The following is a 57,671-nucleotide window of genomic DNA, read 5'->3' on the forward strand; positions in this document are numbered from 1 at the left end:
AATCGAAAAAGCATTTTTTCAGCAGAAGTGTAAAAAGGAAACGAGCAAAAAGTGTAAAATTCAACTTGACGTCTACAACACCTTATCCTGAATTAATGACCAAATAAATCTTTGCCTTCTCTGTCTTTTTTCAGGCGTTGTGATCCAGGGATACAATTCTTCGTATTTTTCTACATCACTTTCCAAATACAAAGCAGTTCTTCCGTTTGCCACGTATTGAACAACTGGAGGGAAATCATATCCACCTTTTTTCTCATGGATGCTTTGTCTTGGCATATCCCATCTTGTAGACATATCTGCAATAGTCATTAATTTTGGAATTTGAAATTCACTCATAAAATTTACCCTCTTTTATTTTTCAGTTTTAAAAGTCAGTCTCGAACAGAGAGAGTGCCCATATACACACTGACACTTGTCAGGTACATCTTTCGATGAACCGACACGTCAGTGCAATGGGTTTTTCCTACGAAAAAATACGTTCAACTACGTTGAATAGCCTTCGGGAAAATTGGTGAATCCATAAGATAGAATAATGATTTTTCCCAGGAGAGTTTCACTACTTCTTTTTGTTTATGAACCTACCACTCCAGTAGCAATTTAATTAAATACATTGCATCAGTTTATTTTTCAAAATCTTTATCGAGATTGTGTATTGAAATGAATTGTTAAAGCGTTCTTCTATACCTAGATAACGTTCATGAAAAAAATAAAAAGAAAAATTAGTATTCCCATAGTTCGGTTTCATCCTTTTAATTCATAAGGTCAATTTTTATATAATCAATTAGAAACTTCTACAGATGTTCTCTCAGAATTCTTCGATATTCGTTTTTCTGAATTACTTTAATCACTTACTATAATTTTTTGCTTTGTATTAAACTCTTCCTGGTGGTTTTGTAATCGATCATCTACTTTAGTAGATGATTAGTAGATAAAAATAAGAAGCTTCAACCTAAGAGCTACAAGGAATAAGATAGTTTAGTAGACGATGGTGATGATTATTCAACAACTAGCTAGAATTCTATGAAGTCTATCTCCACAGTCTTTATAGATCCATTTTTATATATTTTCTATTATTAATAGAAAAACCATCTACAATTGTCTACATAGTATATTTAGAGCCAGTGCCGCAAAGGATTTGATGGATTGAACAACTCAGAAAATCATCTACTGATCGTCACCTATCGTCTACTGTTAGTAGATGGTCGTTAATTAGGTTGAAAGTTGATAATTCGTTTTCTGTTTAACTAAGGTTCTGTTATTGTGCTGACTATTCATCAAGCTTTGGTAAACATCGTTTCTTACTGTCAATCCTTCGTAATGACGTTGACCCACTATTGTTTTAGCTTTGAATCCCCTCTCTTTTAGATTTCCCCCCAAAGCTTTAGATGACATTTCATATTCGCCGTTTTCCTGTGCCCATGCATTATAGGTTGCGTGAATATTTTTAAAGGCTTCTTTTGCTAAAGGATTGAATGTAATACAATCGTCTAAAAATTTTTTTACCACGTCCATATCTTCTCTATAATTCTCTGTTGCTGATGTCACACTGGTTGGACACTGAAGGCCATTTTCTAACCAATCAGCACAACCTTCAATAATCCAATTCAATATGCCAGATGCTTCACTAATTAGCTTTTCTTTTAAATGAGGATCACGCTCATGATCTTCAATTCTGATTGCAAAAGGAATTAGACGGATTCTATTCCATATAGCTTCTTTAGTTTCCTTTACAATAGGTTTATGGTTACCAGCAATAACAATCTTAAATTGTGGATTGTACTCAAAGAATTCCTTGTGTAGAAAACGTGCTTTTATTTTACCTCCCCCAGTTAACTGTTTGATCTTACTTTCAGCAAATTGGCGCCCTTTTTCCGTTTCTTGAGCTGTTACAAATCGACTACCTTTAAGACCTGCAATATCATTACTAATTCCTTCTTGCTTCTGCTGTATGAATGTATTCATTGGTGTTGTGTCTGCATATTCTCCTATTATGTGATTTATCACTTCTAAAAATGTTGACTTCCCATTCCTTCCTCCACCATAAAGAAAGAAGAACTTCTGTTCACTAGTATCGCCTGTTAGTGAATACCCAATAATTCTTTTAAGATAATCGATCATGGATCGATCTTCACCCATGATCTTATTTAGGAACTTGTCCCATACTTCACATTTTGTAGATGGATCAAAATTGACATTAGATTTTTTACTGATCAAATCTGTTTTTTTATGTTCCTGGAGTCTACCCGTTCTAAGATTAAACGTGCCGTTTGATAAATTGAATAAATAGGGATCCTTGTCTAATTGATCCATGTCAACGACTATCTCACTTTGAAACCTAGCTGTATTAACCATCGCTTTCAATCGTGCAAGATTTTCTGTATCGTTTGCGAATTTAAACATTGCTTTTTGTTTTTTTTCATCATCGATATTCATTGCATCTTTACGAATTTCATTGGATATTGTTTGAGCGAAAAGCAAAACCCTCTCTTGAAAATCGTATGCCCACCTAGAACCATCCCATAACAACCAAGACTCTTGTTTATGGGAGTATTTAATCTTATCCCCATATTGATCTATTAAGCGTTTAGCATTACCTAAATCAGTTAAGGAATATGTTTTCTGATGATGTTCAATATTCTCATAAGTTGTTCGAACCGAATTCACAAGATTGAACTCATTGATCGATGCAATCGTTTTTCTCAATTCCTGTACTGAAAAATCTTCTTTGTCATCCATGAAGTATTTATATACTAAATGCAGACTTTGATCTATAAGCTTGTCAGGAGCCATACCATACCTCTTCGAATTACTACCTAAATCGAATATTGACTGATTACGGCTGCCGTTTATTAAAGGTATAGGAAACTCATATTGTTTTGTTGTAGCAGTGTTCCAAATCGGTCTTAGATAATCCGGTAATTCATCCAATTCATCTTCAATTTTGGAAATAAATCTATTTTTTGTATTTTCAGTAGGAAAGACTATCAAACTATTTGTAGTACCAACTCTAGTGTCAATAACAATCCCTATTGATGTAAACCATTTACTTATCATTTTTATCTTCTGATTTTCAGGAGTTTCAGCTTTAAATATAAATTGCATACCGTTTGGTGTTTTAATTAGATGAAACTTAACTCTTTCACCTTTTAAGAGTCTATTAAGATATGAAGCAGCAATAGAATTATCAATATCAATTACTATATGATTTTGAGCGATTACTGCGCCTATCCATCCGCCTTTTTCAAGGTGCCGATCAATTTCAACACTTGTAAGTGATGGTTTATCCTTATAAGCACCCAATGGAGCCTTTGCCTTGCTATATTCCTTATTGTTAATATAGCCTCTACAGGGAATTATCTTTGCACCTGGTAAGACCGAATGAACTGTATTTGTATAATCTTTAACTAGACTAACCATTGGCGACTCCTTTCCTTATAACTTATAATCACTATTGTAAATTCTGTCATTTTTTGATATAATGAACTAAATAAAATTTACTTTCAGCTACAACCTGATCAGAGGTTTGTGGCTTTTTCTTCTACATTTGTAGTAAAAGTTTTGAAGAATAACCTATTAATGATTTTCTTTTATTCTTTTCAAAAAGTCCCTAGTCATTTTCGAGTTAAAAATGGATTTACATGAGCAAGATTATAGCTCCTTAGATCAACTCCCTTTGTAAATATCAGTAAAATGCCTATCCAAGAATTGAGACATTTTTCTTGCATGGAAAGACCAACTTTGGCCCTTATTAGATGGATAGTAAACAAAACCACCATTATTAACATCTAGGAGTTTCTTGAACCTTGGAATATACAAAATGTTATCTTGTAACCAACTGCGCTTTTTTCCTGTCCGATTTTCTAAATCTTTTAGGCTCCAATAAAAACCCACCAACTCATTTTTTTTCAACCTCTCCAATTCCACTTTAGAGACCAAGACGTGATCTTCTGGAATCGCTATTGTTAGATTTACTGATAGTTGCTGCATAATTTCACCTCCTTTAAATTGATAAGAAAACTATCATTGATCTACTATCTAAAAACAGCATTTATAATGCTGTTTTTAATTAAAAAAAATATAACTAACATCTATGTGTGGATATACAATTTTTGTTTTTTCGATAAAATTCCTAGAAGCTTTAATAGAGCCCCTTTCAACTTTCTCGTACATTGATAGTGAAACCCCAATAGTTCTCGCCATCTCATACTGATTAAGACCATTAGACCTTCTAAAAGCTTTAAGTTTCGAACCTGACATTCTTTCCATATAATTTTCCTCATTTCTCACAATATATTTGTGTATAGCATATAACAGCATTTATAATGCTGTCAAGCATCTGTAATGCTGTTTTTGATTGTGTAGTTACTCAACAAATGATTTAATATTATTAGAACTAATTTTTGGAGGTGAAAGAATGAATGAAGATGTAAATTTGTTCGGTAAAAAAATTAAAGACTTAAGAAAAAATAAAAGGATGACACAGAAAGCAATGGCACAAAAATTAGGTTTGTCAGAAAGCTCTGTGCGAATGTGGGAACTAGGAAAAAACAAACCTAGCCCTGAAACAATTCAAGAAATCTCAAAAGTGCTGAATGCTGAATTATATGAGCTGTTAAAACTTGGTGGATACAATGTTTTAGTAAACGAAATCATAAAAATGGGTGGTAAAAATCAAAGCTTTTTGGAAGAGTCTCAAAGTCAGTATAGAAGCGATAACCACCTAAACTTAGGAAATAAGAAAGACATAGATAAGCTTGAGGTAAATAAACATGAAGTATCTTTGGATGAACGTGAAGGGATAATAACTAGATGGGAAGATTCTGAAGAACTAAGAAAAAGGCTCTTTGATCTACATTTCATTTTGCACAACAATCAATTTAAAGATGTTTATTATAAAAAGAAACTCCTAACAATAGATGAAAAACAAAAAATCGAATCAATGCTTGAAATAATTCTCACTCAAGAATAATCATAACAAGGAGGTGAATCAAAATGGCCAGTATCCAAAAACGAGGAAAGGTCTATCAATACACGGTAAGCTATATGGTTGATGGAAAGTCAGCACCTATCCGCAAAAGTGGATTTAGAACTAAAAAAGAAGCACAAGTAGCCGCTGCAGAAATTGAACAGCGTTTAGCACGAGGAAAAAATCCCACAATTGATAAAATTTTATTCTGTGAGTATTTTGAAAAGTGGATGGAAGTTCACAAATCACATATAAGTCCAGTGACAAAAACGTTATTTAAACTCCCTCAGAACGATACAAGACCATTTTGGCGGTAAAACCCTTCAAAGCATTACAAAAGACGAGTACAAGCTATTTTTAAACAATTACGGTCATACGAGAGCAAAGGAATCCGTGAGGAAGTTAAATACTCATATTAGAGCATGTGTAAAAGAAGCAATCGATCAGGACATTATTGATAAGGATTTTACACGAGGAATTAAACCTACCGGATCTGTGGAAGCAAAGAAGCCAATCGAAAAATATTTAGATTACCAAGACTACACATTGTTAATGGAAGAAGTACACAATCGTTTGGATCAATCACTTGGTTACTATGCTATTCTTCTTGGATTAAAAACCGGAATACGTTTTGCAGAAATTGTAGGGATTACGAGGAAGGACTTTGATTTCAAGAATAGCACAATCGATATAAATAAAACTTGGGATTATAAAGAAGGCAGAGGACAAACAAAAACAAAAAATAGGGATTCTGAACGAATTATCGTAGTAGATATCGTGACTATGAACAAATTTAAAGAATTATTCCACAAGACCCCTTCCAATGTTCAAGGATTAGTTTTCTTCAACCCTTCTGAAAAATCAAACGTTATTTCAAATTCATGGGTAAATAAGATATTGCGTAAAATGTGTGTTGCCCTCAAGATCAAGCAAATTACTTTTCATGGTACGCGCCATACGCATGCTAGCGTGCTGCTGTATCGTAAATATTCAATTCAGTTTGTTTCAAAGCGGCTAGGTCATAGTGATATAAACACCACCTTGAAAGTTTACACGCACATCTTAGAAGAGCAATTAGAAGAAGAAAACGAACGATTGATAAAGGGATTGGCATAAATGTTCATGCTCCTATTGAAGAATGAAGTGGAAAAACGAAGAGTTTATCATCGTATTCTGCTGTTTTTTCACCTTTGTATAACCAAGTTGTTCAATCAACTTAATGAAACAATTAAAAGCACATCCTATTAAGGTTGTGCTTTTGCTGTTATAACTTGATGCTTTTTGAATATACTCAAAATTACCATGATAATTTATTACTAGAAGTTCTCTACATTTTTATATCAATGCTAAAATATCTGGCCTATTACGACCAATTGCACGAAAAAGTTCTGCGTTATTTTCATCAGTATCAAAATCTGTTATCCATTTTCTTTTTTTGAAATCATCTAAAATGGTCTCGTTAACTTTATTTATTTCAAATGTTGGTCTTTTTCTTTCAAATAAGCTTATATAATCTGCCATCTGAAGAGTTCTAAGGGATTTTATTACATGCTTTTCGCTCATGTCAGGTAAGCACTGAGCAAACAACTCCATTTTAGTTTCCATTTCGAGTTGATCGGACAAAAACAATTCTGTAAGTAATTCAAAAGGGACGGAATAACCTGCAGATATTATTTCTTCTACGTGTTGGATTGAGATAGTTTTTATAGATTTCGAAATAGTATTACTTCTTTCATTAGTGTAGCGATCAAGCAAATATGGGATATCCTCTAGATTAAAATTGTGTTCTAAAATATGTAATTTTACTGGATCAGAATAATCCTTTTCCTTTAACGTGATTACATCGGATGAGAATTCTAGCAGACTGATTTTGTATTTATCCTCTACATTTTCATTTAATACTGAGAGTAATTCATCCATTTCAAAGTTATCTTCGTTAATTACCACTTCCGTGTATTGACGAATGTTATGTTTAATGAAACACAATAACAAACTGCTGTAATTCTCTCTCATAAATATAAGGTTCTCCTCTGTCATATACATTATATCGATTTTTATGAGGATTTTTATCTTATCCTCATCAATCTCAGTATTAGAAAATGTTTTAAAATGTCTCTCAAAAGTTTTTAATATCGATTCATACCTTTCATTAGTTAGTTCGTTATTATTTACTAATGCCATAAAGAACTTAGTAGCAGACTCTTCTCCAAATTTAGTATCGATTGTAGACGATTCAAATTCCAACAGTCGATCAGATTCGTTTATAAAGTCAATCAAACACAAATCTAATTCTTGATGGAAGAAATAATTTAAAATATTGTTCTCGGAATATTCTACTATCTGTTCTTGTAATAACAAGGCCCATATATCAGTATCATTGACATTATCGATAAGTTGAATAGATGTCTTTAAATAGCTTATATACATATTTTTATCTTCTGGATCAATCTCAGTATGATTGATTATTGACAATGCAACTGATTCTGCGTCTGTTATAAGCTCATCGCAGTTCTCCAAAATCTCTTTAATATAATGATTAAAATTCCTATTCACATATTGCGTTAAAGGTTCGTCCTGCTTAGAAATAACCAAAGTGTAATTTTTATTTTTGAAATCATCGCTTTTATCCAATCCATAAACTCTTTCAAGCATTAAACAAATTAGGTCAAAGGTCAGTTTGTACAAATTGTTTTGATATACTTCTTGGAACACTCTATTGTTTGCTTCTGCATAATTAATCCACTCAAATTTAACTCCAAGTAAAGAAAAACCAGCAATCAACTTTTCAATATCTGGTGATTCAATATCAAGAAAATCATCGCTATTGGCTATAAAATCAGTTAGACAATTGCTCTTATTTAGATTTTCTATAGCTGCATCGGGAGAATAATACAAACTATATACAGAGTACTGCTTTTTCTGATCGTAGCTAAAATCACCCTCATCTTGTACGCTATGAAAAATATTTGGCCACATATTATTTATCTCTTTGATAAATAACTTCGTTTCTCTTTTTCTTCCTAGCTCTAAAAAACCAAAAATAAAATGGAAATTTGTTGTGTCCTTTAATTGATGAAGGAAGCTAATTAAATACTTATCGTTATTCGACTTTGTTAATAGTAAATGCTTCAATAAATCAAAATTAAGGATTTCGACATGATCAAAATGACCAAGTGTCAATCTAGAAATTACCTTTTTCGGATCATTAAGTGAATAGGAATAATCTTTTGGTATTTGATCTGTAACACTTAGTAAAAAATTCTTATCGATCCGACTTAGGCTATTTTCATAGAAATACGTCATATAATCTGAATAGTTCTCATCGATGTATCCGTATCGCACTAAATATTTTATCAGAGGAAAATAATTACTTCCTTTAATTTCTTCGAACTTATTTTGTTCACCAATTTCATTCGTATATGTAACGCTAAATATGGTATCAATATTATCTTTGCAAATAAATTTCGATAACTTACTATTTTGTACAGTGTTTTTTTGTTTTATTAACCTTTGATGTTCAACTTTCAGCTTTTCAATTTGATTCTCCGTTTTTCTATCAATAGCTTTTTTACGTTCAATATACTCTTGACCCTGTCTTATTTTATTCAGTTCAGAGGTTACGTCAAGATGTTGTTCGTACCTAGATTGAGTAGTAAATGTGACTTGATCAGGATTATCTTTAATTGCTTTAACCAATTGGACTCGTGTTTTAAATTGGGTTACACCTAATCCAGCGATTCTTACTATTTGGTAATTTCCTAGTAAATATATTGCATCCAGTTCGTTAATAGATTCAATTATTTCATCTTCTGACAACTGAATCTTTTCTTTAATTTCACCAATTTTATGATCAATTTTTTCTATTTCTTGCTCAATGAATAATGGTTTATTTTCAAACAACGTATAAACAAAGCCCGTTCTAAGATGAAGATCACTGAAATCTTTTGGGAATAGATTTTTATACACAATAATTCCTAGTAGTTTATTATTGTCTAGGTTTATTAATGTTGAATCTGATAATTCTTTATTTTCCTGCTCTGTCTGTGATTCATCCTCCTTGAACAAGATGCGATTATGGTAAATAATAAATTCGTTATAAATATTTTTTAAAATTCTCATGTCATCTATATATAATGATAATTCGTTAAGAAAATTCTCAACGAATAAGTCTAAAATTTTCCCCTCATTAAGATGACCAATTAGTTGGTCGTAAGAATTAGAGCCATCAATAACTGGAACAATGGGAAGAATAAAGTCAAAAAACTTTGTGCGATCTTTTGATGTGAAAATATCATCCTTTAATAAATATAAAAATCGAATGGGTGGTCTATCTTCTTCTGCTTTTTTATTATTAACAAGTGTATTAATTTCTCTTAGTTTTTCAAATATTTTATTCGCATTAAATCTATCCATATCTTCGAAAACAATTGCATCAGCGTTTGAATGTTCAAACAGATAAAGTACCTCATTTAAATATTTGTCAAAAAAAGAATCATCCTTTTCCTCAAATATCTCAATTTCATTTCCTTGTAATTTGAGCCTTTTTAAAATATTTTTGTTCTTTTGAAAAGTTATTATAAAATATGTTGCTATTCCGAGGATTACAAAACACGCTAATCCACTGAATAATAATGTGATATTACTTGTGGTCCACATTAATGTGCTTTTTAGCCATTCTGCTTTTAATGTAGGAACAAAGGAAGACCACTTATTAAAAGAGTTAATATAATAAACTAGGATTAAAAACGTGATAAATATCATTGTGCTAAAAATAATCTTTTTTGGTTCAGCTTTTTGTTTAATTTTAAATTTAGTCTGAGGAATTTTATTTTGTTTAATCTGATGAATGAGCTGGTTGAGAATTTTCCCTTCTAAAATAGCTTTATCAGTAGTGTTCCCTCCTTCAACTGATTCAGAGGTTGTTTCAGAAAAGTGTGCAAGTGAAATATGTAAAAATCGTTTGTCAGAAGACTTGAGTTTGTAAGACTCTATTACACTGCTTTTTCCCGCGCTGTATGGACCAGATATTGCAACATTCCTAATATCATTATTTTCAAAGACGAAATTAAGTGCATCATCATATATATGTAACTTAGCATTATTAATAGGGGTTAATGTTTGGAAATTATATTCTTTTTTATCTTTTTTCTCCCGTTCCACTTATAAACCTCCATGCAATATATTTAATAAGTATTGCTACATTATATTATTAGAATATCAAAATTCAGCAATAATTGTTTAATTTTGTTGGGATAGGATGAATTAATGAAGAAATAAAAGAACTAACCAAATGACAGGAGGGTTGTTTCGATGTGAGATACTTTCTTGAAAATAAGCAAATACAAAGTAATCATCCCTCTTTGGCAAATAGCCCCTAATATAAAAGACGCATTCCAGAAAGTAATAGCGCCCAATGTAGAGTGTCCTTTTCTAATAAATATTAACGTTGTACTACCTAGCAAATAGATCTGTAGCTTTTGTTTTTCGCTTTCTTCTAAAATTAAAGTGGCGCGGAATCATTCACATCAGATGATATTACATGATTTTCTCCACGTTATAGAAAACACAAAATTCTACATGAATACATTTTCTAACATCTGATATATCTGTTTCTTTGACCAAAAGCATTAAGCTATAATATTTTGCTTAATCTGTGTGATCCACTTGAGATCAAGCCTATCACCTTCCACGGTCTGCCCCACACTCATGATAGCTTTCTCCTTGCACCGCAAATACTTGATCCAGTCTGTTACCAAACGGTTAGGCCACAGGGATATAAAAGCCACACTGATAGTGTAAGTTCATAAGCTTTTAAACAATCAGAAAAAAACGAACAATTGAAAAAAGATTCAACAAAATGTTCGTTCACCTGTTTTTAATGTGTAAAAAATGTGTAAAAAATGTGTAAAACGTATCAAAACTGACACTATTCTTACAAAAATAAAAAGTAGTCAAAACCGTTATAAACGCGGTTATATCAACGTTTAAAATAGTTATGACTACTTACTCAAATCAACGTACATAATGGTATATACGCCCTCGAAGGGAATCGAACCCCTATCTCAAGAACCGGAATCTTACGTGTTATCCATTACACCACGAGGGCAAAATTTTAGAGAGGAACCAGTTCATCTGTTTCCTTCAGGCGAAACAAATATCTTCGCGTGTGTTCTTTAAGGACACTTGATTATTATAATAGACAATAAGAGGATATGCAATAGGAAATGTCGAATCCTATTTGTAATGCCTTAAACTTGTTAAACGCATAGGTGAATGGGTATGATGGTAGTAATACCGTAAGGCGGAAAATCAGCCATATGATTTGACCTTTCCTGACCTTAGTTGTATGATGACAATACATATCTCATAAAAGAGAAATAAAGGAGGAATTTAGGATGAATTTAATTCCAACAGTTATTGAACAAACAAATCGTGGAGAGCGCGCATACGACATTTATTCACGTCTTTTAAAAGACAGAATTATTATGCTTGGAAGCGGAATTGATGACAATGTAGCCAATTCTATCGTTTCTCAGCTGCTATTCCTGGAAGCAGACAATCCGGAAAAAGATATTTACCTTTATATTAACTCTCCAGGCGGAAGCATTACAGCCGGAATGGCAATCTATGATACGATGCAATTCATTAAGCCGAAGGTTCATACAATTTGTATCGGTATGGCTGCTTCAATGGGTGCTTTCCTTCTTGCAGCAGGCGAAAAAGGACACCGTTACGCCCTGCCTAATGCCGAAGTCATGATTCACCAGCCACTTGGCGGTGCTCAAGGACAGGCAACTGAAATTGATATCGCAGCGAAGCGCATTCTTTTCCTTCGTGACAAACTGAATCAAATTCTTGCAGACCGTACAGGCCAGGACTTTGATACTATTCAGCGGGACACTGAGCGTGATAACTTCATGACAGCGGGCCGAGCGAAGGATTATGGCTTAATCGATCAAATCATGGAACGAAATGAAATTACTGATAACAAATAATAAGATAAAAGAAGACCCGTCAACTTTGTTGGCGGGTCTTCTTTTACGGGTAAAAGTTATGTAGAACACTAGCTTCTACAGCCTTCACTACACATTCTTTTTGTTAAACTTTACAATACTGGGCAGCAGCCAATAGCCAAGGATCGCTCCAACTACGATGCTTCCAATAAAAAAGGTTGTCTCAAATTCTCCATTTATAAGGCTTAGTACAATAGCAACCAAACCTAATAATGCAGCAAATGAGAGGCTGAGAACCACTCTCTTTTTATTAATAATAAAACTCCTCCTGCGTTTAACATATGGAATTTGAGAACACTGCCTTATGCCTATTCCCTCTTTCAGCCTTTTTACACACCAACATGACCGGTTGTTTATTTTGGCGGTAAAGGGATGTATTGACTCAATGCCCAATATGTCTGAAGACACGTCCATGTTCTAATGATTAATGACATTATTTAAGGGGAAAACCCCTGCCATCTTCTATATTCATTCAAATAAAAAACCCTGCACAGAAAATGTAAGCAGGGACGTTGCGACAAGCTATTTTGTTTCTTCCACGTATGATGCAAGCGATTGCAGAGCCTCATCTTCATCCAATCCCTCTGTCATCAGCGTAAAGCTGGTGCCCGGTCCTAATGCTAAGCTCATCAGTCCCATGATACTTTTTGCATTAACCTTTTTACCATCTTTTTCGATAAATACGTCTGATTTGTAACGGGTGGCCTCTTGAACAAAAAGTGCTGCCGGCCTAGCCTGCAAACCGGACTTTAATTTAACAGTTACGTCCTGTTGCTTCATTTAACATCCCCCTCATTTGGTCATATTGTTGGTCGAAACTTTATTTGTATTCTACTCTTTACCACTAATTAGCTGTTTCAATCTTAATTTTCTACCATTTCGCCTTTACGGAGCTTTTCTGCAATCTGATCGATTTTCCGCAATCGATGATTTATGCCTGATTTGCTGATGTTTCCGCCAGAAACCATTTCACCGAGTTCTTTTAATGTAACATCCTGATAGGCGACTCTTAATTCAGCAATTTCACGAAGTTTTTCAGGCAAAATGCTTAATCCTGCATACCGTTCAATAAACCGGATGTTTTCCACCTGGCGTAAAGAGGCACCGATCGTTTTATTAAGGTTAGCTGTTTCACAGTTCACTAAGCGATTAACAGAGTTTCTCATGTCCCGTACAATGCGGACATCTTCAAAGCGGAGCAGCGCCTGATGGGCACCGATTAAGCTGAAAAATTCAGTGATTTTTTCTGCTTCTTTTAAGTAAGTGATAAAGCCTTTTTTCCGTTCGATCGTTTTACTGTTAAGACCAAACGTGTTCATTAATTGACATAAGGAATCATTATGCTCTTCATATAATGTGAAAATCTCCAGATGATAGGAGGACGTTTCCGGGTTATTGACAGATCCGCCTGCAAGAAATGCGCCGCGCAGATATGCACGCTGACAGCATTTTTTCCCTAGAATGGAAGGAGAGATTTCGTGATTGATGGCAAAGCCTTCTTCAAGGATGCTTAGGTCTTTTAGAATATTCTTGGCCTGTTCTACCACTCTAACTATATAAACGTTATTCTTTTTGAGTCTCATTTTTTTACGGACAAGAAGCTCAACTTGAATAGCGTAATTTTTTTTAATCAAGGTATAAATTCTTCTGGCAATTGCTGCGTTTTCTGTTTGGATATTTACAACAAGCAGCCGATTGGAAAAGGATAAAGATCCATTCATGCGGATAAGAGCTGACAGCTCTGCTTTGGCGCAGCAATCGGCTGATTCGATCTGAGTTAGCTCTTTCTTCGTTTCTGATGCAAATGACATGCTCATTCACCAGCCTTTCTTCAGATCGTTGAAAACCAAGTATTTTTCGTTGTTTGTTCAGAGACTGTCCGCTCATGATCATGCAGATCACTTCGGCATCATTTCTCAAATGCCACATCTTAAAATGACGATTGCTTTCAACTGGTCTGTTTTCTACCACTTCAAATCTTTAAAACTTATAAGGACGTGCGTTTGTCGTGAAGCAGCTTTGAAATAATGGAAGCTACACGCTCTGTATCATGACGAATCAGTCCATTATGGTGTGTAATAATTTTATCATAAACTACCTCAAGACCGAGGCTGTGAAGACGATCGACATCAAATCGTACGGGTTCTGCCATTTCTTTATCATAAAGGGATTTTACTTCCATCGGGATTTCTTCATTGTTTACCAGAACATAATCTAAAAAACCGTCTCCCATATGCTTATAAAGGGCATTTATGTGATCCGCAGCAGTATAGCTGAGCGTTTCACCCGCCTGAGTCATTAAATTGCAGATATAAACCTTAGGAGCAGTGGAGGCAATGACGGCTTTTCCTATTTCTTTTACAAGCAAATTAGGTAGAATGCTTGTATATAAAGAACCTGGTCCAATTACAATCATGTCTGCTTCCTGTATGGCTTCTACTGCCTTAGGTAACGCTTTCACGTGTTCAGGCGAAAGAAATACCCGGCTGATTTTTTTTCCTGAGAAAGGAATCTTTGACTCCCCTTTGATGATCGAACCATCTTCCATTTCCGCTGAAAGAAGTATGCTTTGGTTCGCAGAAGGCAGCACCTGTCCCCGAACATTGAGGACTTTGCTCATTTCCTGTATTCCATGGGCAAAATCACCTGTTATCGAGGTCATGGCCGCTATGATCAGATTCCCTAAAGCATGTCCGCTCAATTCATTTTTACTTACAAAGCGGTACTGAAACATTTCTTCAACCAGCGGCTCTACATCTGATAAAGCTGCCAGCACGTTACGAATATCACCCGGCGGCGGTATGTTCAAATCTGCCCGAATCCGCCCTGAACTTCCCCCGTCATCCGCTACTGTCACAATGGCTGTTAAATCGAGAGGCTGATTTTTCAAGCCCCGGAGGAGCACAGACAATCCTGTACCTCCTCCAATTACTACTACTTTTCCTTGCTTGGAATGCTTTGGTGTCAACTTGTAGCCCTCTTGCGTTTTTCAATATCACGGTGGGTAATTCGTGTATGATAATCTTTGGTAAAGGAACGGGCAATCTCCTCTGTCAAAGCGACAGACCGGTGCTGTCCGCCTGTGCAGCCAATTGCTACAACAAGCTGGCTTTTCCCTTCTCGCTTATAGTGCGGCAGCATAAAGGTCAAAAGATCCAGCGTTTTTTCTAAAAATTTCTGTGTCTCTGTCCATTTCATCACATAATCGGAAACTTCCTCATCCAGACCCGTTTGCGCTCTCATGTGGTCGATGTAGTGCGGGTTGGGAAGAAACCGCACATCAAAAACGAGGTCTGCGTCAATTGGGATGCCGTATTTAAAGCCGAATGACATAACATTAACAGTAAATAGAGACTGTTTATTTGCTGAAAATTCAGCAAGGATTTTTTCGCGCAGCTCTCTTGGTTTTAAAGTGGACGTATTGTAGATTGTTTGTGCACGCCCTTTTAAATCCTGCAGTAAAAGCCGCTCCTGTTCAATCCCTTCCAATGGCAGACCAAGCGGCGCAAGGGGGTGGGAGCGCCGTGTTTCTTTATAGCGTCTGACAAGCGCATCGTCATCTGCATCCAAATAAAGAATTCTTGGCGTTACGTAATCGGACTCGTGAAATTGGTCCAGCGCCTTAAATAGAGAATCAAAAAACTCTCTGCCTCTTAAATCCATGACAAGCGCCACACGATTCATCTTGTTATTCGATTCTTTCATCAGTTCTAAAAACTTTGGCATTAGTGTAGGAGGAAGGTTATCCACGCAGAAAAAACCGAGATCTTCAAAGCTTTGAACGGCGACTGTTTTACCAGCACCGGACATCCCTGTAATAATGACCAGTTCAACATCATTGACTGCTGACATGAGGATTCCCCCTTTATCTTAGTTTGGATCTAAACGATAGGAAAGAAGCTTAAAATCTTTCGTATAAGTAAATGTTCCATACATAACGCCTTGACCATGCGCCACGTATTCAAGGATGTGGCGGTCGCCTTCTGCCATATCAAGCGTTTGAATGGCTTCTAATGGCTGCCATTGTAGAATGCCTTCAGGAGATTCATCCATCACGACACCGTCGCCTTCCGTAGCTAAAAAGGTAAACATCATCCATTCTGAAACCACTTCTTTGCCTTCTTTAATGATAAATGTGAAGATCCCTTTAATATCGGGATTTTTAACATAAATGCCGGTTTCTTCCCGGTATTCACGTATACAGGCATCGCGTACTGATTCTCCTGACTCCATTTTTCCGCCTGGTGCGACCCACCAATTTCTGCGTGGTTTTTGAAGAAGCAGCGCCTGCCCTTCTTTTATATATACACAATTCGTAATTCGCTGCATTTTATCACCTGCTCAATTTTGCTCATTCATTATATTATACATGCTTTTAACTCCCTGAACAATTGGGGAGGATTGCGCCTGATTGTCTGTGCCTGCCACTCGTTAACATTTCGCCGCTCATAGAGAATTATCCTGCCCGCATAAAAAAAGGGCACGGACAACAGTGTCCGTGCCAAAAGTAATCTATACTAAAAGGGGGTCAATTACTTATGCTCTTACTATACCCTTTATGTGTTGCACTGCTGTTACAGTGAAGTAACGTTTCTATAAACTTTTTGTATAGACATAATTTATTACTGAGTAACTTTAAGAGATTCTTTCAATTCTTCAACATAATGCTGAACTGCCTGTGCGGCAATGCTGCCATCACCTGTTGCTGTTACGATCTGGCGAAGCGTTTTATCGCGTACATCGCCTGCTGCAAAGATGCCCTGTACATTGGTCTCCATAGTAGAGTTCGTTTCAATATATCCTTCATCATTTAGGATTTTTAACGATTCAAACGGTTTTGTAAGAGGAACCATGCCGATGTAAATAAATGCTCCATCTGCAGCAAATGGGCTTTCGCTGCCATCTTCTGTTGACATAAGCGTTACAGACCCTACTTTGCCATTTTCATCATTGATTTCCTTTACAGTGTGATTCCAGATAAAGTCGATTTTGTCGTTATCAAAAGCGCGCTGCTGTAAAATTTGCTGAGCACGAAGCTTATCGCGGCGATGAACAATCGTTACTTTGTTTGCAAAGCGCGTCAAGTAAATGCCTTCTTCTACAGCAGAGTCTCCTCCGCCTACGACAACAAGGTCTTTTCCTTTAAAAAATGCACCATCACATACTGCGCAATAAGAAACACCGCGTCCGCCAAGTTCTTTTTCACCTGGAACGCCAAGTTTTTTATATTCTGCACCGGTAGAAAGAATGATTGAACGGGCTTTGTATTCTTTTGACCCAGCTTTGATGGTCTTGAACTCTTTGCCGTCAATGATTTCTTTTACATCTCCATAAGCATATTCTGCGCCGAATTTTTTTGCGTGATCAAACATTTTATTTGAAAGATCCGGGCCAAGGATATGATCAAAACCAGGGTAGTTCTCAACATCCTCTGTGTTGGCCATTTGTCCGCCGGGCACACCGCGTTCGAGCATCAAAGTGGAGAGATTTCCCCTTGATGTGTAAACCGCTGCAGTCATGCCAGCTGGACCGGCTCCGATAATCACTACATCGTAAATTTTTTCTTCTGTCATGAAAATACACTCCTTTTCGTACTCTTAAGTGGTTTCCACTTTATCCACATTTATCGTAAGGTAAGCGGAAGCGGTCGTCCACTAATCTGCTTATGGCAAATAATTTTGTATGTCATTGATATATTTTCGCATGGTTGCTACAGATACACCGTGCTTTTGCGCCACTTCTTTTTGGGATACCCGATGAGCTCTAACTTTCTTCCATGAATATTCAACCGCAGCTGCGAGAGCTGGAACATTTTTGAAAGGATAGCCCTCTTCTGATCCATAAAAGACAATGTGAAACCACATGTAGAATAGACCTTTATTTTCTTCTTTAGCTGCATCAAACGAATGCTTCAGCAGCAAGACAACTTCATGGGCCCGAAAAAGCGGACGCTGGCTCGTGTAATCGGGAGCACTGCGCAGCAAATGAAAATAATCCTCTTCCACACTTGTAAAGTAAGCAGGGGGCTCTTCTCCGATTAGAGAAGAATTTAGTAATGATTCTTTAAATAAAACGAACAGTCTTTCCTCAGGATACATCTCCTCAGATAGGACTGTATCATCACTCTGGTCATTCCAAGGCTCATGCCCTTCTTTTTCAGGCTGTTCTTCAAGCACACGTTTCCATGCATCCGCAGCAACCTTTTCATGACCTGAATGCCACGCAGAATGTGAAAGCCAGAAATAAAAACCTGCGTCTCCTTCAAATCCGCGCTTAACAAGACTTTTCAGCCAGCCATACGCTTTTTCATGACGACCCACAAGTGCAAATGTCGCACCAAGCTTAAACCGGTGTTCATATAAAAACGGCCGTACATGCTCCAATGCATCCATTAGCTCATCTAATTCATCGACTCGTTCCTGATAATGATAAAAAACGGCAAGATTGCACAAGGCATGCAAATTACCAGGATTTCGATTCAATACCTCCGTTAACAGAGCAGTTGCCTGATCCGTTTCACCAAAGTAGAAATAAGCCAGGGCTAAATTGTTATAGGCTGACCAATAATCAGGGAAGCGTTCAATTACTTCTTCGAGCAATTCAATTGCTTCTTTAAAATTTCCCTCTGCAAGCATTTTTCCGGCTTTCTCCTGATGCATGATCAGCTCATCCTGATCTAAATCCTCATCCCACTCTTCATCATCTTCTTCAAGTGACATAAGCTCAAGCAAATCCTCTGCATCTTCAACAAATTCACCGTCTTCATTCAGATCCAGATAAGCTGTGGCGTGTTTATAAGCCTCCTGAAAAAGCCCAAGATGAGCAAAATTATTCGCCATAAAATAATGGATTTCTGTCATAGACGGATCTAATGTGTTCAACACATTTTTCAATCTGTCATTCGAGCTTGCAAATTCACCGATTTCCGTCTCGATAATGGCAATCTGCACGACAATCATCGGCTCTTCCGGTTCTAATTCATGTGCACGCTTAATATATTTCAACGCTTTATCTAATTGGCCACGCTGATACATGACCATTCCTCTGCGGTAATAGCTTTCTCCAGTTGGATTAAACGGATACACTTTTCCCATTCTTTCCGTATTTTTCGATCCTTTTTTCATGTATAGCCTCCGGACATTGTAGTAACTAAACAATGATAGCATATTTTCCGATTTACCTGTTGCAATTAAGCTGATTCATGAAAAAAGATTTATGTTTTTAAGGATAGAAATTCCAGCATGGAACCGGACTTCTTCATTAGAATATGATGAGTCACTTAATCTGTTCCTCAAAGACAGCTTAGAAAAGGGGGTTAGTTTACTGTATTGTTCCCTGCATGCAGCTATTCATTTTTCTAACAGACCATATCAAAAAGGTGATCCTTTCGCTTTCTGAAGGACCACCTGCTTTTGACTGTTTTCTAATAGGGGCTGCCTATTATTTTTTCGGTTTATTGTGACGCTCCTCTAATACATTTAAAACCTCTTTAAATGGCAGATTCTGCTCTCGTAGGAGCACCATCGTATGATAAAGAAGATCGGCAGTTTCCCATTTCAATTCTTCTGAATCACGGTTTTTCGCTGCAATGATGACTTCAGAAGCTTCTTCTCCTACTTTTTTCAGGATCTTATCAACGCCTTCTTCAAACAAATACGTCGTATAAGCTCCTTCCGGCCGCTCTTCATCCCGTTCGGCGATTAACCGTTCAAGCTTGGTAAGCATACCCGCTGAGTCTTCGTTCACCTGAAGTTCTTCATTTTGATAAAACGTTTCGTCAAAACAGGTTGGCGTGCCTGTGTGACATGCAGGACCTTTTGGCAAAACACGCACGACCAGGGAATCCTGATCGCAATCCAGTTTAATCTCTGCAATCTGCTGTGTATTTCCGCTCGTTTCGCCTTTATGCCAGAGTTCCTGACGTGAACGGCTCCAAAACCATGTTTCTTTTGTATCAATTGATTTTTGAAGAGATTCTTCATTCATATACGCAACCGTCAGCACTTCTCCGGTTTCTGCATGTTGAACCACAGCGGGCACTAAGCCGTTTTGGTCAAAGCGAATGCGCGTTACATCCAAACTCATCGTACATTCACTCCTTCTTCTTTTAAATGCGCTTTTACTTCTGCAATACTCGTTTCTTTATAATGAAAAATCGAAGCGGCAAGCGCAGCATCTGCTTTTCCATCTGTGAACACTTCTGTGAAATCCTCTGATTGTCCAGCTCCGCCGCTTGCAATGACCGGCACTGATACAGCTTCGCTTATTGCCTTTGTCAACGCAATATTAAAGCCTTTTTTTTCACCATCGCTGTCCATACTCGTCAACAGGATTTCACCCGCCCCGAGATCGACGGCTTCCTTCGCCCATGCCACCGCTTCTTTATCAAGCGGATTTCTGCCGCCATGCGTATAGACGCGCCATGTTCCAATCGATTCGTCCCATTTTGCATCAATGGCCACTACGATACACTGAGAACCAAAGTAGTCTGCTCCGGCTTTTATTAACTGAGGATCTAAAAGAGCCGAAGTATTGAGCGACACTTTATCTGCACCTGCACGAAGCAGCCTTTTCATGTCTTGTAGTGTTTTAATTCCTCCGCCCACTGTGAATGGAATGGCAAGTTCAGATGCTACATCCTGAACGACATCCACCATTGTTTCGCGTCCTTCATGCGAAGCGGAAATATCGAGAAACACCAGTTCGTCTGCTCCCTGCTCATCATAGGCACGAGCAAGTTCAACGGGGTCCCCTGCGTCACGAAGCTCTAAGAACTGGATCCCTTTTACGACTCTGCCTTCTTTTACATCTAAACAGGGAATAATTCGTTTCGCGAGCATTAAGAAACCTCCTCAACAGCTTCTTTCACAGTAAACTTATTTGTGTAGATGGCTTTTCCCACGATCGCGCCTGCCACGCCGCTTCCAGATACCGCCTGTAAAATACGCAGATCCTCAAGTGAGCTGACACCGCCGGAAGCGATAATCTGTGCGCCCGTTGCTTCTGCAAGCTCAAGCACAGCATCAACATTCGGTCCGCTGAGCATGCCGTCTGTTTCAATATCAGTGAAAATGAAGGTCTTGGCTCCCGCATCAGCCAGCTCCTGTCCAAGATCCACCGCACGGAGAGCAGAAGTCTCGATCCAGCCGTGCGTCGCTACAAAGCCGTCTTTTGCATCCAGCCCGATCGCAATACGGTCGCCGTACTTGCCGAGCCACTCTTTCACAAGTTCTTTATTGGTTACAGCAAGACTTCCAATAATGACCCGGTCCACTCCCTGATCCAGATAGTGAACAACATCTTCTTCTGTGCGGATTCCTCCACCGACCTGAACCTTTGCAGGCAGTTCATTTACCACACGGAGCACGTACTCATCATTGATCCGTCTGCCGTCTTTGGCTCCATCAAGATCTACCATATGAATCCATTCAGCGCCTTCATCTACAAATTGCTTTGCCATATCAAAAGGAGAATCTCCATAAATCGTCTCTTGATTATAATCGCCCTGGGTCAGCCGGACGCATTTACCGTCTCTCATATCTATAGCCGGATAAATTATGAAACTCATTTGAGCACCTCCATCGATTTTACATAGCGCGTATAGTTTTGAAGCAGCTTCACTCCCAAATCCCCGCTTTTCTCCGGGTGAAACTGCATGCCAAATACTTTCTCTTTTCCTACAACAGCAGGTACTTCTCCAAAATAATCCGCAGAAGCAATTAACGTATCTCTCTCGTGTTCTGTAATATAGTAAGAATGAACGAAATAGACATGATCTTCTTTTAATTCTTCTGTTAAAGGTGACTGTTTATGAAAATCCAGTTTGTTCCAGCCCATATGCGGAACCTTGTACGAAGAACCATCTTGATCTTTGCCGCTAAAATGAACCGCTCTTCCATTTAACAAACCAAGACCCTTGTGCAGTCCATTTTCTTCACTTTCTTCAAACAACAGCTGCATGCCGAGACATATGCCAAGAATCGGCTTTCCTTTTTGAACCTGTTCGGTAATAAAAGAAGCGAGTCCGGTTTCATTCAAAAGCTTCATAGCATCCCGAAAGGCTCCAACGCCTGGAAGAATCAGTGCCTCTGCATGAGCAAGCTGTTCTTTATTATCACTGATTATATAGGGCACGTTCATTCGCTCTAGCGCCTTTGAAACACTGAATAAATTGCCCATACCATAATCGACGATTCCAATCATTTATAACATCCCTTTCGTTGAAGGCACACCTTTCACACGCGGGTCGATGGTGGTGGCTTCATCAAGTGCCCGTCCTAAAGCCTTAAAAATGGCTTCAATCATATGATGGGTGTTGTGTCCGTAATGAACAATAACGTGCAGGTTCATTCTTGCTTCAAGCGCCAGCTTCCATAAAAATTCATGTACAAGCTCAACATCGAAGGTTCCCACACGGTCTGTTGGAAAATCTGCTCTCATTTCGAGATGCGGTCGGTTGCTTAAATCGACGACCACCTGAGCCAGCGCTTCATCCATCGGCACGAAGGAATTGCCGTAGCGTTTAATTCCTTTTTTATCGCCTAGAGATTCCAGCAGCGCCTGACCGAGCACAATCCCGATATCTTCTGTTGTATGGTGATCATCGATTTCTGTATCACCCTTAGCATCAATCTTCATGTCAAACTGTCCGTGCTTTGTAAATAAGTCAAGCATATGCGTCATAAACGGCACAGCGGTTTCAATTTGAGACTTTCCCTCTCCATCAATGGAAAAGGAAAGATTAATATTCGTTTCATTTGTTTTGCGGTGAAAGCTGGCTTGTCTGTTTTGACTCATTTTCTGGTCCTCCTAAACATCTGCTTCTATCCGGTAGATCGTTGCAGGCTTTTTTAAGTAAAGCGATCGTCAACGTCCCCATTAATCTGTGGAACTCGTTATCTCCGTTTATCAGAAAATCGGGCTTCAACTGCTCTCGCATGGGCTTCAAGTCCTTCAAGGCGGGCAAAATGAGCGACTTTTTCTGCATTTTCTATAAAGGCTGCCTCACTGTAGGAAATAATGCTGGACTTCTTCACGAAATCCTCCACAGAAAGCGGGCTTGAAAAACGGGCCGTTCCGCTTGTCGGCAGCGTGTGATTAGGCCCTGCAAAGTAATCACCGATCGGTTCTGAACTGTATCTTCCAACAAAAATAGCACCGGCATGGCGAATCTTTCCGACTGCTTCCATTGCGTTTTCAAGCTGAATTTCAAGATGCTCAGGGGCAATTTGATTCACAGCTTGAACGGCTTCCTCCAGACTTTGCGCTACATAGATGACACTTTGCTTATTGATCGCTGTCTCCGCTATTTCTTTACGGGGCAGCGTTTTAAGCTGTTGGTGTACTTCGTGCGCCACGGCTTCTGCGAGTTCCGGAGATGTGGTCACAAGATTGGCCTGCGACAGTTCACCATGTTCAGCCTGTGATAGAAGATCTGCTGCCACTTCCCTTGCATGAGCGGTGTGATCAGCAAGTACGGTTATATCACTTGGCCCTGCAATCATGTCTATATCCACAATTCCAAATACTTCACGCTTGGCCAGTGCAACAAAGATATTGCCCGGACCTGTAATTTTATCTACGCGTTCGATCGTTTCTGTTCCAAAAGCAAGTGCTGCAATCGCCTGAGCACCGCCAATTTTATAAATCTCGCGAACTCCGGCAAGACGTGCAGCTGCTAATACACCAGCAGGCACTTTGCCGTCCGGACCAGGCGGTGTTACCATCACTACGCGCTTTACACCTGCCACTTGTGCCGGAATAGCATTCATTAGCACCGATGAAGGATAAGCAGCGGTTCCACCCGGCACATAAATTCCCACTGCATCCAGCGGTGTGACCTTTTGACCGAGAATCGTTCCATTCTCCTGCGTGGTCATCCACGACTGCTGCGTCTGACGTTCATGGAAAGCTGTAATATTTGCTGCTGCTTCATTTAAAACAGACCATGTCTTCTCATCCATCTTAAGAACGGCTTCATCCATTTCATCGTCTTCCACTTTTAAAGAAGAAAGATCAGCGCCGTCAAACTTGGCTGTATAGTTTTTCACTGCCTGATCTCCGTTATGCCGAACATCTTCAATGATCGCTTGAACACTTTTTCGCTGTTCTTCGGTTCCCTGATCAAGAGAAGGACGGGGAATGGTATAGTCAGATAAATATCGTATATTCATAGGGGTTATTCCTTTCCATTCGGGATCAACACTCTTACTTCCTGCTTACCGGATCGTTTCCTTTGAAATTACCTCATCCAAACGGTCGACCATTTCCTGAATTCGCTGGTGCTTTATTCGGTAGCTGACGGGATTCACGATCAGACGGGACGTAATATCCACAATATGTTCGTATTCGACAAGCCCGTTTTCCTTCAGCGTGCGTCCAGTTGAAACGATATCCACAATCCGGTCCGTTAACCCGATAATCGGGGCTATTTCAATTGAACCATTTAATTTTATAATTTCCACCTGCTCCCCCTGTTCCCGAAAATACGAGGAAGCTACATTAGGATATTTGGTGGCTATTTTCGGTGCTACTTCGTTCATCGTAGTATTCGGCAATCCAGCGACTGCAAGATAGCAGCGGCTGATCTCGAGATCGAGCAGCTCGTATACATCACGTTCTTCTTCCAACATGACATCTTTACCAGCTATGCCCAGATCTGCAACTCCATGTTCCACATAAGTCGGTACGTCCATTGGCTTGGCCAGGATAAATCGCAGCTTTTCCTCCGGCACGTCGATAATCAGCTTTCTTGAGTCATCAAACTCTGGTGGAAGCTTGTAGCCCGCTCTTTTCAACATAACAACAGCTTCTTCAAAAATTCTGCCTTTTGGCATCGCGATTGTTAATTCTTTCATTCGTTACCGCCTGCCTTTCCTGATCTGCCTACCATCCATTCCACTTCGGTAAATTGAGCAGTGAAACGATCCATATCACGTACGCCCGTCACATCCTGGCTGATGACCTGCTTGCCTTCTGTGCGCAGCTTATGCGTAAGGGCAATCGCATCTTTTCTTCTTTCTGCTGAAAATAAAACAAGAATGGTTTCACTTAACTCTGCTTCAGGCGACAGGGCTTCAATCAAGTAATCTAGGCGAATGCCGAATCCGGTGGCTGCTACATGAGCCCCGAACTTATGAAGAAGGTGATTATATCGTCCTCCATTGCCTAAAGAATAACCTACTTTATCGGCATATACTTCAAATAAAACGCCCGTATAATAACTCATATGACTGACAAGCGAAATGTCTATCGTTACATATTGATCAAGACCATAATCATGAAGAATAGAAAGCAGCTCCTCAAGCTCAGATAAAGGCTCTGTTCCCTTATCCCCTTCTAAAAGCCCTCGGGCATCCTCAATTGAATCACCATTTCCTCTGATCGCAAGCAAACGCAGCAATCGTTGTTTATCAATAGAAGAAAGGGATAAAGATTCCACGTGCTTGCGATAGCCTACATAGTTTTTATCATATAAGTATTTTTTAAGCTGCTGAGCGCGTTCTTCTGTTCCCACGATTTGTAAAAACAGCTCCTGAACAAATTCCATATGGCCAATTGAAATGGTGAAATCTTTCAATCCTACTGTACGCAAGGAAGTAATCAGCAGTGCGATGGTTTCAGCATCTCCGCTAACAGAAGAATCTCCAATCAGTTCTACACCCATCTGTTCAAACTCTGCAGGGCGTCCTCCCTCACGCTGCTGTGCACGAAACACGTTAGCTGAGTAGGCGAGCCTCAGTGGATTGCGATCCTTTAAAAGCTTTGATGCCGCTACACGTGCAATCGGTGCTGTCATATCAGGCCGCAATACGAGTGTTCGACCTTGCTGATCCAGAAGCTTAAACAGCTGCTGATCTAAAATGGCTGAAGCTTCTCCTACTGTTTCATCGTACTCTAGTGTCGGGGTTTCTAAAAATTCATAGCCCCATGCAACCATTTCACTTTCGACCTGGGAACGAATTTGTTTTTTCATCTTATATAGATGAGGAAATGTATCTCGCATCCCCATTGGTTTTTCAAACATAAACAAATCAGACATAATCGGGACAACCCTTTCTATTTTGGAAAGTGTTTTTTAAATAATCTCATACTTTGGTTCATACCTCCACTTTTCAAGCCGGAAAGCCATAAAAGCTTGCGGTGGAATGTACCATTCAATTAAAATCCTTTAGTTCGCTAATGTGGTAGTAAAATAAAGATATTTAGTAGTGTACTAATTTTGCACAGTCTCGTCAAGGGGGATGCGCTGGGGTAAATCGTTAAAAATATTCACTTGATATATCGATCATCCATGTCGAAATTAGCTGGAATAAAATTGTTATAAACAAAAAACCGCCATGGCTTCCATAGAAATGGTCGTCATAACGGTTTTTTTGTTTTGGGCTTAAAATCTTATAGCCCAATTGATATTAGATTAACAGCTCAATGTCCGCTGCTTCTTTTAATTCTTCCACATGCTCTACAAGTGGTTCCTGCTGTTTTTGCTGCATAAGCGACATTCTGATGTTTTCACTTACTTCTTCAAGATCCGGCATTTCCTGACCGGCTGCTTCATATTGCTCAGCTTGAGAGTCATATGCTTCTTGAATTTCTTCATCCGTAGGTTCTTCTACTGGCACTGCCTGTTCGATATACTTGTCAAACTTTAATGATTCAGCAATTTGTTCGCGAAGCGCATCGACTTCCATTCCTTGCTCTTCAAGGATTTCATTCAGCGCTTCTTCTCCGCCAAACTGCTCTTGGAATGCAGCAAATTCTTCATCAATTTCTTCTTCAGAAGCTGTAACTTCTTCTTCATTGGCTTTTTGAAGAATCAATGTCTGATTCACAAGTGTATCAAGTGTTTGAGTTTTTATTTGTTCCGCTGCTTCTTCACTTGTCGGGTCTTGGCCCATTTGAGACATTTGACCTTGGATTTGTGTAAGAGCGGCATTGTAATCTTCGCCTGAAATTTCTTCATCATTGACAGTAGCAACTACTTCATCATCTTCAACTTTTTGTTCATCTAATTTTGCCTGCATTTCTTCAGCGGCAGCCTGCTGTTCTTCCTGAGAAGCTTCATCTTGCGAAGCACCTTCTTCTTGCTGTGCTGTTTCTTCTTCAGGTGCATCTGCTGTATTTTCTTCGTCATCACTGCATGCCGCTAACCCTAACGCTAACGCTCCTGCTGCAAATGGAAGTAACATTTTTTTGAAATTCATACTGATAAAACCCCTTCCGGATCTTTGTTTCTCATTATTTCTAAGCCTAAAAAGCATTGTAACGGACATTCGATAAAAGATAAACCCAAAACACTTAAAGAAAGTAAATTGACATACAATTGTCACTTTTAAAATTTTCTTATTTTTAGTGATATAGCGGCGAAATTTTAAAAGAGATAGAATGGCACCCACCTAAACAAAAGTCCGATCAGATGCTTTTACTGTCAACTAATTTTGACGCTGATTGATAATAAGTTAACTAAATAATTTTTAGGTTGACTTAAAATCACTGCCACTTATATAATCACTGTAGTACATAAGAAAAAGGAGTAGATTAAATGGTTAAAACACCCTTGCATGGCATGGTGCTTGCTTCTCTTTTTGCTGCGTTAATGGCAATTGGAGCGAACATCACATCCATTGTTCCCATCATGGTAATTGGCAGTATTCCACTCACTCTTCAAACCGTAGTATGCATTCTTTCCGGATTATTATTAGGGAAAAAGTGGGGTCCAGTTGCCATGGTCATCTACTTATTAATCGGTTTGGCAGGTATGCCTGTTTTTGCTCAATGGTCTGGCGGTTTTCGTACATTAATTAGTCCTACGTTTGGATTTATTCTTTCTTATATTGTGGTTGCCTGGTTTAGCGGTCTTATTACAGAGAAAAAGAAAACCTATCCTTTTTTATTCGTTGCCGCTTTCGTAGGAACAGCTATTAATTATGGAATTGGCACTAGCTGGATGTACATGGCGTATAAGCTTTGGTTTGCGGCTCCTGAAGGGTTTACTTACGCAATGGCCTGGCTTTGGATGCTGCCGTTTGTACCGAAGGATCTTATACTGGCGGGAATCGCTGCCATCGTTTCTCAAAAAGTGTTACAGGCATTTCCTCAGACACGCACTCGAAAACAAGCTGCAGCGTAATTACGTTTCTTTCCGTACATGAAGGCGGTTAACGAGAAAGAGGCTGGAACAAGTGTCTCAGCCTCTTTGATCGGTTCCCTGCGCTTCAGGCGGACGCTTTCCGCAGGGACGGCGCTGAGCCCTCCTCAGGCTTTGCCTTTCGGGGTCTCAGCTTGCCGTCATATCCTGCAGGAGTCGCCACCTTCCGCTTCATTCACCTCTTACTATTTATAAATACTACCTATTTTTTAAACTTTTCCGAGTTTTGTCTCGACCTCTTTGCATTTCAACTATCCACAGGCTATGGTGCAGTATCTCCACTAGGCAATTCGCCGGCTTCGTTTTCTTTTAATCGTATGATCTGCATAGGATTGCCTCCCACGAAAGCTCCTGCAGGAACATCTTTATGAACAAGCGTGCTTGCAGACACAATTGCGCCATCTCCAATGCGGACGCCTGGTAAAATGGTCGTATTTGCTCCAATAAGCACTTCATTGCCAATCTCCACATTTCCCAGCCTGTATTCCTTAATCAAATACTCATGAGCTAAAATGGTGGTGTTGTAGCCAATGACACTGTTTTTGCCGACTGAAATTTTTTCAGGAAACATCACATCCAGCATAACCATTAGTGCAAAAGACGTCTGCGGTCCGACTTTAACGCCTAAAAAGGTGCGGTAAAGCCAGTTTTTCATTCCTAAAAAAGGCGTATAGCGCGCCAACTGAATCACGATAAAGTTCCGCATAACCTTCCAAAAGGGAATCGTTTTATAAATATGCCACAATGAATTCGCACCCGTCACAAAATAACGTTCGGTGCGTCTCATTTTTTAGGCTCCGGAATAATGGACAATAAATCCGTCATTGATTCAAGCATCCAGTCAGGTTCATAGGATAGTAAGTACTCTCTTCCTTTCGCTGACCATGCAACACCAGCTGTTTTGGTTCCGGCATTTTTTCCGCCATCAATGTCATGATGATTATCACCAACCATGAGGCTTGTTTCTGCAGATGAACCGAGTTTTTGGAGTGCAAGCAGGAGAGGCTCCGGATCGGGTTTTGCATTTTTCACATCATCCAGTCCGACCACCACATCAAAAAAGTGATCAAGTTTCATCAGTTTTAACCCCTTAATCACAACATCATTGCGTTTCGTTGAAACAATCGCCATTTTAATTCCACGATCAGATAATGTCTGGATCGTTTCTTCCACCCCTTCAAATCCCGTAATCAGCACATCATGCTGCTCCAGATTAAAGGCGCGATAGTCATTCACCATTTCCTCCACTTTTTCAGGATTCACTTTTTGAAAAGATTCAACAAGCGGCGGCCCCATAAATGGCAGCACATCCTCCCGCTTATATTGATCCGGAAAGTAAAGGTCCATTACATGAAGAAAAGAAGAAATAATTAATTCGTTTGTATCAATTAAGGTTCCGTCCAAATCAAACAGGACCGTATCAATGGGTTTGTTCATAGTTCAATTTCCTTTCCCGTGCAGATTCATTTCGCTTCCACACATAAGCAACAGCCATAGTCAAGAGAACCGCTGTTGTAATGCGAATAAGAAGCAGCGGCAGAACAGGTATGCCAAGAGGAATGAAGATAAGCGTATCTTCTACCACCGCGTGGCAGGAAACTAAAAAGATAAAGGCAAGTGTCGCATCTTTTTTACTGACACCATCTTCCTGCACAGCTTTTATCATAACCCCTGCGCCATACGCTAAACCGATCGTCAAACCAGCCACCAATGTCATCGATGTATTCTCCTTCATGCCAAGCCCTCTGGTTACTGGAGCCATCCATTTTGAAAATACATCAAGCCATTTTAAATCTCTCATAATTTGAATCACAACCATAAGAGGGATTACAATCATCGCCAGCTGCAATACACCGAAAGCAGCTTTTTCCAGCGCCATAAACACGATGGATCCCCAGCCGCTTACTGCTTCCTGCTGAGATGGAACCATGCCGTACTGCGCTATTTCCTGACCGCCGCTCCAAACGAGATTGATCACAATCGCTGACATAAAAGCCAGTCCTAAGCGCACCACGAGAACAACCCATAATTTCACACCTACTTTTAACGCAACACTTGTTTCAATCAACAGATTATGAGAAAAAGAGAGCATCACCGCAATGATAAAAACTTCCTTCACCGTCATCTCAAGTGTCAGGATCCCGGCAATACCCGCATATAAGTTGAGAAAATTTCCAAGCACCAATGGAACAGCTGCTTCACCGCTTAAGCCAAACAGACCCATAAAAGGTGCAATTAAATCCGTTATCCACGGCAGGATGGGCGTATATTGCAGGAGCATCACAATAAACGTAACCGGGAAAATAATTTTCCCAAGCGTCCACGTTGTTTGCAGTCCTGCTTTTAAACCATCAACGAAGGTTTGTTTTGTCAATCTGATCGCCACCTAGTTGTTTCGTTTATCGTTATACCTTATCTCCACACCTTTTTTCCTCCGGTAAATCATGATCGCAACCGCCACCACAATTAATACGAGGGATAGCAGCTGTGCTACGCGAATCGTCTCTGTCAGCATCAGGCTGTCCGTTCGCAGCCCTTCCACAAATGCACGGCCGATCGAGTACCAGATGACATAGGCAAGAAATATTTCCCCTCTTCGCGGATTGACCTTTCGCAGCAACAGCAAAAGAACCAGCCCTGCAAGATTCCATAAGGATTCATATAAAAAAGTAGGATGATAGTAAGCAAATGTACCATCTACATTTATGTACATCTGATCGATTATCCAATCCGGCAGAAAGAGGCTTTCTAAAAACGAACGGGAGACCTCTCCACCGTGCGCTTCCTGATTAATAAAGTTCCCCCAGCGTCCCAGCATCTGTCCTAAAATAATGCTTGGTGCTGCAATATCGACAATTTTCCAAAAAGATAACCCTTTTATCTTCGCATAAACCACACCAGTTGCAACAGATCCGATCAGTGCGCCATGGATGGCAATTCCGCCATTCCAGATTTGAATAATGGCCCCTGGATTTTGCGCATAATAATCCCACTGAAAAATTACATAATAAATACGTGCAGAAATAATGGCAATCGGCACTGCCCAGATCAACAAATCTGCAAACAGATCCTTCGGCATGCCTAAACGATCTGCTTCCCGATTTGCCAGAATATAACCTAATATAATTCCTGTCCCAATGATTAATCCATACCATGCGATTTGTACCCCACCAAAAGAGATCGCAATCGGATCAATCGGCTGTATAGCTGCTAGCATATTCTTTCCCCTTTCAATTGGCTAATCTTAAATATCATCATGATCTCCATCTACAATTACATCGGCGAGACGATTTGAAAATTGCTCCGCTGCATTAACGCCCATCCGTTTTAAGCGGAAATTCATTGCGGCAACTTCAATAATAACCGCCAGATTTCGGCCAGGACGAACAGGAAGCGTGATTTTTGTCACTTCCGTATCAATGATCTTCATTTTTTCTTCATCCAGACCAAGACGATCATATTGCTTGTTTTTATCCCAAATTTCCAAATCAATAACCAGTGTCACCCGCTTATAGCTTCTGACTGCACCTGCCCCAAACAATGTCATAACATTAATAATGCCTAACCCGCGAATCTCAAGCAAATGCTCTATTAGTTCCGGGGAGGTACCGATCAACGTATCCGTATCTTCCTGCCTGATTTCCACGCTGTCATCCGCTACTAATCTATGCCCTCTCTTGACAAGTTCAAGTGCCGTTTCACTTTTACCGACACCGCTTTTTCCTGTAATCAGAACCCCCACACCATAAATGTCTACCAACACACCATGCAGCGCAGTCGTAGGAGCCAGCTTGCTTTCAAGAAAGTTCGTCAATCGGCTTGAAAAGCGCGTTGTTTTTACCGGTGTTCTCATCACTGGAACCTGATTTTGAATAGACGCTTCAATTAATTCATTCGGCACTTTAATATCTCGGGATAAAATGATGCCCGGCGTATTATCTGTACACATCTGAGACATGCGGTCCATGCGCTCGTCCTTCGACAACAGTTCATAAAAAGACATTTCCGTCCGTCCCAAAAGCTGAATTCGCTCTGCAGGATAGTAAGAAAAATAACCCGCCATTTCAAGACCCGGGCGAGAAATATCACTCGTTATAATTGGACGGTGAATCCCTTCTTCTCCGCTAACCAGTTCTAATTTAAATTGATCAATAATATCTTTCGTCGTAACCTTTGCCACGAATGAAGCCTCCTCAATAATTTGATCTATGTACAATCCTTCGTCAATCATACTTTCTATTGTAGCACTTTGGAAATTGATTCACTATATTAGTTCTTCCAAAGTATTGCGTAGGGGTGACCAAATTCATGGATAGACGCGATATAAAAAGTAAAAGGAGGAATGGATATGACATTAATTGCAATCGATGCAGGCCACGGCTACGAAACGCCAGGAAAAAGAAGTCCGGATGGCATGAAGGAATATGACTTTAACCGGGCTGTTGCAAAAGAGTGTATTCTTCAGCTTGAAAAAGCCTCGATCAAGACGCTTCAAACATACAGTGACAGCCGTGACGTTCCATTATCTGAAAGAACCTCGAAAGCCAATAAGGGAAAAGCAGACTACTTTATTTCTATTCACGCCAATGCTTACGGAAACGGGGAATGGAATGCTGTTCAAGGGATTGAAACGTTTATTCACCCAAAAAAAGGGCAGACAGCCAATTCACTCGCAAGCAAAATCCACTCAGATTTAATCGCAAAAACAGGTCGAAAAGATCGTGGATTAAAAATGGCCGATTTCCATGTTCTAAGAGAATCAAACATGCCTGCTTTATTGCTGGAATGCGGTTTTATGACCAATAGAGAAGAAAAAGCTCTTCTTGCTTCCACCGCCTACCGGACGCTGTGCGGAAAACAAATTGCCGCCTCGATTCTGTCGTTTTTAAAAAAGCCGGCAACTGTCGCCAAAGAGCAATCTACACTATACCGTGTACAGGCAGGCGTGTATTCTTCAAGAGAACGAGCAGAGCAGCAGGTGAAGAAATTAAAAGGAGCAGGATTTGAAGCTGCAATCGGACCAATCCCATCACCTTAAACAAAAGAACCCCCTTTGCGATCTTACTCGCAAAGGGGGTTCTTGCCGTTTTAGCCGTTATTAGTGCAACTCAGTAAGAGCTTCATCTTTTCGGCCGAACAATTTAAACAGCAGCAGAGTGAATCCTCCGCTGCTGTTTGTCATTTATCCATTTTCTGAAGCTGTTTCTTTTTTACCGGATGAAAACTTCATCTTTAAACCGATGGCAATCGCAGCTATTGCAATAAGACCTCCGATAATGCCTGTTCCAAAAAAGAAGATATATAAAATCCATTTAAAAATTGCCATCATTTCCACATCAACTATGTAGAAACCTAATAGAGAAAACAAGACACTAATACCTAAAAAAGTAGCGCCAATGGCACTTAAGCCAAACCACGTTGTACGATTAATTAATTTTTCCATGTTTTTCACCTGCTTTTTCTTTTTAGTTTCTCCTTGAATGCTGATACTAACACTATACCAACAATGCAAGGTGCGGAAACATTTAGAAAGCAAATATTTCTAAGCAGGTTATAACAGAAACGCAGCGCACCGAAATAAGTTGGGGGACTTATTTCAATGCGCTGCGCTTATTTATTTGGTGAAACTGGTCACCTGATTCAAAGATTTATTCTTCTGAGGCTGGTTCCGCATCATTTTTTACTTCATAGGGCTTAACACTGACTGCGCCTGTTTTTGCATCAGCAAACAAGTAAAGCGTAGAACCATCATTTTTATCGCGAGTGAAATGAAGTTTTCTTTGCATTAATTCCTCACGTTCTTCCACATGATCCATTTCACGATGATTAATATCAAATCGCCCGAAGTTTGATTTTAGCGTCCCATCCAGACTGACATTGTCCGGTACATAAAGACTGATGGAGCCTGCAAGTGTTTTTGCTTCGATTTTACGGGCAGTCGTGCTTGATGTTCTGCACACAATATTGCCGTTAAGCGACTGCGCATCGATCTCATCCACCGCACCTTCAATCGAAACCTTTCCATTTACGCTTTCAGCATCAATCAAATCTGCTCTCGTATTTTTCACATCAATACCACCGTTTGCCGTTTCAAGTTCAGCACGCTCGATCAGCATATTTGAAAGCTCTACTTTTCCATTTGCCGTTTTCACTTTTACCGTGTTCACATTGGCAGACTCTCCATGGAATTTCCCGTTGAATAAACGAATATCCCATCGGTCGTAGCTGTTGCGAGGAACATATAAAATAGTATCCAGCTTGATCATTTTAAGATCTGAGATAAAACGCAGTTTATTGTACTGAACTTTAAAGATTACAGAATCGAGAATCTGTTTCTTCGCTTTTGGTTCATCATCTGATCGGTAAACCTTTACATCGCATTCTGCTTTAACATAATCTTCATCCCATGGCTGTACAACAACTTTCCCATTGGCCACACTTATTTCAAGGTCCTGAAGTTCATTTTCATGCACTTCAAATTGATGTTTAAATTCAAGGGACGGACCCATGTTAAATTCCAGATCCATTCCCTTTACTTTATCAAAAGCATTTTGAACAAAATCCATAATGCGGTCTGTTGATTGGCTGCTGCTGTCATTCTTTGTTTGCTTATGGCTATTCGTCTGAAAGATATCCTCTAAATTAAATGGGAATTCCTTTTTCTTAGGACGTTCCTGATTAGAAGACGTTGAAGATGAGCTTGTATAGCCGCCGGTTGAATGACTTGTCGTATGTGACGTTGAAGAAGTGGCATGTGAACTGCTTTGTGATGACTTCGGCTGTTTTTCCAGCGCCTCAAGCAGCGTTAAAGCATCAGTGGCTGTAATTGTTCCTTTTTCCACCATATTTAAAATTCGTTTTCTTTCGTTTTCCATTGTGTTGACACGCTCCTTAAATGAAATGGTAGTTCCAATTCTTTTGAACGTTCCTAGTCTTACTACGTGCAAGCTCTGTAAAAGGTTTCATTTTGATTTTCCATCAAGCAGATCAAAGCCTGCTTAAACGTTATCAATCCCCAGGATGAGGTCGATTTCCGCTGAAGCTTGAGGTTCTTCTGACTAATATGAAGAAAAGGAACTGATTCACAAGCTTCTATGTGCATGACATGACAAGCCGCGGTTCACAGTTCCTTTTTATTCTCTAAGAGCTTGGAACGGGTTCTCCTGTTCTTTCTGCCATTCGTTTCGCCATGCGCTTTCGCTCACGTTCAAGAACTGGCCCCAGGTACTTCCCAGTGTATGATTCTTTTACTTTTACAATGTCTTCCGGCTTACCGGTAGCCACAATGGTTCCGCCGCGGTCTCCGCCTTCAGGACCGAGATCAATAATCCAGTCAGAAGCTTTAATGACATCAAGATTATGTTCAATTACCAGAACTGTGTCTCCGTTATCTACCAGTCTCTGAAGCACTTCAAGAAGACGGGAAATATCATCTACATGAAGACCGGTTGTCGGCTCATCAAGTATATAAAGAGAACGGCCAGTTGAACGTCTGTGAAGTTCAGAAGCCAGCTTCACACGCTGCGCTTCTCCTCCGGACAGGGTCGTTGCCGGCTGTCCTAATCGTATATAGCCAAGTCCGACATCCACGATCGTCTGCAGTTTTCTGCTGATTTTTGGAATGTTTTCAAAGAATGACAAGCCATCTTCTACTGTCATTTCCAGTACATTCGATATATTTTTGCCTTTATATTTTACTTCCAGTGTCTCACGATTATACCGTTTCCCGTGACAAACTTCACAAGGAACGTATACGTCCGGCAGAAAATGCATTTCTATTTTGATAATGCCGTCTCCTCTGCAGGCTTCACAGCGGCCGCCTTTGACATTAAAGCTAAATCTACCCTTTTTATATCCCCGGACTTTCGCTTCATTTGTCGTCGCAAAAACATCACGGATGTCATCAAAGACGCCTGTGTAAGTAGCAGGGTTTGAACGCGGTGTTCTTCCAATAGGAGATTGATTAATATCAATAACTTTATCCAGCTGATCGATTCCCTTAATGGCTTTATGCTCACCCGGCTTGGTTTTTGCTTTATGCAGTTTTTGAGCAAGCGCTTTGTGCAGAATGCTGTTGATCAGTGTACTCTTTCCTGATCCTGAAACACCCGTTACGGATGTAAAGACGCCAAGCGGTATATTCACCTTGGCATTTTTTAAATTATTTTCTTTGGCTCCGCTGATTTCAAGCTTTCTTCCATCCCCTTTACGGCGTTCAAGAGGCAGCGGAATGAACTTCTCTCCGGACAAATACTTGCCGGTAAGCGAATCTTTGCTTTTCATCACTTCTTCAGGTGTTCCAGCAGCAACGATTTCACCGCCATGCACGCCTGCTCCAGGACCTACATCAATTAAATAGTCTGCCGCCATCATGGTATCCTCATCATGCTCGACTACAATCAGGGTATTGCCAATGTCCCTCATATTTTTCAATGTTTCGATTAGACGGTCATTGTCCCGCTGATGAAGACCAATAGACGGCTCATCCAAAATATACAGGACGCCTGACAGCTGAGAACCGATTTGAGTAGCCAGACGGATACGCTGTGCTTCTCCACCAGATAACGTTCCTGCTGCCCGGCTGAGCGTTAAATAATCCAGTCCGACATTGATCAGGAAAGATAAACGTTCGTTGATTTCTCTAAGGATCAGTCTCGCAATTTGAACTTCTTTTTCAGTAAGTGAGAGCTGATTAAAGAATTGTCTTGCTTCTTCTATTGAATAGGCTGTTACTTCTCCAATGTGGAGTTCATTAATTTTTACGGCAAGGCTTTCTTTTTTCAGACGGTGCCCTCCGCATGTTGGACAATCCTGCTGTCCCATGTATTTTTGCATCTGTTCACGAATATAATCCGAGCTGGTTTCACGGTAGCGGCGTTCTACATTACGCATAACCCCTTCGAATTGAATCGTATTTTCACGAACCTGCCCAAAATCATTCGTATAGCGGAAATAGATTTGATCTTTCCCTGAACCATAAAGGATTTTGTCCATTTTCTTTTTCGGTATTTCTTTGACAGGAACATCCATATTAATATCATAATGCTTGCATACGGCTTCAAGCATGGATGGATAGTACTGTGAGCTCGTAGGTTCCCACGGTGCAATAGCGTGTTCTTTAAGAGTACGTGAGCGGTCCGGGATCACCAGGTCAAGGTCTACTTCAAGCTTAGCACCAAGTCCGTCGCATTCTCCGCAGGCTCCAAATGGAGAGTTGAATGAAAACATCCGCGGTTCAAGCTCATCGATAGAGAATCCGCATATTGGGCATGCGTGATGCTCATTAAATTTTATTTCTTCATGTTCCATAACATCAATAATCACATTTCCATCAGCTAATCTCAATGCACTTTCCAGTGAATCTGCGAGGCGAGACTCGGCTCCTTCTTTCACAACAATCCGATCCACTACGACTTCAATGGAGTGCTTTTTATTTTTATCAAGTTCTACCTCGTCCCCAACATCCATCATTTCTCCATTGACGCGGACACGTACATAGCCCTGCTTTTTTATATCCTCCAGAACTTTCGCATGCGTCCCTTTCCGCCCTGAGACGATCGGGGCCAGCACCTGCAGACGGGTGCGCTCCGGATATTCATAGATCCGGTCCACCATCTGTTCCACTGTCTGAGAAGTAATTTCAATTCCGTGATCCGGACAAACAGGACGCCCTACCCGCGCAAATAAAAGACGAAGATAATCATAAATTTCAGTCACTGTCCCTACGGTTGAGCGAGGGTTTTTGCTCGTTGTTTTCTGATCGATGGAAATGGCGGGAGAAAGTCCTTCTATTGCATCAACATCCGGCTTATCCATCTGCCCAAGAAACTGTCTGGCATATGCAGACAGCGATTCCACGTAGCGCCGCTGTCCTTCTGCGTAAATCGTATCAAACGCCAAAGAGGACTTGCCTGACCCTGAAAGGCCTGTCATGACAACAAGCTTATCTCTTGGAATCGTGACATCAATGTTTTTTAGATTATGGGCTCTAGCACCCTGTATGATGATTTGATCTTTTGCCATTTAGGGTCATCCTTCCGCTTTTAACTCCAATACCAGATCGCGAAGCTCAGCAGCCCGTTCAAAATCAAGCGCTCTGGCTGCTTCTTTCATTTCTATTTCCATTGATTCAATTACTTTAGCTCGTTCTGGTTTGGTTAGTTTTTTCATTTTTTCTGCCGGTGAAACATATTCTTCTGAATCTTCTGCTGCGTGTGTTGCGCGAATGACATCCCTGATTTTCTTATCGATCGTGACAGGTGTAATATTGTGTTTTTCATTGTACGCAATCTGCTTTTCGCGTCTTCTTGAAGTCTCATCTAGAGCACGCTGCATCGAATCTGTAATTTTGTTTGCATACATGATAACGTGACCGTTTGAATTACGGGCTGCACGGCCGATCGTTTGAATCAGTGCGCGATCAGATCGTAAAAAGCCTTCTTTATCGGCATCTAAAATGGTAATCAGCGACACTTCCGGAATATCAAGACCTTCTCTCAGCAGGTTAATCCCTATTAATACATCATACTTGCCTAAACGAAGATCTCTTATAATTTCGATCCGTTCCAATGTTTTAATTTCTGAGTGAAGATACTGAACCTTAATGCCGATCTCTTTAAGATAATCCGTTAAGTCCTCTGACATTTTCTTCGTCAAGGTTGTAATAAGCGTTCGTTCATTATTTTTAGTCCGCTCCTGAATTTCTCCAAGAAGATCATCAATCTGACCTTCAATCGGCCGAATTTCAATGGTCGGATCAAGCAGGCCTGTCGGACGTATAATCTGCTCCACCATTTCGGGAGTGTGTTCAAGTTCGTAAGGGCCAGGTGTAGCAGAAACAAAAACGGCCTGATTAACAAGATTTTCAAACTCATCAAATTTTAATGGACGATTATCAAGCGCAGAAGGAAGACGGAATCCGTGGTCCACAAGCACTTTTTTACGTGCCTGGTCTCCATTGTACATCCCTCTCACCTGAGGCAGCGTCACATGGGATTCATCGACGATCAGAAGAAAATCCTTTGGAAAGTAATCAATAAGTGTATATGGCGTCGCTCCTGCTTCCCGCAGCGTTAAATGCCTTGAATAATTTTCTATTCCAGAGCAAAAACCCATCTCATTCATCATTTCGAGGTCATAGCGGGTCCGCTGTTCAAGACGCTGTGCTTCGAGCAGTTTGTCTTCTTCCTTCAGCACCTTCAGCTGTTCTTCGAGTTCTGTTTCGATATTGACAATGGCTTTTTTCATTTTTTCTTCACGTGTAACGAAGTGGGAAGCCGGGAATATGGCAACATGATCCCGGTCGCCTAATATTTCACCGGTTAGTGCATCCACCATTCGAATGCGGTCAATTTCATCGCCAAAGAACTCTATTCTGATACAATGCTCATCATTTTTAGCAGGGAAGATTTCCACTACATCTCCGCGCACGCGAAAAGTACCCCGGGTAAAAGCAATGTCATTTCGTTCATATTGTATATCTACCATTTTACGCAGAAGCTGATTACGTTCAATTTCCATGCCTTTTCTTAGAGAAACGACAAGCTCGCTGTATTCTTCCGGGGAACCTAACCCGTAAATACATGATACGCTGGCAATGATAATCACATCGTCCCGTTCAAATAGAGACGAGGTCGCAGAGTGTCTGAGCTTATCAATTTCATCATTAATACTGGCATCTTTTTCTATAAATGTATCCGTCTGAGGCACATAGGCTTCCGGCTGATAGTAGTCGTAATAGCTGACAAAATACTCAACAGCATTATTGGGGAAAAATTCTTTAAACTCACTATATAGCTGCCCCGCCAGTGTTTTGTTGTGTGCAATGACCAGGGTGGGCTTTTTCACTTCCTGAATCACATTGGAGACCGTAAAGGTTTTACCGGTTCCGGTCGCTCCCAGCAAGGTTTGATGTTTTTTGCCTTCTTTAACACCCTCAATGATTTTCTTGATTGCCGCAGGCTGGTCACCTCCTGGCTCATAATGCGATTGAAGATCAAACTCCTGCTTCATGAATATGCCTCCCTTTTCCGAACAAGTCTTCCTTCTCTATTCATACCCTTTATCCTAGAACGAAACAGGGTAAACCGTCAAAATTATCGACTTATATCATATTTCATTCTATTTTATCACACTGTGATTCTAAAAAGATAGTTAAAAGGGAACGTACATTCTCATTTAGGTTTTAGATACTTTCCGTGTGATGATTGAGAGGAGTAACACCAGACCCTTACATCATTCCCCTATTAAAGAAATACAAAAACGCGACGTCAGGAGACGCCGCGCATTTTTTCGTTATTTTGTTTCATATATTTGTTAACAAACCAAAGGCCGAGGGTCAGGGAGGCGGCATCTACGATAATGACGATCCAGCTGCCGACGTAGCCCTTGTAGGAAGAAGCTGCGATAAGGGCAATAGTAAGAATCATGGCGATCGTTCTGCTGAAGGTCACCCTGGTGAAAAGGATAACCAGCAGGGCGGGCGCGAATAGCGCAAGCAATAATTTTGTTCCCATATAGTCCACCTCATTTTATGATTCCCTCTTACGCAATTCAGTCTCCATCCGCAATAAGACTTTGGGTGATTTTGCTTAATTCACTTTGGGGAATAAACTTTTCTGCCAGCATGTCCGGCAGCACACTATCCAAAAAGAATTTAACACAGTCCATTTCATTAAACTTTACGATGGTGGTCAGTGCTTCCTGATAAATTTCAAGAAAAATCGGTTCTGGATTCCCTTTTTGAATCTCACCAAATGACTCATATAATAAATCAATTTTATCCGCTACCGATAAAATATTGCCTTCAAGTGTGCCATCTTTCCCTTCTTTGAAACGTTCCAGATAAATGTCCTGAAAGGCTGCAGGAAATTCCTGTGTAACAAATTTATGGGTCATTTCTTCTTCTACTTCGCTGAATAAACGGTTTAATTCAGACGACGCATATTTAACAGGCGTTTTAATATCTCCCGTAAAGATTTCGGGATAATCGTGGTTCAGCGCTTTCTCGTAAAGCGATTTCCAATTGAGTTTTTTCCCGTGATATTCTTCCACCGTGCCAAGGAACTGGGCAATTTTAGTTACTTTAAAGGAATGCGCTGCCACAGTGTGTTCATTATATAGAAATTTTCCCGGACAACGGTATAATTTTTCCATGTCTGATAAGCTTTTAAAGTAATGATGAATCCCCACATAATCCTCTCCTGCTATGGTGTTATTTAACTAATCTTAGCACCCGTTGAAACGTTCAACAAGCTGCATGAGCTTATTTACACAAAGTTAATACCGGTTGGAAAACATACTATGTCTATCAGGCAGAGTCCGATGAGAAATGTCGTATGCGGTCCTCCACCATGATGATGCCCAGCTGATGATGCTGTCCTTCATACAGAGCCCGCTGTACAAAGCGAATCTCCCCTTGAAAATCCAGGACTTCAAGTTTGCAGTGTGCACGGTTTTTTTGAAGCGCCGCGTAAAGCTCACGTTCATCGCGCACCAGTATTCCATTCAGTTTTTGAATCACTTCTCCTCGTTGCAAGCCCATTTTTTCAGCAGGGGTGCCCGGGATGATGTCAACAATCATGACGCCTTTTTCTTTATTGATAAAATGATAGCCTGAATGTCTGCAAATGGCACGAGTGCGCAGAGCTATAAAGATTCTTCCGGCAAACGCTGCAGCAAAGGAGGCGATAAATAAGTAAGGCGCCCAAAAACCGGCTGCTCCTAAAACAGTAACCAGTGCGCTAAGCCAAAGAATTTCCTGAGAGGTCTGTTTTATTATTCGTTCAGGCAAATCATGAACGACAGTTAATTGAAAGCCAAGGATAAACGGAACGGCAAAAATAGCCCAGGATGATCCGTTATAAGTAAAAACCGGCCACCACCCGCCTGCTCCTTCAAGACTTCCGGCTGGAACAAGTAAAAATAATGGCACTAACCACAAGCGCTTTGTAAAAAATGCTCCTGCCTTTAATCCTCTAGACGTACGAATAATACGGGGGGACGTTTTTTTCCCTGCATTTAAGCGGATAAGCAGCCCCTCAGCAAAAAGCAAGAGTCCCATAATAATGCTTGTCAGCCCAATTAAACCTGCTTCAGCGGGGATCTCAAGAAATGCTGCCCAATCCCAATCAGGCATCGTTAGTTCAAATGCAAAAAGAGCATACAACAAACCTGCTGCAACCGGCATGACTAAACCCGGTGACAAAATTCGAAATTGCCAGCTCACAATACTGATCAGCATGATGGCAGATACTAGAAAGATCCATATTACCGGCACTTCAATACCAGCCGCAAGGACAACAATCGAGAGAACCAATCCAATCGGAATGCCCAAACCTGTAAAACTTTTTAATTCGCTTAAGGGAGATAACATACTGACACGCAAATCATTTCTTTCACGCTTCACTCTCAGCACTCCAGCCAGCAAGCAGCTGAGAATGGCTATGTAAAGAACAGGGTTAATGAGTCCCATTAGCGCCCCGTTGCCAATTTCCTGAATCCAGTCATTCATTTTTTAGAGCACAACCTTTCTTCTTCCATTTCCGCTTCTTCCTAATGTAAACAAAAGGACCATTTAGTATCAAATGGTCCTTTTGAAAGGAAGATTCTGATAATCCTATTGTACCAAAATTTACATCACTCTTACATGAGTAAATTTTACTCGTTCTCACCTAAGAACTCAATTGCGGATTGAAGCTGATGATCATGCTTTGGATTTTCCTTATATGTTTGAATTGCTTTATCAAGCTCAGCAAGCGTAGCGGTATTCGCTTCACCATTTTCTTTTAATCCTGCTGCTTTTTGGAAAGCAAGAAGAGCTTTCTCAGTACTTCCACTAAAATAGCCGTCTGTACGGTCCACCTCATAGCCTAGTCCATTTAATATATTTTGAAGCACAGAAATTTTTTCATCATTCATGCCCTTTTTCAGCACAACTGCAGATTGCAATGGAACAAGATCAAACACTGCAGGCTGGGAAACTTCCAGGGTAGGCAAAATGCCTTCTTTATGGATCCACTTTTTATTAGGAGTCAGCCATTTAGACATTGTCAGTTTCATCTGACTGCCATCTCCCAAATCATATGACTGCTGCACGGTGCCTTTTCCAAATGTTTTCTCGCCGATTAACGGATAGCCTTCTACTTCCTGCATGCCTGCAGCTAAAATTTCAGCTGCTGAAGCACTGCCTCCATCAATTAAAGTGGCGACCGGGTATTCCTTTTTCTCTTCAAGAACGGAGCTCAGCGGTTCTCGATCACCGTTTCGTTCTTCGATATACATAAACGGTTTTTTGTTTGTAACAAATTGATCCAATACTTCATGCACACTGGATAAAAGACCTCCAGGATTTCCTCTGACATCCAAAATCAACCCATCGATTCCTTCACTTTCGAGCTTTGTTAATTCGGTCTTCAAGTCCTCGGCAGTTCCTTTAGCAAACGTGGTAATTTCAAGGTAGCCGATTTGGCTGTCTTCCAGTTTAAACCGTTTGCTATGTACTGTTTCCACTGGAATTTCATCCCGGGTGACCGTAATATCTAAATTTTTCGAAGCGTCTCCTCTTTCTACACCGATGACTACTTTGCTTCCCTTAGGCCCACGGATCTTGGCCGTTACTTCATAAAGAGTTAGAGATTGTATGCTTTCTCCATCAATCGATTTTATTTTATCATTAGGCTTCAATCCTGATTGTTCAGCGGGTGAACCTTTAAATCGGTCAACGATGATAAAGTCCTCACCCTCTTTTGATACCTCCGCTCCTATCCCTGAAAATGATGAATCCAGTGACTGCTCAAATTGCTTGGAAGTTTCACGGTCCATATAAACCGAGTATGGATCCCCTAATGAGGCAACCATGCCCTGAATCGCACCGTCCATTAGTTTAGCTTCATCCACTTCCCCAACATAGCTCTTTTTAATTAATTCCTGAGCTTTCTCAAGCTTTGCCAGCGTTTCGGCGACCTCTGTTCCGTTTTCGTTTGCCTGATGAACAGGACCTTTCTTTAATACCATATGCTCCACAGCAAAAAACAGAGCAGCCCCCAACGCCATGCAAACCAGGACCAGGAGCAGCTTCCTATACCTATTCAAGCGCTTCATCTCCCCTCAAAAAGTCATTTCCCCTTACTATATGACGTGCTCTTCAAGGATAGAAGGACAACCCGTTACTGCTTAACTTGTTCAATCAACTCATCTTTTGTTACAGGACCCATGATCTTTTGCTTTATTACGCCTTCCTTGTCCACTATAAACGTAGTCGGGATGGTTAAAATTTGATAGTTCTTTTGTGTTTCTCCGTCAGAATCAAGCAAGATTGGAAAAGTCATAAGATTTGCTTTTACAAAATGCTGAATCGATTCTTCTCCGTGATCCTCTTTTGTCAGGTTGACGCCTAAAAGGACTACATCCGGATTTTCTTTAATGTACTCTGAGTAAAATGCTTCTAGCTCGGGGATTTCATCGTGGCATGGCGGGCACCAGGTTGTCCAAAAATTAACTACAACCGTTTTTCCACGTAAGTCAGATAATTGGATCGTTTCTCCCTGTAGATTTTGCAGCGAAAAATCAGGTGCTGCCGCTGCAGAGAACGCTGCTTCAACTGGTTCATTTGTGACCGCCATGTTCCTCTCAAATCCTGGTTCATCCAACATCCCTCCGCTAGTGAGTATTAAATAAAACCCGAAGACTCCTACCACAAATGCCCATGTTCCAGATCGAATCCACCTTCTCAACCCCCTGCCTCCTTTTTGATTGAGTCGTGATGATAGGAGTATACGTGTGAAAATGAAAAATAGAGATAAAAATTGAGTAGATGAGTGTCTTTTCATGATGGTAATTTTTTAGGAGGAGTAAATTGGATCAACTAATTTTTATTAAGCGGCAGCAATCAGGATCAGCAGCGAGCACGGCTGCGACGACATGCAGCACGAATTAAGACATATTCTGCTACTCAAAACTGCGCAATGATAAGAAAGTAACGGTCTGCTATTTAAGAATGGGAAGAGTCAGCCATGCTCATCTTCATAGAAAAAGACCGCCAGATTTGGCGGTCTTTAAACTGTTTAGAATGAAATATATTTACGTGGATTTACTGCATTTGATTTAGACGCATTCCAGCTGCCTTCGTGAAGTTCGAAGTGGAGGTGAGAACCGAATGAATAACCGGTGTCCCCCATGCCGCCGATATACTGGCCTTTTTCAAGGTATTGACCGTTCGATACCGCAATGCTGCTTAAGTGCGCGTAGACGGTTGTGAACGTTTTTCCATTGATGCTGTGTGTCACAATAACCATTTGACCGTATCCGCCGTTATCACCGCTGTTTGCTTTAACAACATATCCGCTTGCTGCAGATACGATTGAAGTGCCTTGTGGAGCTGCTACATCAATTCCGTAATGTATACGAGGCTTGCCATTTAGGATATCGTAGCCGAATTCAGAAGTTGTACGTCCGAATGCCGGTGTTGTCCACGCTCCTGCACTTGTTGCAGGCTCTGCTGCTGGTTTAGCAGCTGGCTTAGCTGCCGGTGCTGGTGTTGATACTGGTGCTGATTGAGACGACTGAGACGGAGCAGTGCTTGTCTGAGAAGCAGTTGACTGTTTTTGTGCTGCTTGCTCTGCTGCCTGTTCTGCTGCTGCCTGTTCTTTAGCTGCTCTTTCTGCTGCTGCTTTTTCTTCAGCTGCTGCAGCTGCTGCAGCCGCTGCTGCTTCACGCTGGCGTTTTTCTTCAGCTTTACGCTCTATTTCTTTTTGGCGTGCAAGCTCTGCTAAACGCTCTTGTTCAGCTACAATGCTGTCAGCCACTTCAGATTCTAGTTCTTTTAGCTCGCTGTCCTGATCCTGAAGGTTGGATTTTTCTTCTTCAAGAGTTGCCTGTTGAGCTTCAAGTTCTGCTACTAGACCTTTCTTATCTTGTTTTTGAGCATAGAGACTTGATTTAAGTCCATCCAGCTCTGCCTTTTTGCTTTCCAATGAAGCAAGCTGCTCTTTCACTTCAGCTTCTTTTTGCTCAAGTGCTTCCTGATCGCGGCTCTGTTCTTCCATAATCTGACGGTCAGCGTCTACGAGTGTGTTAACGGCTGAAAATCTGTCTATAAAGTCACTGAAGCTTTCTGCTCCAAGCAATACATCCATGTAACTCACATCGCCGCCGCTTATTTGGATGGCACGGGCACGCTCTTCCAAAAGAGCTGTACGTTCAGCAATTTTTTTCTTTAATGTTTCAATTTCTTCGCGAAGCTCTTCAATCTGAGCTGTTGTGTCATTGATTTCAGCACTAACTCGATCAATATCGTCATTTGTTTTTGAAATCTTGCCATCTAGTTCTTTTATTTGCGCAGTGATTTTTTTCTGCTTTTCAATCACTTTTTCGATATTTTTATTTTTAGAAGAAATTTCTCCGGATACTTCTTCTCTTTCCTGTTGGATGTCATTTTGTTTGTTTTTTAGATCATCCATTGTTTCTGCAGAAGCAGTACCGCCAAATGCCGGGATGCTTCCTGCTATTAGTGCTGCTGTTATAGACAAGCTCAGAAATGACTTTTTCAAAATACTCTCTCCCCTTTAACTATATCTCTATTTTTTTTACGTTCTCTTAAACTTTTAAAAACTTTCGGACGGACATAAAGCTTCCCCAAACGCCAATGACTACGCCCATTAATAGAATAAGAGCGTTTATTTGATAGATAAATGGTGTAAACTCTAGTATCTGAATAAATGAATTCTCCAAACGCGGTTCCATAAATTCATACACATTGTAATAGAGGAAGGATACGACGGCAATTGGAAGGATAGCACCAATAATTCCAAGCCATATCCCTTCAAGCAGGAATGGGAATCTGACAAACCAGTTTGAAGCTCCTACCAGTTTCATAATCTCTATTTCTCTTCTTCTAGCTACGATTGTGATCTTTATAGTATTTGATATCAGGAACATCGCTGTGAATAGCAGACCGAATATAAGGACGGCTCCAACGTTCCGGCTAATTTCCAATGTTTCAAAAAGCTGTTCAATCTTGTCTTCCCCATATTCAACAGCGGCTATGTTTTCAATTGTCGTAATTTGGCTCGCCAGCCGTTCTGTTTGCCGGGGGTCTGTTGCTTTAACGATGAATTTATCACGAAGCGGATTATTTTGCTCAAATAATGACATTTCGTCGCCAAAACTCTCGATAAGACTCGATAATTCTTCTTCTTTTGATGAATAGGTTACAGATTCAACACCCGAGAGATCACTAATCTGATCTTCCAGCGAACTTACTGATACTTCATCGGCTTCCAGTTCTATATAAACGTTCATTTCGACGTCATTTTCAATGTCAGTAGCTGCTTTGTTCATGTTCAGCATTAAGGCTGTGAATACACCAACCAATAACAGTGTAACCGTTACAGCACTCAGTGAGGCGAATGTCATCCAGCCGTTTCGGACAAGGCTTTTAAAGCTCTCTCTAAAATGTCTTGATAGCGTTCTAGCCTTCATAACCATACTCCCCTCGCTGCTCGTCACGCACGATCAATCCATTTTCAATTGCGATAACCCGGTGACGAATCGTGTTGACAATTTCACGGTTATGAGTAGCCATTATGACAGTAGTGCCTCTTGCATTAATTTCTTCAAAAAGATTCATAATCTCCCATGACGTTTCCGGATCAAGATTACCTGTTGGCTCATCTGCGATCATAATTTTCGGCTGATTCGCAATTGAGCGTGCAATGGATATACGCTGTTGTTCTCCTCCGGAAAGCTCATCGGGCATCATTCTGGCTTTATGCTTTAACCCGACAAGGTCAAGCACTTCCATTGCCCTCTTTTTAATCGTTTTTGGATGCTCTTCAATAACTTCTAAAGCAAAAGCAATATTTTCATAAATGGTTAACTGATTTAATAGTTTAAAATCCTGGAACACTACGCCGATGTTTCGACGTAAGTAGGGAACGCGTTTTGCTTTTAATGTCGCAATGTCGACATTGTTGATTAAAATCGTTCCTTTAGTAGGCTTTTCTTCCCGATACATCATTTTAATAAATGTTGTTTTGCCGGCGCCGCTGGGTCCAACGACATAAACGAATTCACCTTGCTGAATATTCACATCAAAGCCATTTGCGGCCATAATCCCGTTAGAATACTTCTTATATACTTGTTTCATTTGAATCATATGTATACTCACCTAATCTTTAGATTTGGATCTTGCTGTTCTCACACAGGTGTAATTGACAGTCTATTTACCTACTGAAATCATTACCAGACAGGAAGAATGAGCTAATGTCAAAATACGGAGGATACACTCGATTTTTCGCTACAAGAGTAGTATAACTACTTTAAACCTTTTTGTTAACGTTTTTTATATTACATTTGTGTTTCTTCTCTGTCACAAAAAAACAATCTTTTTCCAATTAAGAAAAAAGATTGCTTATTTTACCATGTTATTTTTTCTCAGAAAGCCAATTTGCGACTTCTTCCGCGCTCTCGCCTTCAAGCATTCCGCCCGGCATCATCCCTTGTCCTTCAAGGATGACATCCAGAATTTCATCATAGGATTTTCTCGCCCCGACGCTTGAAATGTCCGGTGCGCTGGATCCTTCCAGGTTTCCACCATGACAGCTGGAACACTTACCCATATACAGTTCTTCCGGATCTAATTCTTCTGTTGAAGAACCGGAGCTTCCGGAATCACCGCCGCATGCTGCTAGAAAAATCGTAGAACCCAATAAAACGACAAAACCAATCTTTTTCATGACTGCACCTCTTCTTTTCATCTTACCTTTTTACTCTATAACATTAGTATAGCATTTTAAGCACGCTTAAATCCTTCACCAAGAACTTCTGCTGCGTCACTGACAATAACAAAAGCGTTTGGATCAATTTTGCGTATAACGTTTTTCAACTTGGAAAATTCGGTTTGGTCAATGACACACATTAGAATCGGTCTTTCATGATCCGTGTAACCACCTTGTGCAGACAATTTTGTTACACCACGGTCCACTTCTTCAAAGATTGCCTGACTAATCTCTTCCTGTCGGTTCGTAATGATGTAAAGCATTTTTGAGCGGCCGAAGCCAATTTGAACAAGGTCGATCGTTTTACTCGTTACATAAAGACCAATCAATGCGTAAAGCCCGCGTTCAATATCAAACACCACAGCGGCTGACAGAACAATGAGTCCATCGATCATGGCCACACATGTTCCCAGACCAAAACCTGAATATTTATGAATAATCTGAGCAGCTAAATCTGTACCACCTGTAGAAGCCTTTCCTCTAAATACAACACCCAGACCCATCCCAACACCAATTCCGCCAAACAAAGCACCAAGCAGCGGATCTTCTGTCCACGGCTGCCATGATTCCGTTAAAAATACTGCAAACGGAAGAAAGAAAGAGCCAACTGCCGTCTTTAGACCAAATTGAAAGCCAAGGAAGACGAGTCCAGATATAAATAATGGAATATTAAATGCCAGCTGAACAAGTGAAGGACGCCAGTCAAATACTCCATTTAAAATGGTACTGATCCCGCTCACACCACCGGAAGCTACTTCATTCGGAAGCAAAAATACATTAAACGCAATCGCTACAAAAACAGAACCTACTATAATATAAAGATAATCCAAAATCGTATCCCGCTTTGTAGACCTCACTTTATTTCTGTTTCTTTTTTTCATCTTTATGCAACCTTTCTATACAAACTATGCTTTTCACCGTTTGAGAGTATAGCATGAACCGACCCTTATGTGAATAACATTCAAATAGAGCGGCAGTGTGGTGAAGCGTTAAAGGTTGTATCCATTTTTCATTAAAAAACCTTTCCTAAGATGAAGAACAGTTCATCATAAGAAAGGATAGATACATATATATAGAAGAAACTCGGATTTTTTTAAACCCAAAAGTTTAAAATTACTTAAATCTCTTCTTATTAAAAAGAGTAAAATGCTTCAGCTACAACAACGATGCAAACGACGCATACTAGCCCAAAACGCTTGTCATACAAGGCGCGAATCCTGGGACAGAGCGGAGTTGCCTTTACCGGCAATGAGCATCTGGATCAGGATGAGCAACGAAGAACGCGAGCGTTTCTCAGCGGTTTGCCCTGCTAATCAAAGATAGTAAAATGTCTTCAGCTATCACCTAGATGCAAACGACGCAGACTAGCTGAAAACGCTTGTCATACAAGGCGCGAATCCTGGGACAGAGCGGAGTTGCCTTTACCGGCAATGAGCATCTGGATCAGGATGAGCAACGAAGAATGCGAGCGTTTCTCAGCGGTCTGCTTCTTATAGCCTGGAGCGCAAATAAGCATTAATAAACACATCCAACTCCCCATCCATCACACCTTGAACGTTACCCGACTCGGCACTGGTACGGTGATCTTTAACCATGGAATAAGGATGGAAAACATACGATCGGATCTGGCTTCCCCATCCGATTTCTTTTTGCTCTCCCCGGATGTCCGCAAGCTTTTGTTCCTGCTCTTCGATTCGCAGCTGGTAAAGCTTTGATTTCAGCATTTTCATTGCATGCTCGCGGTTTTTAATTTGTGAACGCTCATTTTGGCATGAGACGACGGTATTGGTTGGAAGATGTGTTATCCGGACAGCTGAATCTGTTGTATTAATATGCTGACCGCCAGCTCCGCTTGCCCGGTACGTATCAATTTTTAAATCTTCGGTACGGATGTCAATTTCAATTTCATCATTGAATTCCGGCATGATGTCGCAGGAAACAAAGGATGTATGGCGGCGTCCAGATGAATCGAACGGCGAGATTCGCACAAGACGGTGAACACCTTTTTCTGCTTTCAAATAACCATACGCATTATGGCCTTTGAACAGCAGTGTGACACTTTTTATACCCGCTTCATCGCCAGGAAGATAATCCATTGTTTCCACTTTAAATCCCTGCTTTTCTCCCCAGCGCGTATACATGCGAAGCAGCATGGAGCCCCAGTCCTGAGATTCAGTGCCTCCCGCTCCAGGATGCAGCTCTAAAATGGCGTTGTTTTTATCATATGGTTCACTCAATAAAAGCTGAAGTTCAAATTCATCCAGCGACTTCATGTATGCTTTCATTTCAGCTACCATGCTTTTTTCAAGCTCAACGTCAGGTTCTTCTTTCAACAGTTCATGGGTCAGCTCAAGATTTTCCTGTGTTTCAAGAAGGTCTCTGTAGCCATGAACGGTTTCTTTTAATGCATTCAGATCATTAATTACAGATTGCGCTTTTTGCTGGTCATCCCAAAAAGTCGGTTCAACCATTTGCTCATCAATCTCTGCAATCTTGGCTTCTTTGTTATCTAAGTCAAAGAGACCCCCTGAAGTCCGCTAAAACTTTAGCTGTTCTCTCTAACTCTGCTTTTACTTCAAACATTTCCATATTCAAGGTCCACCTTATGTTTTATTTTGTTGACGTCCTCTTCTATTCTGTCCTAAAAGAAAGCTGACCCGTCGAAAACGGCGGGTCAGTTGTGAATCATTGATTTATTGCGTAATTCCGTGACAGTTTTTAAATTTCTTGCCGCTGCCGCAAGGACAAAGCTCATTACGGCCGACCGGATTCGTTTTACGGACCGGCTGGGCTTTCTTTTTTGTCTCACTGTCTTCTTTTGGATTAACCGCCTGCCCCTTTGCTACTTCCTGTCGCTCAAGGTTGTTGCGGATCTCCGCTTTCATAATGTATTTAGATACATCTTCATTAATGGCAGCCTGCATCGTTTCGAACATGGCAAAGCCTTCATTCTGATATTCACGAAGCGGGTCAATTTGACCATACGCACGCAAATGAATTCCTTGACGAAGCTGATCCATTGCATCGATATGATCGATCCATTTTGTATCAATCGAGCGAAGAAGAATAACTTTTTCAAATTCAAGCATCCGTTCGCCTAGTTCCAATTCTCTGGCATCATAGCGTTCGTTTACTTTGGTAAGAAGAAGCGATTTCAGCTCTTCATTTGATTTGCCGGTCATGTCGCTTTCCACAAGCTCTCCTTCAGGTAAAAGGTTGGCAAATACAAAGTTTTCAAGGCCTTTAAGATCCCATTCATCCTTTTCCTCTGCCACTGGCGCATGCTGATCGACAGCATTATAGATCGTGCTTTCAAGCATCTTATCTATAATTGTACGCAGATTATCGGAATCAAGCACCTCGAAACGGTCTTTATAAATAACTTCACGCTGCTGGCGAAGAACGTCATCGTATTGAAGAAGCTGTTTACGTGCATCAAAGTTATTTCCTTCCACACGTTTTTGAGCTGATTCAACTGCTCGCGTCACCATTTTACTTTGGATCGGCTGCGTGTCATCCATTCCCAGACGTGCCATCATGCTCTTCATATTGTCAGAGCCAAAACGGCGCATCAGTTCATCTTCCATGGAAAGATAGAATTGCGTAACACCAGGATCTCCCTGACGACCTGCACGGCCTCGCAGCTGATTATCGATTCGGCGTGATTCATGACGCTCTGTACCAATAACGGCAAGTCCGCCTACTTCTGTTACACCTTCACCAAGCTTGATATCTGTACCACGACCGGCCATATTCGTAGCAATGGTTACAGAACCGCGTTTACCGGCATCTGCGATGATTTGTGCTTCTCCGCCATGGTTCTTCGCATTCAAAACATTGTGAGGGATGCCTTTTAGTTTTAGCTGTGCTGAAATAATTTCAGACGTTTCAATCGCCACTGTGCCGACTAGGACAGGCTGGCCTTTCAAATGGCGTTCTGCAATGTCTTCCACTGCCGCCATATACTTTCCTTTTGTTGAAGCGAAAATTAAATCAGCCCGGTCATCCCGGACAATTTCACGGTTTGTTGGAATGGAAATAACGCGCATATTATAAATATTGCGGAATTCCTCTTCCTCTGTTTTCGCTGTACCCGTCATCCCTGATAACTTTTTATACATACGGAAAAAGTTCTGGAAGGTAATGGATGCCATTGTCATGGATTCATTTTGAATTTCGAGGCCTTCTTTTGCTTCAATTGCCTGATGAAGGCCATCACTGTAGCGGCGGCCTTTCATTAAACGGCCGGTAAACTGGTCGACAATGACAACGTCGCCTTCTTGAACCACGTAATCAAAATCAGCTTTCATGCTGACATGTGCTTTTAGGGACTGTGTAATATGGTGGTTCAACGTGACATGGGTAATATCAAAAAGATTATCAATACGGAAGGCACTTTCTGCTTTGTTAATGCCGTCTTCTGTCAGCTGAACGCCTTTTGTTTTTTCATCGTACGTGTAATCATCGTCCAGTCGCAAGTTGCGAACAAACGCATTGGTCTGAATGTACAGCTGAGTCGACTTTTGCGCCTGTCCTGAGATGATTAGAGGCGTACGGGCTTCATCAATTAAGATGGAATCAACTTCATCAATGACAGCGAAATTAAGCGGCCGCTGAACCATTTGTTCTTTGTAAAGCACCATATTGTCACGCAGATAGTCAAAGCCCAATTCATTATTTGTGCTATAGGTAATATCGGCAAGGTATGCTTCCCGTTTTTCATCTTTTGTTAAGCTATTTATATTCAAGCCTACAGAAAGGCCTAAAAAGTTGTACAGCTGACCCATTTCCTCTGCATCCCGTGCTGCCAGGTATTCATTGACCGTTACAACATGAACGCCTTTGCCAGAGATCGCATTTAAATAAACTGGCATAGTGGAAGTTAAGGTTTTACCTTCACCGGTTTTCATCTCGGCGATATTTCCTTCATGAAGAGCCACACCACCAAGAATCTGTACGCGGTAAGGGTGAAGGCCCAATACACGTTTAGCAGACTCACGGACAACAGCAAATGCTTCTGTCATAAGGTCTTCAAGTGATTCACCTTTTACATGCCGGGATTTAAATTCTTCTGTTTTATTTCGCAAATCGGCATCAGAAAGCTGCTCCATTTGAGATTGAAGTGCTTCTACCTGATCCGCCACTTTTTCAAATTTCTTTACATCACGCTTTGTTCCATCAAACACTTTGTTTAAAATTCCAAGCATGGTACCGCTCCTTTATATAGGCAGTTTCTGACCGTTCCTTCTCTTAAGAAGAGAAGTAAACGGCCGAATTTACATCATTCAGTTACTCATTTATAAAAATGGATTGGCTTCATGAGAAAAAATCGTAAATATACCTATCTATCTTACCATTTTGACCCGGCCAGTACAAGAAGGGCTGACCTTTGAAACAGGGCTGCAGCCTTATTTTTTATGTATATAAAAAAACAGCTGAAATCATATAACGATTCCAGCTGTTTTTGATTAAGACTGTTCCATATAATGCAGCACATCGAGGTCAATATAGCCACTTTCCTGTTTGCGCATTTCAAAGTTTTCGTTATTCAGGTAATTTTTCAGCGCCTGGGATAGGGTAAGATCTTCTTTTTTGTAACCTAAGCGCACAAGCTGGTATTCGAGCTTTGTTTCTACTTCTCCTTCAATCGGCACAATATGATCTTTATTGGAAGGAGCAAAATAAAGCTGATGCAGCTTGAATATGCGGTGAAGCTCGTCGACCGGTGTGAGATGATCGTCGACGCGAAGGTCAATAAAGCGGTCGTTATAGCCGCCATATCCACCCTTTTCTTTTACTACCAAAAGAGCGGCAGACTGCTGTCCGCGTGAATCTCCTCCTGCTGCCTGTCCAGCTGCGAGGGCTGCTAAAAGACGCTCGGCCAATGAACCTTCAGACGATTCAAATGACTCGGCCATCGCTTCAACCGTGCCGGGCACCAGGATATTTCCCTGTACCGCAAAATTTTTGCCGGACATTCCTCCTGACCAGTCATAACAATTTCGTCCCGTAAATGTTGCAGCGTTGCCAGTGCTATCAATAATCCCCACCTGGCGATATTCGCGGTCGTCATCTTCTTCTGTCAACAGCGATAACGTTTCTTCTGCACTTTTGCCGCTCATCATATACGCCATGCCTTCTGGTCCATATGTAGTATTTGCATACGCCTGTGTCGCAATGGCACCTACTCCTGCTACTGCATAAGGCACAACAGCTCCTACTCCTAAAAACTTGGACTGTGTCGCCACGCCCCATTCTCTCTCTACTGGATCAAAACCCACGATCGAATACGTCATCTCCATCACTCCTTTTTAGTACACTTTAGCGTGTAAAAGGGGCCAGACCCCTTTTACACGCTAAAGTGTTAATTCAAAACTCATCATCCGCCTAGAAACACTGCGCCGTACAGCAGCGCGCCAGCAATGACCAGAGCGGGATGCACGTTCATTTTTTCCATCAGGACAAAACTGATTAAAGCCAAGACGGCTGTTTGGATACCGCCGGACGCCTCAATGGAATCTGCGAAGAATCCCCACGTCATTACACCAAGAAGGACAGCAATCGTCGGGCGTACCAGACTGGACATCATTTTCACACGCGGCGAGTCTTTGTATTTCAACAACAGACTCAACAAGGCCACCATTAAAATGAGAGATGGTGCAACTGTCGCAAAAAGAGCGACTAAAGCCCCGAGCCATCCGCCTTCAGCATAGCCGATATAACCGGCCATTTTGGTTGCAATAGGTCCTGGTAAAGAATTACCCAATGCAAGCACTTCGCTAAACTCCTGCGTGGTCATCCATTCATACCGGTTCACTACTTCATTTTCAACAAGCGGAATAGATGCCGGTCCTCCTCCATACCCTAAAATCCCCGGAATAAAAAATGCCAAGAAAATTTCCCAGTAAATCATTGAGGATCACCCCGGTGTTTACGACCTGCTTTACCCTTTTTACCTTTGTGGCCAAACAACAGTGCATAAGCTAGAATGACCGCGATTAAAATAGCTGGATGAACATTAAGCCACTCAAGAAACAGCAGACTGGCGCCAACTAAAAATAAAGTGATGAGCCACCCGAGTGCTGAGGAAGACTTTTTAATAAAATCCCAAGTTAAAACGCCAAGCATCACTGCGACTACAGGTATAACGGCTTGTGACATGCCGTTCACCCACGCGACATCCCGATAGGCATTCAATGTAGCTAATAAGAGAATCATCGCAGCAACCGTCGGAACGATGGTCGCTGCAATCGCATTAAACAGCCCCGTAAGTCCACCGACTCTGTATCCAATATACCCTGCCATTTTTGTAGCAATCGGTCCCGGCATGGCATTTCCGAGCGCTAAAACATCTGAAAATTCTTCCTCATTCATCCACTTATAGTGCTTGACCACCTCTTTATGTACGAGGGTAATCGAGGCAGGACCTCCGCCAAAGCCGAAGATCCCAACTCTGAAAAAAGCCATAAACAAATTGGCTTGATTTTTATTTTTCTTCAAGTAATTCAACTCCGTATTCCATCGCAAGATTACCAGGCAGCAATATGCCCGTCTGTCCGTGATTCAGTTCCTCCCCTGAGCACACCTGTTTCCGGATCACGCCATATAATCTGGCCGCGTCCAAAAGGTCCGCCGTCATTCATAATCTGAATCGTATGTCCCTTGCGCTGAAGCGCCTGCACAAGGTGCAACGGGAAGGACTGTTCCACCTGAATGGTTTTTCCGTTCGTCCACTGCCAGCGCGGTGCATCAAGCGCTGCCTGTGGATTTAAGTGAAAATCAACTGTATTTGAAACCACTTGAAAATGGCCCTGCGGCTGCATATAGCCGCCCATCACACCAAATGGACCTACTGCTTGTCCATTTTTCGTTAGAAACCCTGGAATAATGGTGTGATACGTTCGTTTTCCCGGTTTCAGAGCGTTCGTATGAGTTGGATCCAGACTGAAGTCATGTCCGCGGTTTTGCAGCGCAATGCCCGTGCCCGGTACGACTGCACCTGAGCCAAAGCCCATATAATTAGATTGAATATAGGAAATCATATTTCCTTCATCATCAGCTGCAGCTAAATAGACGGTACCGCCTTTAGGCAACTCCATTGGTTCCGGAACCATCGCTTTATCCCCAATAACAGCACGGCGTTTGTCGGCATATTCTTCAGACAGCAGTTCTTCAGTTGAAACAGGCATTTCCTCAGGCTCCGTTATAAAGGCCTTGCCATCTGTAAACGCAAGCTTCATTGCTTCAATCTGCTTATGATAGGTTTCCACATTTTGAAACGCTGTAAACTCAAACCCCTGTGCAATGTTTAATGCCATCAAGGCAATCATCCCCTGGCCATTCGGAGGAATCTCCCACACATCATACCCCCGGTAATTCACCGACACAGGATCTACCCATTCAGGTGTAAAAGCTGCTAAATCTTCTTTCGTCAAGAAGCCGCCATGTTCCTTCATGAAGTCTTCTATTTTTTGAGCAAGTTCTCCTGTGTAAAAGCTCTCAGCCTTTGTTTCGGCTATGGAAGACAACGTAGCAGCATGTGCTTTAGAGGACCAGACCTCACCAATTTGAGGCGCCCGGCCTTCAGGAGCAAATGTATCAAACCACCCTTGATAAACATCCTCTTTAAACAGTTCCTTAAATTTTTCAGCCGCTGCATTCCAGTACTTCCCTAGAATCGGCGACACCGGATAGCCCTCTTCTGCTAAACGAATGGAAGGAGCGAGTACTTCCTCAAACGGAAGCCGGCCAAATTTTTGGGATAGTGC

General features: G+C 40.9%; 52 protein-coding genes and 1 tRNA gene (1 of these 53 running past the window's edge). 6 read left to right on the forward strand and 47 right to left on the reverse strand.

Translation table 11 applies throughout. The features are described 5' to 3' along the window. Positions 1–72: 72 nt before the first annotated feature. From KR50_RS15920 to KR50_RS15935, 4 genes are all read right to left on the reverse strand, one after another. Entirely contained in the window at positions 73–336 is a 264-nt protein-coding gene (locus tag KR50_RS15920) for a hypothetical protein (protein WP_041060994.1), read from the reverse strand. A gap of 873 nt (positions 337–1,209) precedes the next feature. Next, entirely contained in the window at positions 1,210–3,417 is a 2,208-nt protein-coding gene (locus tag KR50_RS18075) for a DNA primase family protein (RefSeq protein WP_052477170.1), read from the reverse strand. Positions 3,418–3,663: 246 nt separating this feature from the next. After that, a complete protein-coding gene (locus KR50_RS15930) occupies positions 3,664–3,987 on the reverse strand; it encodes a DUF771 domain-containing protein (protein WP_041060995.1) in 324 nt (107 codons plus the stop codon). Between the two features lie 75 nt (positions 3,988–4,062). Then, on the reverse strand, positions 4,063–4,317 hold the full coding sequence (locus KR50_RS15935; protein WP_332307482.1) for a helix-turn-helix domain-containing protein: 255 nt from the start codon (positions 4,315–4,317) through the stop codon (positions 4,063–4,065). Between the two features lie 97 nt (positions 4,318–4,414). Here KR50_RS15935 and KR50_RS18080 point away from each other — a divergent pair, with 97 nt between their 5' ends. The 3 genes from KR50_RS18080 to KR50_RS15945 all read left to right on the forward strand — a co-directional run bounded on the left by KR50_RS18080 (position 4,415) and on the right by KR50_RS15945 (position 6,082). After that, on the forward strand, positions 4,415–4,969 hold the full coding sequence (locus KR50_RS18080) for a helix-turn-helix domain-containing protein (protein ID WP_052477171.1): 555 nt from the start codon (positions 4,415–4,417) through the stop codon (positions 4,967–4,969). A 23-nt stretch (positions 4,970–4,992) separates the two neighbouring features. Continuing rightward, positions 4,993–5,283, forward strand: a complete 291-nt coding sequence (locus KR50_RS18775; protein ID WP_232304299.1) for an Arm DNA-binding domain-containing protein — start codon at positions 4,993–4,995, stop codon at positions 5,281–5,283. Positions 5,284–5,359: 76 nt separating this feature from the next. Further along, positions 5,360–6,082: a site-specific integrase gene (locus tag KR50_RS15945; protein ID WP_232304300.1), complete on the forward strand. Its 723-nt coding sequence runs from the start codon at positions 5,360–5,362 to the stop codon at positions 6,080–6,082. Positions 6,083–6,301: 219 nt separating this feature from the next. Here KR50_RS15945 and KR50_RS15950 read toward each other — a convergent pair whose 3' ends face one another. Both KR50_RS15950 and KR50_RS15955 read right to left on the reverse strand, forming a co-directional pair. Continuing rightward, on the reverse strand, positions 6,302–10,126 hold the full coding sequence (locus KR50_RS15950; protein ID WP_041060996.1) for a YobI family P-loop NTPase: 3,825 nt from the start codon (positions 10,124–10,126) through the stop codon (positions 6,302–6,304). A gap of 874 nt (positions 10,127–11,000) precedes the next feature. Next, a tRNA-Arg gene (locus KR50_RS15955) sits at positions 11,001–11,072 on the reverse strand. Between the two features lie 271 nt (positions 11,073–11,343). On the opposite strand from KR50_RS15955, the gene clpP reads away from it, so the two are divergent. Next, positions 11,344–11,961 carry an ATP-dependent Clp endopeptidase proteolytic subunit ClpP gene (gene clpP / locus KR50_RS15960; protein ID WP_269746117.1) on the forward strand — a complete coding sequence of 206 codons (618 nt, stop codon included), beginning with the start codon at positions 11,344–11,346 and terminating at the stop codon, positions 11,959–11,961. A 540-nt stretch (positions 11,962–12,501) separates the two neighbouring features. Here the strand turns inward: clpP and KR50_RS15965 are convergent. The 16 genes from KR50_RS15965 to KR50_RS16040 form a co-directional block, all read right to left on the reverse strand. Then, positions 12,502–12,759: an HPr family phosphocarrier protein gene (locus KR50_RS15965; RefSeq protein WP_041060999.1), complete on the reverse strand. Its 258-nt coding sequence runs from the start codon at positions 12,757–12,759 to the stop codon at positions 12,502–12,504. Between the two features lie 83 nt (positions 12,760–12,842). Next, the gene (gene whiA / locus KR50_RS15970) at positions 12,843–13,790 is read right to left on the reverse strand and encodes a DNA-binding protein WhiA (RefSeq protein ID WP_041061001.1); all 948 of its coding nucleotides are present in this window, start codon (positions 13,788–13,790) and stop codon (positions 12,843–12,845) included. A 176-nt stretch (positions 13,791–13,966) separates the two neighbouring features. Beyond that, positions 13,967–14,947, reverse strand: coding sequence for a gluconeogenesis factor YvcK family protein (locus tag KR50_RS15975; RefSeq protein ID WP_041061004.1), 981 nt, complete (start codon positions 14,945–14,947; stop codon positions 13,967–13,969). Further along, complete coding sequence (gene rapZ, locus KR50_RS15980) at positions 14,944–15,831, reverse strand: RNase adapter RapZ (RefSeq protein ID WP_041061007.1); 888 nt, start codon at positions 15,829–15,831, stop codon at positions 14,944–14,946. The genes KR50_RS15975 and rapZ overlap by 4 nt, the downstream gene beginning before the upstream one ends. An 18-nt stretch (positions 15,832–15,849) precedes the next feature. Next, entirely contained in the window at positions 15,850–16,308 is a 459-nt protein-coding gene (locus tag KR50_RS15985; RefSeq protein ID WP_041061010.1) for an NUDIX hydrolase, read from the reverse strand. 293 nt (positions 16,309–16,601) lie between these two features. Beyond that, positions 16,602–17,552 carry a thioredoxin-disulfide reductase gene (trxB, locus tag KR50_RS15990; protein WP_041061013.1) on the reverse strand — a complete coding sequence of 317 codons (951 nt, stop codon included), beginning with the start codon at positions 17,550–17,552 and terminating at the stop codon, positions 16,602–16,604. 90 nt (positions 17,553–17,642) lie between these two features. Next, the gene (locus KR50_RS15995) at positions 17,643–19,103 is read right to left on the reverse strand and encodes a tetratricopeptide repeat protein (RefSeq protein ID WP_041061016.1); all 1,461 of its coding nucleotides are present in this window, start codon (positions 19,101–19,103) and stop codon (positions 17,643–17,645) included. Between the two features lie 316 nt (positions 19,104–19,419). After that, positions 19,420–20,064, reverse strand: a complete 645-nt coding sequence (hisIE, locus tag KR50_RS16000) for a bifunctional phosphoribosyl-AMP cyclohydrolase/phosphoribosyl-ATP diphosphatase HisIE (protein WP_156969548.1) — start codon at positions 20,062–20,064, stop codon at positions 19,420–19,422. After that, positions 20,061–20,819, reverse strand: coding sequence for an imidazole glycerol phosphate synthase subunit HisF (gene hisF, locus KR50_RS16005; RefSeq protein ID WP_041061019.1), 759 nt, complete (start codon positions 20,817–20,819; stop codon positions 20,061–20,063). The genes hisIE and hisF overlap by 4 nt, the downstream gene beginning before the upstream one ends. Continuing rightward, a complete protein-coding gene (gene hisA / locus KR50_RS16010; RefSeq protein ID WP_041061022.1) occupies positions 20,819–21,547 on the reverse strand; it encodes a 1-(5-phosphoribosyl)-5-[(5-phosphoribosylamino)methylideneamino]imidazole-4-carboxamide isomerase in 729 nt (242 codons plus the stop codon). Before hisA ends, hisF begins: the two co-directional genes overlap by 1 nt. Further along, the gene (hisH, locus tag KR50_RS16015) at positions 21,544–22,182 is read right to left on the reverse strand and encodes an imidazole glycerol phosphate synthase subunit HisH (RefSeq protein ID WP_041061025.1); all 639 of its coding nucleotides are present in this window, start codon (positions 22,180–22,182) and stop codon (positions 21,544–21,546) included. The genes hisA and hisH overlap by 4 nt, the downstream gene beginning before the upstream one ends. Continuing rightward, complete coding sequence (gene hisB / locus KR50_RS16020; protein ID WP_041061028.1) at positions 22,183–22,776, reverse strand: imidazoleglycerol-phosphate dehydratase HisB; 594 nt, start codon at positions 22,774–22,776, stop codon at positions 22,183–22,185. A 98-nt stretch (positions 22,777–22,874) separates the two neighbouring features. Beyond that, positions 22,875–24,152 carry a histidinol dehydrogenase gene (hisD, locus tag KR50_RS16025; RefSeq protein ID WP_041061031.1) on the reverse strand — a complete coding sequence of 426 codons (1,278 nt, stop codon included), beginning with the start codon at positions 24,150–24,152 and terminating at the stop codon, positions 22,875–22,877. A 45-nt stretch (positions 24,153–24,197) separates the two neighbouring features. Next, a complete protein-coding gene (hisG, locus tag KR50_RS16030) occupies positions 24,198–24,836 on the reverse strand; it encodes an ATP phosphoribosyltransferase (protein ID WP_041061034.1) in 639 nt (212 codons plus the stop codon). Beyond that, positions 24,833–26,020: an ATP phosphoribosyltransferase regulatory subunit gene (locus KR50_RS16035; RefSeq protein WP_041061037.1), complete on the reverse strand. Its 1,188-nt coding sequence runs from the start codon at positions 26,018–26,020 to the stop codon at positions 24,833–24,835. The genes hisG and KR50_RS16035 overlap by 4 nt, the downstream gene beginning before the upstream one ends. 370 nt (positions 26,021–26,390) lie before the next feature. Next, entirely contained in the window at positions 26,391–27,182 is a 792-nt protein-coding gene (locus KR50_RS16040; RefSeq protein ID WP_041061040.1) for a SurA N-terminal domain-containing protein, read from the reverse strand. Positions 27,183–27,520: 338 nt separating this feature from the next. Here KR50_RS16040 and KR50_RS16045 point away from each other — a divergent pair, with 338 nt between their 5' ends. Further along, the gene (locus KR50_RS16045) at positions 27,521–28,108 is read left to right on the forward strand and encodes a biotin transporter BioY (protein WP_041061043.1); all 588 of its coding nucleotides are present in this window, start codon (positions 27,521–27,523) and stop codon (positions 28,106–28,108) included. A 280-nt stretch (positions 28,109–28,388) separates the two neighbouring features. On the opposite strand, the gene KR50_RS16050 is transcribed toward KR50_RS16045, so the two are convergent. The 5 genes from KR50_RS16050 to hprK are packed head-to-tail and all read right to left on the reverse strand — an operon-like array spanning position 28,389 to position 32,306. Next, the gene (locus tag KR50_RS16050; protein WP_041061046.1) at positions 28,389–28,913 is read right to left on the reverse strand and encodes an acyltransferase; all 525 of its coding nucleotides are present in this window, start codon (positions 28,911–28,913) and stop codon (positions 28,389–28,391) included. After that, on the reverse strand, positions 28,910–29,563 hold the full coding sequence (ppaX, locus tag KR50_RS16055) for a pyrophosphatase PpaX (RefSeq protein WP_041061049.1): 654 nt from the start codon (positions 29,561–29,563) through the stop codon (positions 28,910–28,912). The genes KR50_RS16050 and ppaX overlap by 4 nt, the downstream gene beginning before the upstream one ends. Continuing rightward, positions 29,547–30,500 (reverse strand): nucleoside recognition domain-containing protein, encoded by a 954-nt coding sequence (locus tag KR50_RS16060; protein ID WP_041061052.1) that lies wholly within the window; start codon positions 30,498–30,500, stop codon positions 29,547–29,549. The genes ppaX and KR50_RS16060 overlap by 17 nt, the downstream gene beginning before the upstream one ends. Before the next feature lie 12 nt (positions 30,501–30,512). Next, positions 30,513–31,343: a prolipoprotein diacylglyceryl transferase gene (gene lgt / locus KR50_RS16065; protein WP_041061054.1), complete on the reverse strand. Its 831-nt coding sequence runs from the start codon at positions 31,341–31,343 to the stop codon at positions 30,513–30,515. A gap of 27 nt (positions 31,344–31,370) precedes the next feature. Beyond that, positions 31,371–32,306: an HPr(Ser) kinase/phosphatase gene (hprK, locus tag KR50_RS16070; protein ID WP_041061056.1), complete on the reverse strand. Its 936-nt coding sequence runs from the start codon at positions 32,304–32,306 to the stop codon at positions 31,371–31,373. Between the two features lie 168 nt (positions 32,307–32,474). Between hprK and KR50_RS16075 the strand changes: the two genes are divergently transcribed. Then, entirely contained in the window at positions 32,475–33,164 is a 690-nt protein-coding gene (locus KR50_RS16075; RefSeq protein ID WP_041061059.1) for an N-acetylmuramoyl-L-alanine amidase, read from the forward strand. A gap of 144 nt (positions 33,165–33,308) precedes the next feature. On the opposite strand, the gene KR50_RS16080 is transcribed toward KR50_RS16075, so the two are convergent. From KR50_RS16080 to ggt, 20 genes are all read right to left on the reverse strand, one after another. Then, the gene (locus KR50_RS16080; RefSeq protein WP_041061061.1) at positions 33,309–33,569 is read right to left on the reverse strand and encodes a hypothetical protein; all 261 of its coding nucleotides are present in this window, start codon (positions 33,567–33,569) and stop codon (positions 33,309–33,311) included. Between the two features lie 205 nt (positions 33,570–33,774). Further along, positions 33,775–35,001 carry a DUF4097 family beta strand repeat-containing protein gene (locus KR50_RS16085; RefSeq protein WP_052477172.1) on the reverse strand — a complete coding sequence of 409 codons (1,227 nt, stop codon included), beginning with the start codon at positions 34,999–35,001 and terminating at the stop codon, positions 33,775–33,777. A gap of 265 nt (positions 35,002–35,266) precedes the next feature. Further along, entirely contained in the window at positions 35,267–38,149 is a 2,883-nt protein-coding gene (gene uvrA / locus KR50_RS16090; protein WP_041061063.1) for an excinuclease ABC subunit UvrA, read from the reverse strand. A 6-nt stretch (positions 38,150–38,155) separates the two neighbouring features. Continuing rightward, complete coding sequence (uvrB, locus tag KR50_RS16095; RefSeq protein ID WP_041061065.1) at positions 38,156–40,138, reverse strand: excinuclease ABC subunit UvrB; 1,983 nt, start codon at positions 40,136–40,138, stop codon at positions 38,156–38,158. A gap of 257 nt (positions 40,139–40,395) precedes the next feature. Continuing rightward, a complete protein-coding gene (locus KR50_RS16100) occupies positions 40,396–40,641 on the reverse strand; it encodes a CsbA family protein (RefSeq protein WP_198134270.1) in 246 nt (81 codons plus the stop codon). 37 nt (positions 40,642–40,678) lie between these two features. Continuing rightward, positions 40,679–41,317, reverse strand: coding sequence for an HD domain-containing protein (locus tag KR50_RS16105; protein ID WP_041061069.1), 639 nt, complete (start codon positions 41,315–41,317; stop codon positions 40,679–40,681). A 118-nt stretch (positions 41,318–41,435) separates the two neighbouring features. Then, positions 41,436–42,638, reverse strand: a complete 1,203-nt coding sequence (locus KR50_RS16110) for a PDZ domain-containing protein (protein WP_052477173.1) — start codon at positions 42,636–42,638, stop codon at positions 41,436–41,438. Between the two features lie 146 nt (positions 42,639–42,784). Next, the gene (locus KR50_RS16115) at positions 42,785–44,218 is read right to left on the reverse strand and encodes a S41 family peptidase (RefSeq protein ID WP_041061071.1); all 1,434 of its coding nucleotides are present in this window, start codon (positions 44,216–44,218) and stop codon (positions 42,785–42,787) included. Between the two features lie 74 nt (positions 44,219–44,292). Beyond that, on the reverse strand, positions 44,293–44,859 hold the full coding sequence (locus tag KR50_RS16120; protein ID WP_052477175.1) for a peroxiredoxin family protein: 567 nt from the start codon (positions 44,857–44,859) through the stop codon (positions 44,293–44,295). A gap of 330 nt (positions 44,860–45,189) precedes the next feature. Next, positions 45,190–46,674, reverse strand: a complete 1,485-nt coding sequence (locus tag KR50_RS16125; protein ID WP_041061073.1) for a murein hydrolase activator EnvC family protein — start codon at positions 46,672–46,674, stop codon at positions 45,190–45,192. Positions 46,675–46,720: 46 nt separating this feature from the next. Continuing rightward, positions 46,721–47,605, reverse strand: coding sequence for a permease-like cell division protein FtsX (gene ftsX / locus KR50_RS16130; RefSeq protein WP_041061075.1), 885 nt, complete (start codon positions 47,603–47,605; stop codon positions 46,721–46,723). Next, positions 47,595–48,281, reverse strand: a complete 687-nt coding sequence (ftsE, locus tag KR50_RS16135; RefSeq protein ID WP_041061077.1) for a cell division ATP-binding protein FtsE — start codon at positions 48,279–48,281, stop codon at positions 47,595–47,597. The genes ftsX and ftsE overlap by 11 nt, the downstream gene beginning before the upstream one ends. A gap of 268 nt (positions 48,282–48,549) precedes the next feature. Next, on the reverse strand, positions 48,550–48,861 hold the full coding sequence (locus tag KR50_RS16140; RefSeq protein ID WP_041061078.1) for a c-type cytochrome: 312 nt from the start codon (positions 48,859–48,861) through the stop codon (positions 48,550–48,552). A 56-nt stretch (positions 48,862–48,917) separates the two neighbouring features. After that, positions 48,918–49,784 (reverse strand): YitT family protein, encoded by an 867-nt coding sequence (locus KR50_RS16145; RefSeq protein WP_041061080.1) that lies wholly within the window; start codon positions 49,782–49,784, stop codon positions 48,918–48,920. A 609-nt stretch (positions 49,785–50,393) separates the two neighbouring features. After that, positions 50,394–51,492, reverse strand: a protein-coding gene (prfB, locus tag KR50_RS16150; protein WP_232304301.1) for a peptide chain release factor 2 whose coding sequence is annotated in 2 segments (ribosomal slippage) — positions 50,394–51,428 and positions 51,430–51,492 — 1,098 coding nt in all. Because the reading frame shifts where the segments join, the coding sequence is not laid out codon by codon here. Between the two features lie 104 nt (positions 51,493–51,596). After that, entirely contained in the window at positions 51,597–54,110 is a 2,514-nt protein-coding gene (gene secA, locus KR50_RS16155; protein ID WP_041061084.1) for a preprotein translocase subunit SecA, read from the reverse strand. 261 nt (positions 54,111–54,371) lie between these two features. Next, positions 54,372–55,199, reverse strand: coding sequence for a DUF1028 domain-containing protein (locus KR50_RS16160; RefSeq protein ID WP_041061086.1), 828 nt, complete (start codon positions 55,197–55,199; stop codon positions 54,372–54,374). A gap of 83 nt (positions 55,200–55,282) precedes the next feature. Continuing rightward, a complete protein-coding gene (locus KR50_RS16165; protein ID WP_041061088.1) occupies positions 55,283–55,816 on the reverse strand; it encodes a chromate transporter in 534 nt (177 codons plus the stop codon). Then, positions 55,813–56,370 carry a chromate transporter gene (locus KR50_RS16170; protein WP_041061800.1) on the reverse strand — a complete coding sequence of 186 codons (558 nt, stop codon included), beginning with the start codon at positions 56,368–56,370 and terminating at the stop codon, positions 55,813–55,815. Before KR50_RS16170 ends, KR50_RS16165 begins: the two co-directional genes overlap by 4 nt. Positions 56,371–56,432: 62 nt before the next feature. Beyond that, positions 56,433–57,671, reverse strand: the 3' portion of a protein-coding gene (ggt, locus tag KR50_RS16175) for a gamma-glutamyltransferase (RefSeq protein ID WP_041061092.1). It continues 372 nt past the right edge of the window; only the last 1,239 of its 1,611 coding nucleotides appear in the window; its start codon lies beyond the right edge, outside the window — the gene reads right to left on this strand; its stop codon occupies positions 56,433–56,435.

The sequence above is a fragment of the Jeotgalibacillus campisalis genome, from assembly GCF_000829515.1.
Classification (GTDB): Bacteria; Bacillota; Bacilli; order Bacillales; family Jeotgalibacillaceae; genus Jeotgalibacillus; species Jeotgalibacillus campisalis.

Coding starts and splice junctions, on each gene's coding strand:
- whiA (WP_041061001.1), bottom strand. CDS start 13,790: ATGTCATTTGCATCAGAAACGAAGAAAGAGCTAACTCAGATCGAATCA.
- KR50_RS16035 (WP_041061037.1), bottom strand. CDS start 26,020: ATGTCTGATTTGTTTATGTTTGAAAAACCAATGGGGATGCGAGATACA.
- KR50_RS16145 (WP_041061080.1), bottom strand. CDS start 49,784: ATGAAAAAAAGAAACAGAAATAAAGTGAGGTCTACAAAGCGGGATACG.
- rapZ (WP_041061007.1), bottom strand. CDS start 15,831: ATGTCAGCAGTCAATGATGTTGAACTGGTCATTATTACAGGGATGTCC.
- KR50_RS15935 (WP_332307482.1), bottom strand. CDS start 4,317: ATGCTGTTATATGCTATACACAAATATATTGTGAGAAATGAGGAAAAT.
- KR50_RS18080 (WP_052477171.1), top strand. CDS start 4,415: ATGAATGAAGATGTAAATTTGTTCGGTAAAAAAATTAAAGACTTAAGA.
- hisB (WP_041061028.1), bottom strand. CDS start 22,776: ATGAGTCAAAACAGACAAGCCAGCTTTCACCGCAAAACAAATGAAACG.
- trxB (WP_041061013.1), bottom strand. CDS start 17,552: ATGACAGAAGAAAAAATTTACGATGTAGTGATTATCGGAGCCGGTCCA.
- hisG (WP_041061034.1), bottom strand. CDS start 24,836: ATGAAAGAATTAACAATCGCGATGCCAAAAGGCAGAATTTTTGAAGAA.
- KR50_RS15920 (WP_041060994.1), bottom strand. CDS start 336: ATGAGTGAATTTCAAATTCCAAAATTAATGACTATTGCAGATATGTCT.
- KR50_RS15985 (WP_041061010.1), bottom strand. CDS start 16,308: ATGCAGCGAATTACGAATTGTGTATATATAAAAGAAGGGCAGGCGCTG.
- KR50_RS16140 (WP_041061078.1), bottom strand. CDS start 48,861: ATGAAAAAGATTGGTTTTGTCGTTTTATTGGGTTCTACGATTTTTCTA.
- uvrB (WP_041061065.1), bottom strand. CDS start 40,138: ATGAAGCAGGAGTTTGATCTTCAATCGCATTATGAGCCAGGAGGTGAC.
- hisH (WP_041061025.1), bottom strand. CDS start 22,182: ATGATTGGAATCGTCGATTATGGTATGGGCAATTTATTCAGTGTTTCA.
- KR50_RS16160 (WP_041061086.1), bottom strand. CDS start 55,199: ATGACGTATTCGATCGTGGGTTTTGATCCAGTAGAGAGAGAATGGGGC.
- KR50_RS15930 (WP_041060995.1), bottom strand. CDS start 3,987: ATGCAGCAACTATCAGTAAATCTAACAATAGCGATTCCAGAAGATCAC.
- KR50_RS16165 (WP_041061088.1), bottom strand. CDS start 55,816: ATGATTTACTGGGAAATTTTCTTGGCATTTTTTATTCCGGGGATTTTA.
- ftsE (WP_041061077.1), bottom strand. CDS start 48,281: ATGATTCAAATGAAACAAGTATATAAGAAGTATTCTAACGGGATTATG.
- hisA (WP_041061022.1), bottom strand. CDS start 21,547: ATGAGTTTCATAATTTATCCGGCTATAGATATGAGAGACGGTAAATGC.
- hisF (WP_041061019.1), bottom strand. CDS start 20,819: ATGCTCGCGAAACGAATTATTCCCTGTTTAGATGTAAAAGAAGGCAGA.
- ppaX (WP_041061049.1), bottom strand. CDS start 29,563: ATGAACAAACCCATTGATACGGTCCTGTTTGATTTGGACGGAACCTTA.
- KR50_RS18775 (WP_232304299.1), top strand. CDS start 4,993: ATGGCCAGTATCCAAAAACGAGGAAAGGTCTATCAATACACGGTAAGC.
- KR50_RS16045 (WP_041061043.1), top strand. CDS start 27,521: ATGGTTAAAACACCCTTGCATGGCATGGTGCTTGCTTCTCTTTTTGCT.
- ftsX (WP_041061075.1), bottom strand. CDS start 47,605: ATGAAGGCTAGAACGCTATCAAGACATTTTAGAGAGAGCTTTAAAAGC.
- KR50_RS16050 (WP_041061046.1), bottom strand. CDS start 28,913: ATGAGACGCACCGAACGTTATTTTGTGACGGGTGCGAATTCATTGTGG.
- KR50_RS16080 (WP_041061061.1), bottom strand. CDS start 33,569: ATGGAAAAATTAATTAATCGTACAACGTGGTTTGGCTTAAGTGCCATT.
- KR50_RS16040 (WP_041061040.1), bottom strand. CDS start 27,182: ATGAATTTCAAAAAAATGTTACTTCCATTTGCAGCAGGAGCGTTAGCG.
- KR50_RS15995 (WP_041061016.1), bottom strand. CDS start 19,103: ATGAAAAAAGGATCGAAAAATACGGAAAGAATGGGAAAAGTGTATCCG.
- KR50_RS16110 (WP_052477173.1), bottom strand. CDS start 42,638: ATGAATGACTGGATTCAGGAAATTGGCAACGGGGCGCTAATGGGACTC.
- KR50_RS16100 (WP_198134270.1), bottom strand. CDS start 40,641: ATGGGAACAAAATTATTGCTTGCGCTATTCGCGCCCGCCCTGCTGGTT.
- hisIE (WP_156969548.1), bottom strand. CDS start 20,064: ATGAGTTTGGATGTAACGCGCATTCGCTTTGACCAAAACGGCTTAGTG.
- lgt (WP_041061054.1), bottom strand. CDS start 31,343: ATGCTAGCAGCTATACAGCCGATTGATCCGATTGCGATCTCTTTTGGT.
- KR50_RS16085 (WP_052477172.1), bottom strand. CDS start 35,001: ATGGAAAACGAAAGAAAACGAATTTTAAATATGGTGGAAAAAGGAACA.
- hisD (WP_041061031.1), bottom strand. CDS start 24,152: ATGAATATACGATATTTATCTGACTATACCATTCCCCGTCCTTCTCTT.
- KR50_RS16075 (WP_041061059.1), top strand. CDS start 32,475: ATGACATTAATTGCAATCGATGCAGGCCACGGCTACGAAACGCCAGGA.
- KR50_RS15965 (WP_041060999.1), bottom strand. CDS start 12,759: ATGAAGCAACAGGACGTAACTGTTAAATTAAAGTCCGGTTTGCAGGCT.
- KR50_RS18075 (WP_052477170.1), bottom strand. CDS start 3,417: ATGGTTAGTCTAGTTAAAGATTATACAAATACAGTTCATTCGGTCTTA.
- uvrA (WP_041061063.1), bottom strand. CDS start 38,149: ATGGCAAAAGATCAAATCATCATACAGGGTGCTAGAGCCCATAATCTA.
- KR50_RS16170 (WP_041061800.1), bottom strand. CDS start 56,370: ATGGCTTTTTTCAGAGTTGGGATCTTCGGCTTTGGCGGAGGTCCTGCC.
- secA (WP_041061084.1), bottom strand. CDS start 54,110: ATGCTTGGAATTTTAAACAAAGTGTTTGATGGAACAAAGCGTGATGTA.